The 55,812-nt window shown below is 65.6% G+C and carries 53 protein-coding genes and 1 tRNA gene; 39 read left to right on the top strand and 15 right to left on the bottom strand.

Translation table 11 applies throughout. From position 1 onward, the window contains the following. Positions 1-7 precede the first annotated feature (7 nt). Positions 8-424, top strand: coding sequence for an Lrp/AsnC family transcriptional regulator (locus tag ATE70_RS22355; RefSeq protein ID WP_058539746.1), 417 nt, complete (start codon positions 8-10; stop codon positions 422-424). Between the two features lie 8 nt (positions 425-432). On the opposite strand, the gene ATE70_RS22350 is transcribed toward ATE70_RS22355, so the two are convergent. Further along, on the bottom strand, positions 433-990 hold the full coding sequence (locus ATE70_RS22350) for a RidA family protein (protein ID WP_197411543.1): 558 nt from the start codon (positions 988-990) through the stop codon (positions 433-435). A gap of 45 nt (positions 991-1,035) precedes the next feature. On the opposite strand from ATE70_RS22350, the gene ATE70_RS22345 reads away from it, so the two are divergent. Genes ATE70_RS22345 through ATE70_RS22335 form a run of 3 tightly spaced genes read left to right on the top strand, consistent with a single transcriptional unit; the run spans position 1,036 to position 2,012 of the window. Then, a complete protein-coding gene (locus tag ATE70_RS22345; RefSeq protein WP_037513915.1) occupies positions 1,036-1,362 on the top strand; it encodes an ArsR/SmtB family transcription factor in 327 nt (108 codons plus the stop codon). Further along, complete coding sequence (locus tag ATE70_RS22340; RefSeq protein ID WP_058539744.1) at positions 1,359-1,781, top strand: SRPBCC family protein; 423 nt, start codon at positions 1,359-1,361, stop codon at positions 1,779-1,781. Before ATE70_RS22345 ends, ATE70_RS22340 begins: the two co-directional genes overlap by 4 nt. A 21-nt stretch (positions 1,782-1,802) precedes the next feature. After that, a complete protein-coding gene (locus tag ATE70_RS22335; RefSeq protein ID WP_058539743.1) occupies positions 1,803-2,012 on the top strand; it encodes a hypothetical protein in 210 nt (69 codons plus the stop codon). Here the strand turns inward: ATE70_RS22335 and ATE70_RS22330 are convergent. Beyond that, positions 2,003-2,926 (bottom strand): crotonase/enoyl-CoA hydratase family protein, encoded by a 924-nt coding sequence (locus ATE70_RS22330; protein WP_058539742.1) that lies wholly within the window; start codon positions 2,924-2,926, stop codon positions 2,003-2,005. The two genes, ATE70_RS22335 and ATE70_RS22330, sit on opposite strands and share 10 nt — an antisense overlap. Before the next feature lie 211 nt (positions 2,927-3,137). On the opposite strand from ATE70_RS22330, the gene purC reads away from it, so the two are divergent. The 3 genes from purC (at position 3,138) to ATE70_RS22315 (ending at position 5,451) form a co-directional block, all read left to right on the top strand. Beyond that, positions 3,138-3,917, top strand: a complete 780-nt coding sequence (gene purC, locus ATE70_RS22325) for a phosphoribosylaminoimidazolesuccinocarboxamide synthase (RefSeq protein ID WP_056368675.1) — start codon at positions 3,138-3,140, stop codon at positions 3,915-3,917. Positions 3,918-4,009: 92 nt separating this feature from the next. Continuing rightward, a complete protein-coding gene (locus ATE70_RS22320) occupies positions 4,010-4,648 on the top strand; it encodes a methyltransferase family protein (protein ID WP_058539741.1) in 639 nt (212 codons plus the stop codon). 14 nt (positions 4,649-4,662) lie between these two features. After that, positions 4,663-5,451, top strand: coding sequence for a sterol desaturase family protein (locus ATE70_RS22315; RefSeq protein WP_058539740.1), 789 nt, complete (start codon positions 4,663-4,665; stop codon positions 5,449-5,451). 64 nt (positions 5,452-5,515) lie between these two features. On the opposite strand, the gene ATE70_RS22310 is transcribed toward ATE70_RS22315, so the two are convergent. After that, positions 5,516-7,504 carry a lipoxygenase family protein gene (locus tag ATE70_RS22310; protein ID WP_058539739.1) on the bottom strand — a complete coding sequence of 663 codons (1,989 nt, stop codon included), beginning with the start codon at positions 7,502-7,504 and terminating at the stop codon, positions 5,516-5,518. A 159-nt stretch (positions 7,505-7,663) separates the two neighbouring features. On the opposite strand from ATE70_RS22310, the gene ATE70_RS22305 reads away from it, so the two are divergent. Continuing rightward, a complete protein-coding gene (locus ATE70_RS22305; RefSeq protein ID WP_231732818.1) occupies positions 7,664-8,809 on the top strand; it encodes a GGDEF domain-containing protein in 1,146 nt (381 codons plus the stop codon). A 43-nt stretch (positions 8,810-8,852) separates the two neighbouring features. Beyond that, entirely contained in the window at positions 8,853-11,747 is a 2,895-nt protein-coding gene (locus ATE70_RS22300; protein WP_058539738.1) for a M16 family metallopeptidase, read from the top strand. A gap of 205 nt (positions 11,748-11,952) precedes the next feature. Here ATE70_RS22300 and ATE70_RS22295 read toward each other — a convergent pair whose 3' ends face one another. The 3 genes from ATE70_RS22295 to ATE70_RS22285 form a co-directional block, all read right to left on the bottom strand. Next, positions 11,953-12,372 (bottom strand): hypothetical protein, encoded by a 420-nt coding sequence (locus ATE70_RS22295; RefSeq protein WP_058539737.1) that lies wholly within the window; start codon positions 12,370-12,372, stop codon positions 11,953-11,955. A 317-nt stretch (positions 12,373-12,689) separates the two neighbouring features. After that, positions 12,690-13,172 (bottom strand): bacterioferritin, encoded by a 483-nt coding sequence (gene bfr / locus ATE70_RS22290; protein ID WP_058539736.1) that lies wholly within the window; start codon positions 13,170-13,172, stop codon positions 12,690-12,692. Positions 13,173-13,273: 101 nt separating this feature from the next. Continuing rightward, the gene (locus tag ATE70_RS22285) at positions 13,274-13,447 is read right to left on the bottom strand and encodes a (2Fe-2S)-binding protein (RefSeq protein WP_058539777.1); all 174 of its coding nucleotides are present in this window, start codon (positions 13,445-13,447) and stop codon (positions 13,274-13,276) included. A 193-nt stretch (positions 13,448-13,640) separates the two neighbouring features. Here ATE70_RS22285 and purS point away from each other — a divergent pair, with 193 nt between their 5' ends. Both purS and purQ read left to right on the top strand, forming a co-directional pair. Then, positions 13,641-13,871 carry a phosphoribosylformylglycinamidine synthase subunit PurS gene (gene purS / locus ATE70_RS22280; RefSeq protein ID WP_037513977.1) on the top strand — a complete coding sequence of 77 codons (231 nt, stop codon included), beginning with the start codon at positions 13,641-13,643 and terminating at the stop codon, positions 13,869-13,871. Between the two features lie 14 nt (positions 13,872-13,885). Beyond that, complete coding sequence (gene purQ, locus ATE70_RS22275) at positions 13,886-14,551, top strand: phosphoribosylformylglycinamidine synthase subunit PurQ (RefSeq protein WP_058539735.1); 666 nt, start codon at positions 13,886-13,888, stop codon at positions 14,549-14,551. Here purQ and ATE70_RS22270 read toward each other — a convergent pair. Continuing rightward, positions 14,513-14,971 carry a hypothetical protein gene (locus ATE70_RS22270; protein WP_082640001.1) on the bottom strand — a complete coding sequence of 153 codons (459 nt, stop codon included), beginning with the start codon at positions 14,969-14,971 and terminating at the stop codon, positions 14,513-14,515. The genes purQ and ATE70_RS22270 overlap by 39 nt on opposite strands. 4 nt (positions 14,972-14,975) lie before the next feature. Beyond that, the gene (locus ATE70_RS22265) at positions 14,976-15,764 is read right to left on the bottom strand and encodes a queuosine precursor transporter (protein ID WP_058539734.1); all 789 of its coding nucleotides are present in this window, start codon (positions 15,762-15,764) and stop codon (positions 14,976-14,978) included. A gap of 71 nt (positions 15,765-15,835) precedes the next feature. On the opposite strand from ATE70_RS22265, the gene ATE70_RS22260 reads away from it, so the two are divergent. From ATE70_RS22260 to ATE70_RS22245, 4 genes are all read left to right on the top strand, one after another. Beyond that, positions 15,836-15,912 (top strand) — tRNA-Arg (locus tag ATE70_RS22260). 51 nt (positions 15,913-15,963) lie between these two features. Then, complete coding sequence (locus tag ATE70_RS22255; protein ID WP_058539776.1) at positions 15,964-17,043, top strand: NAD(P)H-dependent flavin oxidoreductase; 1,080 nt, start codon at positions 15,964-15,966, stop codon at positions 17,041-17,043. 81 nt (positions 17,044-17,124) lie between these two features. Next, on the top strand, positions 17,125-19,398 hold the full coding sequence (locus tag ATE70_RS22250; protein ID WP_058539733.1) for an FdhF/YdeP family oxidoreductase: 2,274 nt from the start codon (positions 17,125-17,127) through the stop codon (positions 19,396-19,398). An 8-nt stretch (positions 19,399-19,406) separates the two neighbouring features. Next, positions 19,407-20,039 (top strand): DUF1345 domain-containing protein, encoded by a 633-nt coding sequence (locus ATE70_RS22245; RefSeq protein ID WP_058539732.1) that lies wholly within the window; start codon positions 19,407-19,409, stop codon positions 20,037-20,039. Here the strand turns inward: ATE70_RS22245 and mobA are convergent. Genes mobA through ATE70_RS22230 form a run of 3 tightly spaced genes read right to left on the bottom strand, consistent with a single transcriptional unit; the run spans position 20,034 to position 22,291 of the window. Next, positions 20,034-20,543 carry a molybdenum cofactor guanylyltransferase gene (gene mobA / locus ATE70_RS22240; protein WP_058539731.1) on the bottom strand — a complete coding sequence of 170 codons (510 nt, stop codon included), beginning with the start codon at positions 20,541-20,543 and terminating at the stop codon, positions 20,034-20,036. The two genes, ATE70_RS22245 and mobA, sit on opposite strands and share 6 nt — an antisense overlap. Then, positions 20,540-21,361, bottom strand: a complete 822-nt coding sequence (gene fdhD / locus ATE70_RS22235; protein WP_443028829.1) for a formate dehydrogenase accessory sulfurtransferase FdhD — start codon at positions 21,359-21,361, stop codon at positions 20,540-20,542. The genes mobA and fdhD overlap by 4 nt, the downstream gene beginning before the upstream one ends. A 15-nt stretch (positions 21,362-21,376) precedes the next feature. After that, positions 21,377-22,291, bottom strand: a complete 915-nt coding sequence (locus tag ATE70_RS22230) for a LysR family transcriptional regulator (protein WP_058539729.1) — start codon at positions 22,289-22,291, stop codon at positions 21,377-21,379. 89 nt (positions 22,292-22,380) lie between these two features. Between ATE70_RS22230 and ATE70_RS22225 the strand changes: the two genes are divergently transcribed. The 3 genes from ATE70_RS22225 to ATE70_RS22215 are packed head-to-tail and all read left to right on the top strand — an operon-like array spanning position 22,381 to position 25,296. Next, positions 22,381-23,415: an aldo/keto reductase gene (locus ATE70_RS22225; RefSeq protein WP_058539728.1), complete on the top strand. Its 1,035-nt coding sequence runs from the start codon at positions 22,381-22,383 to the stop codon at positions 23,413-23,415. 14 nt (positions 23,416-23,429) lie between these two features. Then, the gene (locus ATE70_RS22220) at positions 23,430-24,593 is read left to right on the top strand and encodes an MFS transporter (protein ID WP_058539727.1); all 1,164 of its coding nucleotides are present in this window, start codon (positions 23,430-23,432) and stop codon (positions 24,591-24,593) included. A 40-nt stretch (positions 24,594-24,633) separates the two neighbouring features. Beyond that, positions 24,634-25,296 carry an MOSC domain-containing protein gene (locus ATE70_RS22215; RefSeq protein WP_058539726.1) on the top strand — a complete coding sequence of 221 codons (663 nt, stop codon included), beginning with the start codon at positions 24,634-24,636 and terminating at the stop codon, positions 25,294-25,296. A gap of 9 nt (positions 25,297-25,305) precedes the next feature. On the opposite strand, the gene ATE70_RS22210 is transcribed toward ATE70_RS22215, so the two are convergent. Next, complete coding sequence (locus ATE70_RS22210; protein ID WP_058539725.1) at positions 25,306-26,856, bottom strand: glycerol-3-phosphate dehydrogenase; 1,551 nt, start codon at positions 26,854-26,856, stop codon at positions 25,306-25,308. Between the two features lie 103 nt (positions 26,857-26,959). On the opposite strand from ATE70_RS22210, the gene zwf reads away from it, so the two are divergent. From zwf to ATE70_RS22150, 12 genes are all read left to right on the top strand, one after another. Further along, on the top strand, positions 26,960-28,444 hold the full coding sequence (zwf, locus tag ATE70_RS22205; protein WP_082640002.1) for a glucose-6-phosphate dehydrogenase: 1,485 nt from the start codon (positions 26,960-26,962) through the stop codon (positions 28,442-28,444). Between the two features lie 96 nt (positions 28,445-28,540). Beyond that, a complete protein-coding gene (gene edd, locus ATE70_RS22200) occupies positions 28,541-30,382 on the top strand; it encodes a phosphogluconate dehydratase (protein ID WP_058539724.1) in 1,842 nt (613 codons plus the stop codon). 91 nt (positions 30,383-30,473) lie between these two features. Further along, positions 30,474-31,094 carry a bifunctional 4-hydroxy-2-oxoglutarate aldolase/2-dehydro-3-deoxy-phosphogluconate aldolase gene (gene eda / locus ATE70_RS22195; protein ID WP_058539774.1) on the top strand — a complete coding sequence of 207 codons (621 nt, stop codon included), beginning with the start codon at positions 30,474-30,476 and terminating at the stop codon, positions 31,092-31,094. A gap of 88 nt (positions 31,095-31,182) precedes the next feature. Next, complete coding sequence (locus ATE70_RS22190; RefSeq protein WP_058539723.1) at positions 31,183-32,775, top strand: HAD-IB family hydrolase; 1,593 nt, start codon at positions 31,183-31,185, stop codon at positions 32,773-32,775. 152 nt (positions 32,776-32,927) lie between these two features. Next, a complete protein-coding gene (locus ATE70_RS22185) occupies positions 32,928-35,237 on the top strand; it encodes a glycerol-3-phosphate 1-O-acyltransferase (RefSeq protein WP_231740095.1) in 2,310 nt (769 codons plus the stop codon). A gap of 1 nt (position 35,238) precedes the next feature. Then, positions 35,239-36,795, top strand: coding sequence for a WS/DGAT/MGAT family O-acyltransferase (locus tag ATE70_RS22180; protein WP_058539721.1), 1,557 nt, complete (start codon positions 35,239-35,241; stop codon positions 36,793-36,795). Between the two features lie 24 nt (positions 36,796-36,819). After that, on the top strand, positions 36,820-38,268 hold the full coding sequence (locus tag ATE70_RS22175) for a DUF3336 domain-containing protein (protein ID WP_058539773.1): 1,449 nt from the start codon (positions 36,820-36,822) through the stop codon (positions 38,266-38,268). Positions 38,269-38,270: 2 nt separating this feature from the next. Next, complete coding sequence (locus tag ATE70_RS22170; RefSeq protein WP_058539720.1) at positions 38,271-39,143, top strand: alpha/beta hydrolase; 873 nt, start codon at positions 38,271-38,273, stop codon at positions 39,141-39,143. A gap of 163 nt (positions 39,144-39,306) precedes the next feature. Beyond that, positions 39,307-40,551 carry a hypothetical protein gene (locus ATE70_RS22165; protein ID WP_156419672.1) on the top strand — a complete coding sequence of 415 codons (1,245 nt, stop codon included), beginning with the start codon at positions 39,307-39,309 and terminating at the stop codon, positions 40,549-40,551. 17 nt (positions 40,552-40,568) lie between these two features. After that, positions 40,569-41,504, top strand: coding sequence for an alpha/beta fold hydrolase (locus ATE70_RS22160; RefSeq protein WP_058539718.1), 936 nt, complete (start codon positions 40,569-40,571; stop codon positions 41,502-41,504). A gap of 150 nt (positions 41,505-41,654) precedes the next feature. Then, the gene (locus ATE70_RS22155; protein ID WP_058539717.1) at positions 41,655-42,656 is read left to right on the top strand and encodes an NAD(P)H-dependent glycerol-3-phosphate dehydrogenase; all 1,002 of its coding nucleotides are present in this window, start codon (positions 41,655-41,657) and stop codon (positions 42,654-42,656) included. A gap of 112 nt (positions 42,657-42,768) precedes the next feature. After that, complete coding sequence (locus ATE70_RS22150; protein WP_058539716.1) at positions 42,769-43,107, top strand: hypothetical protein; 339 nt, start codon at positions 42,769-42,771, stop codon at positions 43,105-43,107. 78 nt (positions 43,108-43,185) lie between these two features. Here the strand turns inward: ATE70_RS22150 and ATE70_RS22145 are convergent, their stop codons facing one another. Further along, the gene (locus ATE70_RS22145) at positions 43,186-43,743 is read right to left on the bottom strand and encodes a TlpA family protein disulfide reductase (protein ID WP_231732815.1); all 558 of its coding nucleotides are present in this window, start codon (positions 43,741-43,743) and stop codon (positions 43,186-43,188) included. Between the two features lie 64 nt (positions 43,744-43,807). Here ATE70_RS22145 and argH point away from each other — a divergent pair, with 64 nt between their 5' ends. From argH to ATE70_RS22120, 5 genes are all read left to right on the top strand, one after another. Further along, entirely contained in the window at positions 43,808-45,184 is a 1,377-nt protein-coding gene (gene argH / locus ATE70_RS22140; RefSeq protein ID WP_058539714.1) for an argininosuccinate lyase, read from the top strand. Continuing rightward, positions 45,184-45,435 (top strand): hypothetical protein, encoded by a 252-nt coding sequence (locus ATE70_RS22135; RefSeq protein WP_058539713.1) that lies wholly within the window; start codon positions 45,184-45,186, stop codon positions 45,433-45,435. Before argH ends, ATE70_RS22135 begins: the two co-directional genes overlap by 1 nt. Positions 45,436-45,562: 127 nt before the next feature. Next, positions 45,563-46,828 carry a diaminopimelate decarboxylase gene (gene lysA, locus ATE70_RS22130; protein WP_058539712.1) on the top strand — a complete coding sequence of 422 codons (1,266 nt, stop codon included), beginning with the start codon at positions 45,563-45,565 and terminating at the stop codon, positions 46,826-46,828. Positions 46,829-46,830: 2 nt separating this feature from the next. After that, entirely contained in the window at positions 46,831-47,601 is a 771-nt protein-coding gene (locus tag ATE70_RS22125) for a precorrin-2 dehydrogenase/sirohydrochlorin ferrochelatase family protein (RefSeq protein WP_058539711.1), read from the top strand. Further along, positions 47,598-48,773, top strand: coding sequence for an aminotransferase (locus tag ATE70_RS22120; protein WP_058539710.1), 1,176 nt, complete (start codon positions 47,598-47,600; stop codon positions 48,771-48,773). Before ATE70_RS22125 ends, ATE70_RS22120 begins: the two co-directional genes overlap by 4 nt. Here the strand turns inward: ATE70_RS22120 and ATE70_RS22115 are convergent. Next, positions 48,770-49,720, bottom strand: coding sequence for a beta-propeller fold lactonase family protein (locus tag ATE70_RS22115; RefSeq protein WP_058539709.1), 951 nt, complete (start codon positions 49,718-49,720; stop codon positions 48,770-48,772). The two genes, ATE70_RS22120 and ATE70_RS22115, sit on opposite strands and share 4 nt — an antisense overlap. A gap of 175 nt (positions 49,721-49,895) precedes the next feature. On the opposite strand from ATE70_RS22115, the gene ATE70_RS25000 reads away from it, so the two are divergent. The 4 genes from ATE70_RS25000 to lepA all read left to right on the top strand — a co-directional run bounded on the left by ATE70_RS25000 (position 49,896) and on the right by lepA (position 54,199). Continuing rightward, complete coding sequence (locus ATE70_RS25000) at positions 49,896-50,042, top strand: hypothetical protein (RefSeq protein ID WP_156419673.1); 147 nt, start codon at positions 49,896-49,898, stop codon at positions 50,040-50,042. A gap of 69 nt (positions 50,043-50,111) precedes the next feature. Next, a complete protein-coding gene (locus ATE70_RS22110) occupies positions 50,112-51,182 on the top strand; it encodes a HEAT repeat domain-containing protein (protein ID WP_058539708.1) in 1,071 nt (356 codons plus the stop codon). Beyond that, positions 51,170-52,054: a hypothetical protein gene (locus tag ATE70_RS22105; RefSeq protein WP_058539707.1), complete on the top strand. Its 885-nt coding sequence runs from the start codon at positions 51,170-51,172 to the stop codon at positions 52,052-52,054. Before ATE70_RS22110 ends, ATE70_RS22105 begins: the two co-directional genes overlap by 13 nt. 321 nt (positions 52,055-52,375) lie before the next feature. Further along, positions 52,376-54,199, top strand: a complete 1,824-nt coding sequence (gene lepA, locus ATE70_RS22100) for a translation elongation factor 4 (protein ID WP_058539706.1) — start codon at positions 52,376-52,378, stop codon at positions 54,197-54,199. A gap of 84 nt (positions 54,200-54,283) precedes the next feature. Here lepA and ATE70_RS22095 read toward each other — a convergent pair whose 3' ends face one another. Continuing rightward, entirely contained in the window at positions 54,284-55,582 is a 1,299-nt protein-coding gene (locus ATE70_RS22095; protein ID WP_058539705.1) for a hypothetical protein, read from the bottom strand. Positions 55,583-55,812 lie beyond the last annotated feature (230 nt).

The raw sequence follows: 55,812 nt of genomic DNA, 5'->3' as shown, positions 1-55,812 counted from the left end.
AGAGGATATGGACGCGATCGACCGGCAAATCGTGGCGATGCTGCGCGGCAACGCCCGCCTGCCATTGAAGACGCTCGCCGCGACCGTCGGCCTCGCGCGCAGCTCGGTGCGCGAACGATTGTCGAAGCTGGAAGCCGCGGGAACGATCGGCGGCTATCACGCGCGCATTGTCGACGAGGGCGGGATTGCGGCGATCCTGCAGCTGCGGCTGGCGCGCACGCCTTCGCCCGACATTGTCGCGGCGGTGACCGGCATGGTGGAGGTCGCGCGCTGCTATTCGCTGAGCGGCGAGATCGACCTGCTCGTCGAGATCGAGGCGGCCGACGCGGCGCAGCTCAACGCCGCGCGCGACCGGATCGCGCTGATTGCGGGGGTCGAAGACACAACGACCGCGCTCATCCTGAAGCGCGACAAGGATCGCTAACGGGACCGCTAGGCGGCCGCGATCGCCTCGATTTCAAGCAGCCACGCCTCATCGTAAATGCCAGCGATGATGATCGTCAGCGCAGGCGAGTGGCCGCCCAGCACTTCGTGCCGGACTTCGTAATTCGCCGCGCGATACCGGTGGTCCGACAGGAAAACGGTGACCTTGACCAGATCCTGAAAGGTCATCCCGCCAGCTAGAAGCTGTTTTTCGATATTGCGCCAGACGAGCCGGCACTGGTCCTCGAATCCCGCCGGCACCTTATCCGTCTCGTCGACCGGAATCTGGCCGCTGACGAACAGCCATCGCGTTGGCGCTTCGACAAGATGCGCCTGCGCATAGGAAACGCCGGTGGGATTGATCGCGCGATTGGACATGGCGGGCCTCGCAATTGCAATGGACGGGACGGTCAGACCCGCCAGTACCCCGGCGCAGACGATGCGGCGCGAAGGATGGACGGAAGGGAGGCCGGCCCGGTTCACTGCCACATGCAATGCGAAAGCGGAGCCGGGCTCCAGCGTCCGATGGGCGGCAGGGCCGCCGCAAGGGCGGCGCTTGACATTCATAACTACATGGTTATGAGAAAATGCATAGCCAGTGAGTTATGAATTATGACGCAACCCTCGCCCGATCTTCTCTTCAAGGCGCTCGCCGATCCCAGCCGGCGCGCGCTGTTCGAACGGCTCTGCCTCGACGGCGAGCAGACGGTCGGCGCGCTGACCGCGGGCGCGGGGATTTCTCAGCCCGCGGTGTCGAAGCATCTCGGCATCCTCAAACAGGCGGGGCTGGTGCTCGACCGGCACGAGGGGCGGCAAACGCATTACAGCGCGCAGCAGCGCGCGCTCGCGCCGCTGGTCGACTGGACCGGGCGCATGAACCGCTTCTGGGAAGCGCGGTTCGATGATCTCGAAAATTTGCTCAAAAGGATGGATCAATGACCGATACCGACGTGCGCACCGTAACCGTTGAACGCGAAATCCCGCACCCGCCCGAAAAGCTGTGGCGCGCGCTGACGCAACAGCATCTGATCGAGGAATGGCTGATGAAGAATGATTTCGGCCTCGACCTTGGCCACCGCTTCCAGCTGCGCGGCGACTGGGGCCATGTCGATTGTGAAATCCTCGATGTCGAACCGGGGCGGACGCTGTCCTACGTTTGGAATACCACGCACGATGATCCGGCCTACGCGCTGGACAGCGTCGTCACCTTCACGCTCGAACCGACCGCGGCCGGAACGCTGCTGCGCATGGAGCAGGTCGGTTTCCGCCCCGACCAGAAGCAGGCCTTCGGCGGCGCCAAGGGCGGCTGGCGCATCCATCTCGAAAATCTGGAAAAGGTCGTGGCCAAGCTCGACTGACAATCAAACAGGGAGAATCTTATGAACTGGAACCTGTGGATCCGGCAATTTCACCGCTGGGTGTCGATCCTCTTTTCGGCGATCGTGCTCGCGATTTTCGTGACGCTGGGAGTGGGGCAGGAGCCCGCCCAGTGGGTCTATTATCTGCCGCTGCCGCCGCTCTTCCTGCTGATATTCTCGGGCCTCTATATGTTTTTCCGGCCCTATTTCCGGAAGCGCGTTCAGCCGTAAGGCGGCGTATCCTCGAACTCCGCAAACCAGGGATAGTCGTTCGCGACGCTCACGGTGAAGTTCGCGGGACGCTTTTCGAGGAAGCTCGACACGCCCTCGGCGGCGTCGGCGCTGCGCCCGCGCGCGAAGATCGCGCGGCTGTCCCAGCGGTGCGCGCTCATCGGATGCGGCGCGCCGAGCATCCGCCACAGCATGTGGCGGGTAAGCGCGACCGACACGGGTGCGCTGTGGTCGGTCAGCTCGCGCGCCTTGGCGATCGCCGCGTCGACCAGTTCGCCGGGCGCGTGGACCGATTGCACCAGCCCCTTCGCATGCGCCTCGGCGGCGTCGATCAGCCGCCCCGAATAGCACCAGTCGACCGCATTCTGGATGCCGACCAGACGCGGCAGGAACCAGCTCGACGCCGCCTCGGGCACGATGCCGCGGCGCGCGAAGACGAAGCCATAACGCGCGGTCTCGCTCGCGAGGCGCGCGTCCATCGACAGCGTCATCGTCGCGCCGATGCCGACCGCGGCGCCGTTGATCGCGCCTAATACCGGTTTCTTGCAGTCGAAGATGCGCATCGAGACGCGCCCGCCCGAATCGCGGATCAGCGGGTGTGACCAGTCGATCGTGCCGTCCTCGGCGACCGGGCTCGCCGCCATGCCCTCGGGCAGCAGCGCCGCCTTGTCGGTGCGCTTGTCATAATCGAAGGTCGCGGCGCCCTGACCGAGGTCGGCGCCGGCGCAATAGGCGCGGTCGCCCGATCCGGTGAAGATCACCGCGCGCACACCGTCGTCGGCGTCGCACTCGTCGAGCGCGGCGACGATCTCCAGCATCATCTCGGTGGTAAAGGCGTTCATCCGGTCGGGGCGATGCAGCGTCAGCAGCGCGATGCCTTCATGCTTGTCGAGGCGAATCTGGTCGAAGCTCATCCATCTCTCTCCTTGGCTTTTGTGCAGCGTCGCAAGCGAGGCGGAGGAGTGCAAGCTCTAGTTGACGTAAACGTAAATCAGCGCGTGCGATGCCGGGGATGACGCGCCCGACCTTTGCCGCTATAGGGCGCCCAACCGCCCCGGCGCCGCGCTCCGTCTGAGTCGCTTTGCCGGGGTCATTCATTTGGTTCCGACAGAAAGTTTGCACGCCATGTCCCGTCGCCGCCAGATTTACGAAGGCAAAGCGAAGATCCTGTACGAGGGCCCCGAACCGGGCACGCTCATCCAGTATTTCAAGGATGATGCGACCGCGTTCAACGCGCAGAAAAAGGGCACGATCAGCGGCAAGGGCGTGCTCAACAACCGGATTTCGGAGCATGTCTTCACCTTGCTCGGCAATATCGGCGTGCCGCACCATTTCATCCGCCGCCTCAACATGCGCGAGCAGCTGATCCGTCAGGTCGAGATCGTGCCGATCGAAGTGATCGTGCGCAACGTCGCCGCGGGCACGCTGTCGAAGCGCCTCGGCATCGAGGAGGGGACGCAGCTTCCCCGCACCTTGATCGAATATTGCTACAAGGATGACGCGCTCGGCGATCCACTCGTCGCCGAGGAGCATATCGCCTGCTTCAACTGGTGCAGCCAGGACGAGCTTCACGACATCCAGGACATGGCGATCCGCATCAACGACTTCATGTCGGGCATGTTCGCCGCGGTCGGCATCCGCCTCGTCGACTTCAAGCTCGAGTTCGGGCGCCTTTATGAAGGCGACTTCAGCCGCATCATCCTCGCCGACGAAATCAGCCCGGATGGTTGTCGTCTGTGGGACATGACGACGAACGAAAAGCTCGACAAGGACCGCTTCCGCCGCGACCTCGGCGGCGAAGTCGAGGCCTATCAGGAAGTCGCGCGCCGGCTCGGCCTGCTGCCCGAGGGCGGCGAGAATGCCGTGCTCGACCTTGAGAGTCATCGGAAGAAGCGCGACAAATAGGCCCGGGCCGCGGCGATAGATCTCCGAAATTATCCGGTTGGTAACCATCCGGGCGCTATCCGATCCTCCTGATCTAGTGGGGATATGGCATCATGAGCGTTTCGGGCGGCAAGTCGCAACCGGCGGTAAGCGTCATCCATTGGGACCTTTTGGAAAAAGTCGTCGTCGTTCTGCTGCTGGCGACGCTGGCGTCGCGGCTCATACCATCGGCGATTGCGGGGCATTCTCAGAACTGGCTGTTGCTGCTCGCCGAGGGCTGCGTGGTCTTCTTCGTCCTGTTCCGCCGGTCCACCAACGATATCTCGCTCCGCCCGCTCGATTGGGCGCTGGGGTTCGGCGGCACGTTCGCCGCGATGCTGGTCATCGCGCCGAGTGACACCCCGCTCGTACCCATCGCCTTCTGCGGTTTCCTGATCATCGCGGGCATATTCTTCCAGCTTTACGCCAAATTCACGCTGCGGCGCAGCTTCGGCGTCATCGCGGCGAACCGCGGGGTGAAGGTCAGCGGCCCGTATCGCTTCGTACGTCACCCCATGTATGCGGGCTACATGCTCACCCACATCGGTTTTCTGCTTAGCGGCCCGAACTGGTGGAACCTTGCGGTCTATAGCCTTGCACTCGGGCTCAATATCGCGCGGATCATGGCCGAGGAACGCGTGCTGATGGCCGATCCCGCCTATCAGGACATGAGCCGGAAGGTGCGTTACCGGCTGATCCCCTTCGTCTTCTGATCGGGACCACGCGGATGAATTTCCTCTTGGGCTTTATCGATGTCCAGAACCTGCTTCTCGTCGCGCTGTTGTTCCTGCCGCTCGAGCGGCTACTGCCGCGACGCAGGGAGCAGCGCATGTTCCGCCCGGGGTGGGTCACCGATACCATCTATTTCATCGTCAACCGCGTGCCGATCGGCATCGGTGTGGTTGCGATCGTCGTGCTGGCGATGGTGCTCGGCGAACGCTTCGTGCCGGGCGTCTTCCGGACAATGGTCGCGGACCAGCCTTTATGGTTGCAGGTGATCGAACTGATCGTCGTCGCCGATCTCCTCTTTTATACTTTTCACCGTCTCTTCCACAGCGTGCCCCTGCTCTGGCGTTTTCATGCGGTGCATCACAGCATCGAAGATCTCGACTGGCTGGCGGCGCATCGCATCCATCCGGTCGATCAGATATTGACCAAGGGCGCGTCGCTCATTCCCTGTTTTACACTCGGTTTCACGGCTGAAGCGATCCTCATTTTCTCACTTATCTATCAGTGGCATACGCTGCTTTTGCACGCCAATGTCCGCGTCAGCATCGGGCCGTTGCGCTGGCTGATCGCGTCGCCCGAATTCCACCATTGGCACCATGCCGACAATCCTGAAGCCTGGAACCGGAATTTCGGCGCCCAACTGTCCTTCTGGGACCTGCTGTTCGGCACCGCGAATATGACGCACGGGACACTCCCGGCGCGTTATGGCATCGACGAAAAAATGCCGGCATCCTATCCGTCGCAACTGCTTCATCCGTTCCGGCGCAAGGCTGAAAAGACAGGCTGAGGAAAGAAAAAAGGGCTCCGGGCCATCCAATTGCGGAATGGCCCGGTGCCCTTTCTCTTGATCGTCAAATATTGATGCTCGTCGGGATCAGGCTCGGCTGCAGATAGGGGTATGGCTGCATCCGCTCCGCATTGCGCGTCGCGATCTCCGCTTCGACGCCCTGCAATGCAGCCTGGAACCAGGCGAGCGGCCCCTCAGCCCCCGTCACGCGCGGATCCTGGAACCACAAAGGATAGGGAAAGGCGTTGCTGCGGTAGTCGCCGAGCGGGCGGTAATGGACCGATCCCAGCAGTTCGAGCACATTCAATTGTTCGAGCGCGAGCGCCATCGGCGGCATCATCGCGAGCCAGCCCGCCTTGTCATGCCCGCGCTGACCGTTCGGCGCCGCCTGCCAGCCCGCGCCGGTGACCGCGGGGGCAAAGGCCATGATGTCCTTTTGCGGGAAATTGACCGCGGCATGCTGCGCGCTCGCGGTGAACATCACCATCGTGCAGATTTCGGCGAGCTGCGCGCGCGTCGTCACGGGCCCGAAGCCTTTGATTTTCGCCTCGCCCGCAAGGCACGCCGCCCAGGCGGCAAGCTCGGTGTCGGCGACGACATCGGTATCGTGCGCATAATAAAGGTCGACATATTGCCGCGCCCATTCGTGGATCGCGTCCCACACGAGCAGCGCATCGTCGCGGTACGGATAATCGGCAAGCGCCGAATCCACCCCGACCCCGCGCGCGGAAAAGTCGGCATGCGGTATCTTGCCATAGAAATCGAACGCCAGCCGCGCGTCGACCGCGGCGAGCTGGCTCGACGTGATCGTGCCCGCGAAAATATGGTCGATCGGGCCGCCGGCCGCGATGAGCGAGGTTGCTGCCTGTTCGTTGATGAACAAGGTGCCCTCGAAATGCGGGACGAGCAGCGCCCAGATCGGGTGGATTTCCGCCAGATGGCGATGCGTTGCGACCGCGAACGCCTCGATCACCAGATGCGTGCGCGCAAGGTGCGCGAACAGCTCGTGATAATTGCCGTCGGCGACCTGCACGGCGAACTTCGCCATTTCCCATCCCCAGATCTTGTCGGCGACGGGCGAGGGGGTGAAGATCGGAGTGTCGGCCGGATCCTGCCCGCACTGGATCGCGACGGGGATCAGCGACGATCCGCCCGGCGGCACCGCGAAGAGCGCGATCGGTTGCCAGGCGTATTTGGCTTGGGTGCCATAGGTGCCGGGATCGAGCACCTCGAGCGGCTTGTAATCGAGCAGGAACAGCCGCCCATCTGCGAGCGCGCTGCCCAGCGTGTCGCCATTCACCACCGCACTATATTTGGCGGCGCTCAGCGGGAAATTGGCGGGCAGCGCATCGCCGACCGCGGTGATCAGCATGCAGTTCGGGCCCTGCACGCGCAGCCGGGCGAACTCGCTGTCGTCCTGGAACATATAGCTGACGCCCGGAACGGGCAGCGTGGCGAATAGCGCGCGATACGCCTCGATGCTCCGCGGCGTCTTGCTGCCGAGCCCGTCGGCGTCCTCGACCTTCATCAGCTCTTCGAGCCGGTCCTTATAACCGTTGAGCAAAGCGACATGCGCGTCGCGCTCGGCGGCGGCGACGGCGTTTTCGACATCGCCCACGACGCGTTCGAAAATATTGCCGCCGGTATGCACGCCATGCTCGGCCGCGATCTTCGCCGCCGAAGCCTCGATCGCGTCGCATTCGGCCAGCGCGGCCTCATATTCGGCGCGCGGGCTATCGAGTTCGCCGTTATCGACGCCGCCGAGCTTCACCGTCAGCGCATTGCGCACGATGCCCAGCCCGACGCCGATCAGGATCACGAACCAGGCGATCGTCGGCTCGTCATTCTTGGGAACATCGGTTGCGAGCGGAACGCCGGGCAGGGTCGGGACGTCGGTCGTCCATGTATAAACGGCCTGCGTCGCGGTCAGCTGCGCCGCGCGTGCGGCCTGCTGCGCGGGCGTGTCATCCTGCGGCAGCGTGGGATCGGCCGGCGGCATCGGCGCGGCCGGCGCGGGATTGGATGCGGTCGGCTGCGGCGTCGGATAAGACATGGCGTGGCTCCTTTCGGGCGCGAAACAAGTGGCCGGGCTTGTCCCTGAACATGGTTAATATTTCGCAAGCCATTCCCCCGCGGGCGCCACTTAGCTTTGTGATAAGACAGGCTTTCATTCCTTAACCCCTGCTTTACTCGCGCTTGCTATCCCGCCGTTATGACGGGGGTCTATCACTGGCTGCGCACGCGCTTCTTTCCGCCGATTCCGGACGCGATTCGGGACGACGTCGCCTTGCTGCGCGCCAATCGCGTCGAAACGCTGACCCCGATGCTTTTCCTGATGCTGGCGGCGACAACGCCGACCGCCATCTATGCCGGGGTGCAGACGGTCCATCCGATCGTCCGCATCGGCTTCCCGGTCACGCTGGCGCTCATCGGGGTGCTCGGCTTCGTTTTTCTGATGCACAATCGCGGCCGGCGGATGAGCCTGCGCCGCGCACGGCGGATGATCAAAGAATCGATGTGGCTGTCGGGCACGACGGGCGCGATGTGCAGCAGCTGGACGGTGATCAACTGGCTCGCCGCGCCGCCCTCGACGCACAGCTATTATGCGATGATCATGGCGATGGGCTCGCTCGCGACCGCCTATTGCCTGTCGTCGATCCGCCTCGCGACCTTCATCAACCTGCTGATCGGGCTGGTGCCGATCTCGTTCCTGATGCTGACATCGGGCAATCCGCCCGAAATCGCCGCGGGCACCAGCCTGGTCGTCGCGACGATCTTCCTCTTGCGCATGATCCTCCAGCAGCACGACCAGCTGATCGACCTGCTCCAGCTTCAGCACCAGATGCGCGACCTGGCGCACACCGATCCGCTGACCGGCCTCGCCAATCGCCGCGAGTTCGACATGCGGCTCGACGAAGAGATTGCGAAGGGCGACGCGGCCAACCCGTTCGCCATCGCGCTGCTCGACCTCAACGGCTTCAAGCCGATCAACGACCAGCACGGCCATGCGATCGGCGACGGCGTCTTGTGCGAGCTCGCCGAGCGTCTGCGCCGCGCGTGCGGCGATCATGCGGTGGTCGCGCGGCAGGGCGGCGACGAATTCGCGATCCTCGTGCCCGCCGGGTCGATCCTGCTCAAGACCTCGCTTGCCGACCATGTTCTCGCCGCGCTCGCCGCGCCCTACCGCATCGGCGGCCGCTCGATCGGTGTCGGCGCTGGCATCGGCACCGCCAGCTGGCCCGAGCATGGCGACAGCGCGCGCAAATTGCTCGAGGTCGCCGACCGCGCGCTCTACGCGGCAAAAGCCGCCGATCGCGAGAAGACGTCGTCTGTCGAAAGCATCGGCCGGGTCGCGTAACACTGGCTTGACCACCCGACGGGCGGTGGCCACATCATGCTCCATGACCAAATCCCTTGTCCGGCGCGCCTCGACCGCGCTGTCGCCCCTCGTTTTCCTCATCGCCAGCACCGCGCCCGCCTGGGCTAGGGAAGCGCCCGCAAAGGTTGCCGCATCCGCGGCGGTCAATCCGCAGAGCGAAGCGGCGAAGGCGTGGAACTTCGCGGCGAGCGATGTGCCGGTCGATCCGAATATCGTCTTCGGCGTGCTCCCCAACGGGATGAAATATGCGCTGCTGAAAAACAGCACGCCCAAGGATAGCGTCGTCCTGCGCATGCGCTTCGCCGTCGGCAGCTTTGCCGAGGCCGAAGACCAGCGAGGCCTCGCGCATTTCCTCGAACATATGGCGTTCAACGGATCGACCAATGTGCCCGAGGGCGAGATGATCAAGCTGCTCGAGCGCAAGGGTCTCGCCTTCGGCGCCGACACCAATGCCTCGACCGGCTTCGACGAGACGATCTACAAGCTCGACCTGCCGAACGCGTCGGATGATCTGATCGACACCGGGCTGATGCTGATGCGCGAGACGGGCGGCAATCTGACCATCGATCCCGCCGCGGTCGACCGCGAGCGCGGCATCATCCTGTCCGAACGCCGCGCGCGCGACACCTATCAGCTGCGCAGCCTGATCGACCAGCTCGACTTCCAGATGAAGGGGATGAATGTCGCGAACCGCATCCCGGTCGGCACCGAGGAGGTGATCAGGACCGCGCCCGCGTCGCGGCTCCGCGATCTCTACGACCGCTATTACCGTCCCGAACGCGCAACGCTGGTGATGGTCGGCGATTTCGACCCCGCGGCGGTCGAGGCGAAGATCAAGGCGCGCTTTGCCGACTGGAAGGGCGTCGGTCCCGCGGGCGCCGACCCCGAAATCGGCAATGTCGATTACCAGCGCGCCGCCGCGGCCGACGATTTCGTCGATCCGGCGATCCAGGATTCGGTGACGATCGCGAGCTTCAAGCCGTGGGTGGACGAGCCCGACACCAAGGCGAAACGCGCGCGCAAGCTCGCCGAGGATGTCGGCGAGGCGATCGTCAGCCGCCGGCTCGCGAAGATCGCGCTCAACGAAGATTCGCCGATCCTGACCGGCTATTTCAGCGACGCCGAGGGTTGGAAGAAATTCGACCAGATCACCGTCGGCGCGGTCGCCAAGGAAGGCGCGTGGAAAGAAGCGCTCGCGCTCGCCGAACAGGAACAGCGGCGCGCCGTCGAACATGGCTTCACTCAGGCCGAAGTCGACGAACAGCTCGCGAACCGCCGCACCGCGCTCAAGAACGCCGTTGCCGGGGTGACGACGCGGCGCAGCGAAGGGCTTGCCGACGCGCTGATCTTGGCTGCCGATGGCGATTTCGTCCTCGTCCGGCCCGAAACCTCGCAGGGGCTGTTCGAGGCCGCGGCGCCGTCGCTGACCGCCGCGGCGGTCACAGCGGCGTTCCAGAAGCGCATGGCAGGGCTCAGCGCGCCGCTCGCGCGCGTGACGGCGAAAAAACCGGTCGAGGGTGGCCCTGACGCGGTCCTCGCGGCGCTGCGTGCGTCGACGCAGGTCGCCGTCGCCGCGCCGACCGAGGCCGCGAATGCCGCCTTCGCATACGACAGTTTCGGCACGCCCGGCAAAATTGTCAGCGACGAACGCATCGACGACCTCGGCATCCGCCGCATCCGCTTCGCCAACAACGTCATGCTCAACATCAAGACGACCGATTTCCAGAAGGACAAGGTCATGCTGTCGCTGCGCGTCGATGGCGGCAACCTGCTCGCGACGCGCGATGATCCGACCAAGGTGTCGCTCGCCGGTTCACTGATGTTGGGTGGCCTCGAAGCGCACAGCCTCGACGATCTGCGTTCGATCCTCGCGGGCAAGACGATCAGCCCGGTGTTCGGCAACTCCACCGACGCGTTCGGCGGGTCGGCGCTGACCTCGCCCGAGGATTTCGCGCTGCAGGCCAAGCTGATGGCGGCGTTCCTCACGCATCCCGGCTATCGCCCCGATGGCCTTGCGTTGATCCGCCGCGTCCTGCCGCAACAATATGCCGCGAACGACGCGACCCCCGCGGCGGTGCTCGGCCGCGACGTCGGCGGCATCCTCGCCAACAACGACCCGCGCTCGCAGACCCCGCCGCTTGAAAAGGTCATGGCGCTCGACTGGGCGCAGCTGAAGCCCGCGATCGCCGACAGCTTTGCGCATGGCGCGATCGAGATCGGCGTCGTCGGCGATATCGGCGAACAGTCGGCGATCGATGCGATTGCGGCGACGTTCGGGGCGCTGCCCGAGCGGCGAGCGGCGTTCGATCCACGCACCGATGCGCGCATCCGCCAGTTCGCGACCGACCGCAGCGAGCGTACGCTGATCCACAAGGGGCCCGCCGAACAGGCCGAGCTGCGCGTCTATTGGCCGGCGCGCGACGACAGCGACCTCGCCGAGGCGATGCAGCTCACCCTGCTGTCGCGCGCGATGCAGCTGATGCTGACCGAGGAGCTGCGCGAAAAGCTCGGCGAAAGCTACAGCCCCGGCGCGGCGGCGAGCCTGTCCGACGAATTCCCCGGCTACGGCCATCTCTTCGCGGCGAGCAATGTCGACTATAAGGATCTCGCAACGACCCGCGCCGCGATCTTCGCGATCGCGAAGGAACTGCGCGACAAGCCCATTGACGCCGACCTGCTCGACCGCGCGCGGAGGCCGCTGCTCGAAGCGATGGTGAAATCGCGGCGCGAGAACAGCTATTGGCTGAACTATGTCGCCGAAGCCGCGAGCCACGCCGACCGCCTCGACCGCAGCCGCAAGGGCATCGGCGCGGTCGAGGCCGCGACGCCGGCCGAGTTGCAGGCGCTCGCGAAGCGCTATCTGGTCGACGACAAGGCGCTGGTGATCAAGGCGGTGAGCGACAAGGCGGGGAAGTAACGCGGGCGGCTGCGTTCGGCCGGATGTTGCCCCACTCTCCCTCTTTGTCATTCCCGCGAAAGCGGGAACCCAGGGATGGGCCAGCCGACGGACGCTCTGGGTCCCCGCTTTCGCGGGGATGACGAAGTAAGGAAGGGGGCGGCGTTCGCTTCCTACCCCAAAGCCGACCTATACTCTTCTTTGCCCGCCGTGATTACGCGGGCGGCTAAACCCGCCCCGGCGTCCTTGCGCGGATGAAATTTTCCATCGCGACGAACAGCATTTCGCGTGCATCGCCGCCGAGCATCTCGGCGGTCAGCCAGTCGAAATGGACGCGGTCCCCGCGCGATGCGGTGCCGACGATCGCGGCGAGCAACGCCTCGTCGAAACTGACGCGCGGGCAACAGGGTGGGGCGACGGCGAAGGGGTCGGGCCAGACATGGCCGATCGCCTCGACCACCAGCCGATAGCGCCGCGCGGCGAGGATATTGCCCCAGCGGCGTTCGAGTTCGGGCATCGGGTCGCGTTCGCTGCGGCGGCAGAGGATGCAGTAACGCAGCGCAAGGACGGCCTGTGCCGCTTCGACCGACAAATCGCGCACCAGCGGCTGCTCGGACAATTGGCGGATCAGCTCGCTGCTTTGCATGAGGTTCGTTTCTCCCGGCCCATGCAGTCCGTCCGTTCCCATTTTCGAAAAAGATGCCGGCCGCTTTAAGCGCAGCTTTAAGTTGCAGCGGCCGGCAGGAGGGGACTGCCTGACCTTGCTATTGAGAATTAGTCGCAAATACAAGCGAAAAAAGAGGCGCCCGAAAACGCCCCTGAAAACTGCTGTTTTATCCCGTTTCGTCATCCCCGCGCAGGTGGGAATCCCGCTTCTTCCTTCGCGCTTCGACGCATTTGTCGAGAATCGAAGAAAGCGTGGCCAGCCGGATTCCCGTTTTCGCGGGAATGACGAAGGCGGCCTCAATCGTCGCCGGCAGGCTTCGACTGGAGCTGGATATAATTTTCGATCCCCATGCGCTCGATCATCTCGAACTGCTTTTCCAACTCGTCGACATGATGCTCCTCGCTTTCGAGGATGTCGGCAAACAGATCGCGGCTGACATAGTCGCGCACGCTTTCCGAATGCGCGATCGCATCCTTGAGCAGCGGGATCGCCTCTTCTTCGAGCGCGAGGTCGGCCTTGAGGATCTCCTCGACCGTCTCACCCACGCGCAGCCGGCCGAGCATCTGGAAATTGGGGAGGCCGCCGAGGAAAAGGACGCGATCGGCCAGCTTGTCGGCATGCTTCATCTCGTCGATCGACTCTTCGCGCTCGAACGCGGCGAGGCGCGCGACGCCCCAATTGTCGAGCATGCGATAATGCAGCCAATATTGGTTGATCGCGGTCAGCTCGTTCTTGAGCGCCTCGTTCAGAAAATCGATGACTTTTTCGTCGCCCTTCATGGTGTCTATCCTGTCATTTTTGTCTTGGAATGGAGTGGGCGCATTATACGCGCCCCGGCCCCATCAGGCCAAGGTCAAAAATGGCGGAAAACCAAGAAAAATCAGGCGGTCGCGACGACGTCGCTGATGATATTGCGAGCGAATGGCAGGCACTGTCCGCACTTGGGTTTGCGACCCAGTTGCGCGTAAGCGGCCTTGGCGCACCGCAATTGGCCATCGCGCGCGACATCGCGCAGCTGGCTTTCTCTTATTGCGTTGCAGACACAGACGACCATGTGCGAATCCTTCTCAACAAGAGTGATGTAGGGATAGTGCGAGCGATTCGCAACAGGAAAATGCGACTGGTTCGCAATCCGAACAGCGGCATTTTTCGGGTGCCGGGCGGCCCGCCGCCCCTTGCCCCCAAAGTGATTCGCGGGCATAGGCGCGCCCATCTTCCCCGCCCGCCAAAAGCAAAGGTCCGCCCCCATGAAAGTGAATGTCTATGTGACGCTCAAGCCGGGGGTGCTCGATCCGCAGGGCAAGGCGATCCATCATGCGCTCGAGGGCCTCGGTTTCGGCGGTGTGGCGGACGTCCGCGCCGGCCGTTTCATCGAGCTGGATGTCGCCGACGGTACGAGCGACGCCGACCTCGACGCGATGTGCGCCAAGCTGCTCGCCAACACGGTGATCGAAAACTACCGCATCGAACGTCCGTAAAGGGAACCCAAGCCATGAAGACCGCCGTCATCGTCTTTCCGGGCTCCAACTGCGATCGCGATATGGCGGTCGCGCTGGAACAGGTCACCGGCCGTGCGCCCGCGATGGTGTGGCACCGCGAGACCGAGCTGCCCGACGGCGTCGATTTCATCGCGCTGCCTGGCGGCTTTTCCTATGGCGATTATCTGCGCTCGGGCGCGATGGCCGCGCGCTCGCCGATCCTGCGCAGCGTCGCCGATGCCGCAGCGCGCGGCGTGCCAGTGCTTGGCGTGTGCAATGGATTTCAGGTGCTGACCGAGGCGCTGTTGCTGCCGGGCGCGCTGATGCGCAATGCGGGGCTCAACTTCGTCTGCCGCACCGTGCCGCTCAAGGTCGAGAACAGCCAGTCGCTGTTCACCGCGAGCTATAATGCGGGTGAGGAAATCAACATCCCTGTCGCGCACCACGACGGCAATTATTTCGCCGACGCCGAAACGCTCGACCGGATCGAGGGCGAGGGGCGCGTCGCGTTCCGCTACGCCGACCCCGTCAACGGCTCGGCGCGCGACATTGCGGGTGTGCTCAATGATGCGGGCAATGTGCTCGGCATGATGCCGCATCCCGAACGCGCGATCGACCGCGCGCACGGCGGCACCGACGGGCTACGCCTGTTCGAGGCGGCGCTCGGCGTGCTCGCCTGAGCGCAAGGGCGCTTCGCCGGCAAAGCCTGCGTCCGCTTTCCCGTAAGAGGATACCGGTGCGTCGTCGCTGTACGCGGCGATCGCAGCGGTTTTGACGCCGGGCTCCAGCCACCGCCCGAACAGCAGCAAGACCGTCGGCCAGAACATCGTATTCCAGATATCGTGCCAATGCGCCGCATCCGGCTGGATCGCCGAGCGGCTGAGTTCGGCCGTCACGTCCAGCCATTCGCCGCCGCACGCCATGGCGAGGACCACAAGCCACGCGGCCACCCATCCGCCGCGCCAGCGCCAGACAAGCCGCACCGCAAGAAACACGGCCAGCCCGAAATAAATGTGCAAGGCATCCTTATCGAGGCCCGTCGCGTCGATGACCGACACTTTTCGCGCCTCGAACAGCGAGGCGATCTCGATTAAAGTCATGCAGTCAAACCTTGGCGCCGAACGGATTGAAATCGGTGCCTTCGTCGAACACATCGACACCTTCGCGCCGCTTCAACGCCCCCACCACCAGATAGGTTGCCGGGGTCAGCGCCGCTTCCCAGGCGACCTTCATCGCCCAGTTCGTGGTCAGAACGAGCAGCACCTGCTCGGTTTCCCAGATGCCGAGGAAGGCGATGGGATAGAAGATCAGGCTGTCGATACCCTGTCCGACGACAGTCGACCCGATCGTGCGCATCCACAGGAAACGCCCGCCCGTCGCCAGCTTCATCCGCGCAAGGACATAGGAGTTCACGAATTCGCCGGCCCAGAAAGCCGCCATCGAGGCGAGGACGATACGCCACGCGCTGCCGAACACGCTTTCGTAACTTGCCTGGCACACCGCGCCTGTCCCGCCGGCTTCGCCCGCCTTGAGCGTCAGCGCATCGGCGCCGCTGCACCACCAGTCCTGTGCGGGCGGCATCGCGAGCACGATCCAGCTCATCACCGCCATGAACAGCAGCGCGCCGAACCCCGTCCAGATGACGCGACGCGCGCGCGCATAGCCATAGACTTCGGTCAACACGTCGCCGATCACATAGCTGACCGGGAAGAACAGGATGCCGGCGCCAAAGGTGAACCCGCCGACCATCGACAATTTCGACGCACCGATGATGTTGCTGAGCAGCAGGACAGCAACAAATGCCGCCATGACGAGGTCATAATAGCGAAAATGCCGGATGCTCGCGGCGCTGACATGGGCGGGTTTGGCGGGCGGGGTGTCGGAATCGATCATCGGCCGCTGCTTAACCCGCTTTGCAGCCTACGCAAACCACGCTATTCGCGGCGCGACGCAAGAGCCTATGCGCGCCCGTAGCTCAGCTGGATAGAGCACCCGCCTTCTAAGCGGGTGGTCGCAGGTTCGAATCCTGCCGGGCGCGCCATTGCTGTTTGCACGCGCCGCCGATCAGATTCGCTCGACCTCGGAGACGATGATGACCACCCGCCTTCTACATCAGCTGCTTGGCATCGAATTGCCGATCATCCAGGCGCCGATGGCGGGTGTCTCGTCGCCCGCCATGGCCGCCGCGGTCAGCGAAGCCGGCGCACTCGGTTCGATCGCCGTCGGCGCCACCGACGCGGGCGGGGCGCGGGCGATGATCGCTGCAGTTCGTGAGCGGACCCGGCGGCCCTTCAACGTCAATCTCTTCTGCCATCGCCCGGCGGTCGCAAACGGCAGTGTCGAACGCGCGTGGATCGACCGATTTCGCGACCTGTTCGGCCAATATGGCGCCGCGCCGCCCGACCATCTTTCCGAAATCTACCAGAGCTTCGTCACCGACGACGCGATGCTGCGAATGCTCGTTGCCGAACGGCCCGCGGTTGTGAGCTTCCATTTCGGCCTGCCGCCAGCGGAGGCGATCGGTGCGCTGCGTGATGCCGGTATCGTCCTGTTTGCCTCCGCGACAAATCTGGCCGAGGCCCAGGCCATAGCGGCTGCCGGCGTCGACGCGGTGGTTGCGCAGGGGTGGGAAGCGGGCGGTCATCGCGGCGTCTTCGACCTCGACGCGCCCGATGATCGGCTCGGAACGGCGGCGCTGGTTCGCCAGCTCGTTGGCGCGGTCCATCTGCCGGTGATCGCGGCGGGCGGTATCATGGACGGCGCGGGTATCGCGGCGGCGCTGCGGCTCGGCGCCGCGGCGGCGCAGCTTGGCACCGCCTTTCTCGCCAGCGACGAGAGCCTTGCCGATGCGGGATACCGCGCGGCGCTTGCCAGCGACGCGGCGTATAAAACAGCGATAGTGCGCGCGGTATCGGGACGTCCGGCACGGATATTGGCGAACAACTTCGCCGCGCTCGATGCCGACATCGCGCCCGCCGATATTCCGGCCTATCCGATCGCCTATGACCTCGGCAAAGCGCTGAACGCCGCCGCCAAGGCGCACGGCGAATATGGATATGGCGCGCAATGGGCCGGGCAGGGCGCGCCGTTCGCCCGCGCCATGGCGGCGGCCGATCTCGTCGCGGCGCTGGCCGCCGAATTGTCGTCCGCACTCGAGCGGGACGACGGATGACTTTGGCGCGATGGAAACGGCGACGGGCGCATTCAAAGAGCGATGGATATGCCGGGGTCGCTATGCTTTAATCGGGCGGCGATGGCTGACGATAAACCCCGGTACAAATCCTACAACAGCCCCGCCGGCGGCTGGGGCGCGGCGGCCGCGACCGCGAAGGTGCTGCTCGAACAAAGCGTCGTCACCAAGGGATCGCGCGCGCTGCTGTCGATGAACCAGCCGGGCGGTTTCAAATGCCCGAGCTGCGCCTTTCCCGACGCCAGCTGCACCAAGAAGCTCGAGTTCTGCGAAAATGGCGCGAAAGCGCTCGCGCACGAGGCGACGAAATTCCGCGTGACGCGCGAATTTTTTGCGCAGCACAGCGTGACCGACCTGATGGAGCAGTCGGACTATTGGCTCGAAATGCAGGGGCGGCTGACCGAGCCGATGCGCTACGACGCCGCGACCGACCATTATGTGCCGGTGCGCTGGGACGATGCCTTCGCGCTGATCGGCGCGCACCTCCGCGCTCTTGCCAGCCCGCACGAGGCCGAATTCTACACCTCGGGCCGCACCGCGAACGAGACGGCGTTCCTCTATTCGATCTTCGTGCGCGAATTTGGCACCAACAATTTCCCCGACTGTTCGAACATGTGCCACGAACCGACGAGCCGCGGGCTGCCGCACTCGATCGGAGTCGGCAAGGGCACGGTGATCCTCGACGATTTCGAGCACGCCGAGGCGATCTTCCTGATCGGGCATAACGCGGGGACCAACGCGCCGCGGATGATGACGCCGCTGGTCGAGGCGCGCAAGCGCGGGGTCCCGATCGTCGCGGTCAACCCGATGCCCGAGCGCGCGCTGATCAAATTCACCGAACCGCAGGACATCGTCCAGATGGCGACCTTCGGCTCGACCGAGGTCAGCAGCGAATTCGTGCATATCCGGATCGGCGGCGATCTCGCGCTCCTCAAGGGCATGATGAAGGTGATGTTCGAGCGCGAGGCCGCGGGCGAAACTGTGCTCGATCACGACTTCATCGCCGAACATACGTCGGGTTTCGCAGCGCTGAAGGCCGATATCGAGGCGCAGACATGGCCCGACCTCGTTGCTGCGGCGGGGATTGACGAGGCGCAGATCCGCCGCTGCGCCGAAATCTACATCCGATCGAACGCGACGATCATCTGTTACGGCATGGGGGTGACCCAGCATCAGCAGGGATCGCAGCTCGTCCAGCAGATCGCGAACCTGCTGCTCCTCAAGGGCAATTACGGAAAACCGGGCGCGGGTATCTCGCCGATCCGCGGCCATTCGAACGTCCAGGGCGACCGCACCGTCGGGATCGACGAGAAACCGAGCCAGGCCTATCTCGACAAGGTGCGCGATGTCTTCGGTTTCGAACCCCCGCGCGGCGAGGGCCATCATAGCATCGAATCGGTCGAGGCGATGATGGCGGGCACCGCCAAGGTCTTCATCGGCCTCGGCGGCAATTTCGTACGCGCGGTGCCCGACACCGGCCGCGCTTACGACGCGATGCGAAAATTGGACCTGACCGTCGGGATCGCGACCAAGCTGAACCGCGGGCACCTCGTCCACGGCCGCGACGCGCTGATCCTGCCCGTTATCGCGCGCTCCGAGCGCATCGAAACCGCGGCAGGCGAGCAGTTCGTGACGATCGAGGATTCGATGTCGAACGTCACCGCCTCGCGCGGCGTGCTCGAACCTGCGAGCGCCGACCTGATGCCCGAGACCGAGATCGTCTGCCGCATGGCAATGGCGACGTTGCCGGACAGCAAGACCGGCTGGGCGCGCTATATCGACGATTATGGCCTGATCCGCGACAAGATCGCCGCGGTCTATCCCGCGCTCTACGAGGGTTTTTCGGAGCGCATCAAGGCGCCGATGGGTTTTCACCTCGATATCCCGCCGCGCCGCCGCGTGTGGGCGACGCCGAACGGCAAGGCCAATTTCCTGATCCTTCCGGGGCTCGCGGTCAATGCGGCGGTCGACGATCCCGACATGCTGCGCCTTGCGACCGTCCGCTCGCACGACCAGTTCAACACGACGATCTACAGCTACAATGATCGTTATCGCGGCGTGTATAACGACCGCATGGTCCTGTTTATGAACGCCGACGATATCGCGGTGCGCGGGCTGGAGGCGGGAACGAAGGTCGCGCTCGAAACGATCAGCGCCGACGGCGTCGTGCGCCGGGTAAGGGGGCTGACGATCCTCGACTATCCGATGTCGCGCGGCTCGGTCGCGGGCTATTATCCCGAGCTCAACCCGCTGCTGCCGCTGGCCCATTACGACAGGACGAGCGGCTGTCCCGCCGCCAAGTCGATCCCGGTGCGCGTCGTCCGGGCCGCGGACTGACGCCGCCGATGGCCGTCGGCAAACATATCGCGCCCGTCCGTTTCCTGATCTTTCCGTTCGTGCTGGTCGCCGCGATGGGAGCGGCGCTCGCATCGGACATCGATCCGCGCGCCGCGTTCCTGATCGGCTTCGACGTTGCCGCCTTTGTCTTTCTTTGCACCGTGGTGCCGCTCTTCCGCGCCGACGCCGATCAGATGCGTCGCCGCGCCGAATTCAATGACGCGAACCGCATCGGCCTGCTCGCGATCACCGTGCTGCTGTCGCTCGTCATCCTGTTCGCGGTGGGGACGCTGATCGCGAGCCCGGGCAAGCTGGGCCGCTGCGACGTCATACTGATCATCGCGACGCTCGCGCTCGCATGGCTCTTCGCGAACATTGTGTTCACCCTCCACTATGCGCATCTCTATTATCTGCAAAAGGACGGGCGTGACCAGCGCGGGATCGAGGTACCCGGCGTGCACGAACCCGGTTACTGGGACTTCCTCTATTTCGCCTTCACGCTCGGCATGACCTTCCAGACGTCGGACGTCACCATATCGGGCGCGCATATGCGCCGCGTCGTGCTCGGCCACTGCATGGCGGCGTTCATCTTCAACATGGGCATATTGGCGTTCACCGTGAACGCCATCGGCGGATCATGATCCCGCCAGCCGGTCGAGGTCGGCGGCGCTGTTGATGTTCGGCGGCACGAAATCGCTCGTCACCGGTCGCGCGCCGATCCGCCGGGCGAAGGCTTTGACCGCCAGATCGTCCGCATCTTCCAGCATAGACCGAAGGTCGCGCAGCGCCGCGACTGGCCACAACCCGATCACCGGCTGCGTCTCCAGAAAGGCCGGCGCGGGCTCCAGCAACGCACGCAGATCGCCCGGCAGGCGCACGCAATCGACCGGCGCGGTCAGCACCTGATCGAAGCCCTCATCCGCCGCGTGGATCAACGCCCCCGCAACCCCGCCGAGCGGCCCCATGTCGGCGCGCGGCCAGTCGGCGATCTCGCCCCTGCCGACAACGATCACCGCATCGCAGTGCGGACGCAGCGCCGCCAGCGCATGGTCGAGCAAGGTGCGCCCATCGAGCATCGCGAGCGCCTTGTCCGACCCGAAGCGGCTCGACCGCCCGCCTGCGAGCACCGCGCCGAGCGTCGTCATGCGATCATTCCGTGCGGATCGCTGACAACCAGCGCCGAATCCGCCCGCGCCAGCGTCACGAGCGTCAGCCCCGCCTGCACCGCGCGTGTCGCGGCGAGGCTCGTCGGCGCCGAAATGGTGACAAGCATCGGACAACCCGCGCGCACCGTCTTTTCGACCAGCTCATAGCTGCACCGCGCCGACAACAGGATAAAGCCGGAGGCGGGATCGATACCCGCGCGTGCCAGCGCGCCGATCAGCTTGTCGAGCGCATTGTGCCGCCCGACATCCTCGCGTGCGAGCAGGATGGCACCCGCGGGCGAGCAGAAGGCAGCGGCATGGACGGCACCCGTTGCGCGGCCGAGCGGCTGATGATCGTGCAGCGCCGCGAGCGCCGCCGCGATGGCGGTGCGATCGGCCCTGATGCGCGCGGTCACGGGCGGCAGCGGCCGCAACACCTCTTCGATATTCTCGATCCCGCACAGCCCGCAGCTGCTCTCGCTCACGCGCTTGCGCGCGCGTTCGAGCGCGAGCGCGTTGCGTTCGGGAGGTAGCCAGATGCGCAGCGCCCAACCGCCTTCGATCGGTTGCACATCGATCCGTCCGATCTGACCCGGGGTTTCGATCAGACCCTCGCCAAGCGCAAAGCCAATCGCATAATCTTCAAGATCGGCCGGGGTCGCCATCATCACGGCATAGGCAATGCCGCCGACCTCGACCGAAACCGGCGCCTCGATGGCGATGCTGCGGGTCAGCGCCGCATCGCCGGGCTCGGCGAGACCGAGGCGGCGGACGGGAAGGTCGATCATTTCCTGATTCATCGGCACACCGTACCGCATCCGCGCTCGCCTGTCTCAACCGGCACGGCCGAGCCGTTCGGCGAGGAAGTCGACGAATACGCGCACCCGCGCCGGGGTGTTCGCGCCGCCAGCAAACACCGCGTGGATCGCCTCGATATCGCCCGGATTATAGTCCTCCAATATCGGGACGAGCGCGCCGCTCGCGATCTGGTCGGCGATGCTGAACGCGCCGACGCGCGCGATGCCGACGCCGGCCGCCGCAAGCTGTCCCAGCGTCTCGCCATTGTTCGCCTCGATATTGCCCTGCACCGATAACGTGAATTCGCGGTCGCCGTCGCGGAAGGGCCAGGTCGGCTCGGCGCGGCGGAAATTGAAGTTCAGGCAATTATGGCCGTGCAGATCCTCGGGCACGCGCGGCGTGCCGTGCGCAGCGAGATAGGCGGGCGAAGCGATGATGACGCGGCGGCTTTCGCCCAGCTTGCGCGCGGTGAGTGGGCTGTCGGCCAGCGGGCCGAAACGGATCGCGACGTCGGCCTGACCGGCGGAAATGTCGATGAGCCGGTCGGCAAGGCTGATGTCGACGAGGATGTGCGGGTGCAGGCGCACGAAGTCGCCGAGCAAGGGCACGATGGTCAGCCGCCCGTGCGCCTGCGCCGCGCTGACGCGCAGCCGCCCGCGCGGGGCGCCCTGATCGGCGATGACCTGCTCGGCATCGTCGAGGTCGGCGAGGATGCGCCGCGCGGCGCGCAGATAGGCCTCGCCCTCGGCGGTCAGCGCGAGCGCGCGGGTCGAGCGCAGCAGCAGGCGCACGCCGAGCCGCGTCTCGATCCGGTCGATCGTGCGGCTGACCGCCGACGGCGTGAGGCCAAGGCAGCGGCCGGCGGCGGAAAAGCTGCCCTCCGCGACGGTAGCGGCGAAGACCTCCATCGATCGCGCGCGATCGCCACTACCGTCCATCTTTGCGTTCATTTCAAAAATCCTTGGCTCCCGTGGACGCTACTGCGCCTGTCATCTCGAGTCCATCTATGCGTACGACACGTAATCGAAAGGGCAGGATCATGGAATATCGGCAATTGGGATCGTCGGGGCTTCGCGTTCCGGCGTTGAGTTTCGGGACCGGGACGTTCGGCGGCCAGGGGCCGCTGTTCAGCGCGTGGGGCACGAGCGACGCCGCCGAGGCGCGGCGCCTGATCGACATCAGCCTCGATGCCGGGGTCACCCTGTTCGACACCGCCGACGTCTATTCGACCGGCGCGTCCGAAGAGATTTTGGGCGAAGCGATCAAGGGTCGCCGCGGCGCAGTGCTCATCTCGACCAAGACCGGGCTGCCGATGGGCGACGGGCCGCAGGATTGGGGCGCCTCGCGCAGCCGTCTGATCCGCGCGGTCGAAGATGCGCTGCGGCGGCTCGGCACCGACCATATCGACCTGCTGCAACTCCACGCGTTCGACGCCTCGACCCCGGTCGACGAACTGATTGGCACGCTCGCTACGCTGATCGCCGCGGGCAAGCTGCGCTACGCCGGCGTTTCCAACTATCCCGGCTGGCAGTTGATGAAGGCGCAGGCCGCCGCCGACCGCCTCGGCACGCCGCGCTTCGTCGCGCACCAGGTCTATTATTCGCTGATCGGGCGCGCCTATGAGGCCGATTTGATGCCGCTCGCCGCCGATCAGGGCATCGGCGCGCTGGTGTGGAGCCCGCTCGGCTGGGGCCGCCTGACCGGCAAGATCGGGCGCGACCGCCCGATTCCCGCGGGCAGCCGCCTGCACGAAACCGAGCAATTCGCGCCGCCCGTCGCCGAAGAGATGCTCTACCGCGTGATCGACGCGCTCGAAGCCGTCGCCGCCGAAACCGGCAAGACGGTGCCGCAGATCGCGCTCAACTGGCTGCTCCGGCGCCCCACCGTGTCGTCGGTGATCATCGGCGCGCGCAATGAGGAACAACTGCGCCAGAATCTTGGAGCCGTCGGCTGGGCGCTGACCGCAGACCAAATCGCCGTGCTCGACGCGGCGAGCGACGTCCTGCCGCCCTATCCCCACACCCCCTATCGGCAGCAGGCGGGTTTCGCCCGGCTGAACCCGCCGCTCGTCTGACAGGATACTCTCCCATGAAAATCAACTTCCCGCTACTGGCGCTCGCGACCGGCGCCTTCGGCATCGGCATCACCGAATTCGCCCCGATGGGTTTGCTCCCCGACATGGCCGAAGGGCTGGGGGTTTCGATCCCCGCCGCCGGGCTGCTCGTGTCGGCCTATGCGCTCGGCGTGCTGATCGGCGCGCCGCTGATGACGCTCACCACCGCAAAGATGAACCGCCGCACCTTGCTGATCGGCCTGATGGCGATCTTCACGCTCGGCAATTTCCTGTCGGCGATTGCGGGCGATTACACGACGCTCATGGTCGCGCGCGTGATCACCTCGCTCAACCACGGCGCCTTCTTCGGCGTCGGATCGGTTGTCGCGGCGAGCCTCGTCGCGCCCGAAAAGCGCGCGAGCGCGGTCGCGGCGATGTTCATGGGGCTGACGCTCGCCAATGTCATCGGCGTGCCGCTCGCGCCGTGGGTCGGCGAGGCGTTCGGCTGGCGCACCGCGTTCGGCGCGATCGCGATATGGGGCCTCTTCACCATGGCCGCGCTCCGTTTCGCGCTTCCCGACATCCCGCGCGCCGAAGGCGGCAACATGCTCGCCGAGCTGGGTGTGCTGAAGCGCCGCGAGGTGCTGGTCGCATTGGCGCTCACCGCGATCGGATCGGCCGCGATGTTCACCGTCTTCACCTATATCGCGCCGATCCTGAAGGAAGCGACGGGGGCAGGGACGTTGTTCGTGACCGCGATGCTGGTGATTTACGGCCTCGGCCTCACCGCCGGCAACTGGCTCGGCGGCATCTTTGCCGACCGTTCGATCGACCGCACCCTGATCGTCTCGCTGACCGGGCTTGCGGCGATGCTGATCCTGTTTGCTGTCACAATGTATTCGCCAATCGCGGCCGGGGTTACGATCTTCCTGTGGGGCGTCGCGACCTTCGCCATCGTCCCGCCGCTCCAGATGCGCGTGATGGAGGCGGCCTCCGACGCGCCAAACCTCGCCTCGGCGGTCAATATCGGCGCGTTCAACCTCGGCAATGCCATCGGCGCGGCGGTCGGCGGCGGGGTGATCGGGCTCGGTCTCGGTTTTCCGGCGGTGTCGATTGCGGGCGCGGTGATGGCGGTTGCCGGTCTCGCGATCGTGCTGGCATCGCGCCAGCGCGCTGCCCCGGTGCTCGCGCAAGCCTGACGATTGCCATTTCGGTGGCGGAGCTTATGCCATCGCGGGTATGAAAGCCGAAATTCTCGCCGTCCTGCTTGGCAAGGTCCGCCCCTTCCGCGGCGACGATGAACCGAGCGCCATCGGCAAGCTGCCGGTGGCGGACGTGGTCGCCGTCGGTCCGATGGGCCTTGCCGGCGACGAGCAGGCCGACCGGACGGTGCATGGCGGCATCGACAAGGCGATCCATCACTACCCCGCCGATCATTATGATTGGTGGCGGGGGTATCTGGACGATGCGCCGTTGCTCGATGCACCGGGCGCGTTCGGCGAGAATATCTCGACCGCCGGTCTCGACGAGCGGAACGTCTTCCTCGGCGACCGCTTCCGCCTCGGCACCGCGCTCGTCGAAGTGACGCAGGCGCGCCAGCCGTGCTGGAAACTCGATCATCGCTTTCAGGCCAAGGGCGTGATGGCGCAGGTGGTCAAGACGCGGCGGACGGGCTGGTATTACCGCGTGCTCGAACCCGGTCAGGTGCGTGCGGGCGACGCGCTCGACCTCGTCGAGCGGCCTTATCCCGAATGGCCGCTGGCATCGCTGTTCGCCTTGCTGATCGGCGGTGAGGCGAAGGATCGCCCGGCGGACCTGCGCGCGCTCCGCGACGTGCCTGTGCTCGCCGAAACGTGGAAGGTAAGGCGCGCCAAGCTCGCCGAGCAGTTCGGCGCAGATTAGGGTCAGGATCTAGCGGGTCCGCTCGTCGTCGAAAAATTCGACGTCCGACTGCCGCGCTTCGCCAGCGAGGCGTTCGACATGAACCGCAAGACGCTCGGTTTCCGCGGGTGTGAAATGCAGCCCCAGCTTGCTGCGCCGCCAAAGGACATCGTCGGTGGTGCGCGCCCATTCGCGCATCGCCATCCAGCGCAGTTCCGCCACGCTGAGCCCATGCGCGATCTCGCCGCCGAGTGCGTCCCAACCTTCGGCCTGGGCGAGCCACGACTGCGCATCAGTGCCATAGGCGCGGGTGATGCGGTCGACCGTCGCCGCCGTCAGGAAGGGATAGGAAAGCCTATATTCTGCCTTGAGCGCCGCCACGCCATTCGTCGGAAAATCGCCGCCGGGAAGCGGCGCCTTGGCGGTCCAGTGCTTGGACGACAGCGCCGGAACATGATCGGCAAGCTCGTCGACCGCGGCTTCGGCGACGTGGCGATAGCTTGTGATCTTGCCGCCATAGATGGTGAGCAGCGGCGCACCTTCGGCGAGGTCGAGGTCGATGCGGTATCCGCGCGTTGCCGCCTCGGGGCGGCCCGATCCATCCTCGATCAGCGGTCGGACGCCCGAATAGGTCCAGACGACATCGGCGGGGGTGACGGGCGTGCGGAAATAGAGGCTCGCGCCTTCGCACAGATAGGCGATTTCCTCGTCGCTCGCCTTCGCCTCGCTCGCCGGCCCGTCATGGTCCTGATCGGTCGTCCCGATCAGCGTGAAGTCGCGCTCATAAGGAATGGCGAAGAAGATGCGGCCGTCGGGAAGCTGGAAGAAATAGGCATAGTCATGCTCGAAGACCTTGCGCACGACGATATGCGAACCGCGCACCAACCGCATCTGATGGTCGGGTTCGGCGTCGGCGCGTTTGAGAAGGTCGAGCACCGCGGGGCCCGCCGCATTCACGACGCTCCGGCCGGTGAAGCGATATTGGTGGCCCTGATCGTCGCGCGCGTCGACGACCCACAAGTCATCCTCGCAGCGCAGCATTTCGGCGCGCGTCCGCGTGCGAACGCGCGCTCCGCGGTCGGCGGCATCGCGCGCGTTGAGCGCGACCAGCCGCGCATCGTCGGCCCAGCCGTCCGAATATTCGAAGCCGTGGACATATTGCGGTTGCAGCGGCCCGCCCGCGGTATGACGGCGCAGGTCGATCGAGCGCGTCGCGGGCAGTTTCTTGCGCCCGCCGATATGGTCGTAGAGAAACAGCCCGAGCCGCAGCAGCCAGCGTGGCCGCAGCCCCGGCCGATGCGGCAGGACAAAGCGCAGTGGGCGGATGATGTGCGGCGCGATGCCCCACAGTATTTCGCGTTCCTTCAGCGCTTCGCGGACGAGCCGGAATTCATAATGTTCGAGGTAACGCAGTCCGCCGTGAATCAGCTTGGTCGATTTCGACGACGTGCCCTCGGCGAGGTCACCCGCTTCGAGCAGCAGCACGCGCGCGCCGCGCCCCGCGGCATCGCGCGCCACACCCGCGCCATTGACCCCGCCGCCGACGACGATGACATCATAAGGGGCAGGGCTGTCGGCCATGGCGAATTCCTATGGCAGCGTTGTCGGATTTGCCAAGTGCCGACATCGTATGCGGCCTACGTATGCGCGTTGCATTCGCTTCGTGTATCGCCCAATTCTTTTCATGTTATCCAAGGGGACGATTGTGAGCGTGAAAGTCGAAACATTGGTGCTGTTCGGCGCGACGGGCGACCTGGCGCAGCGCATGCTCTTTCCCTCGCTCTACAATCTCCACCTCGACGGGCTGCTTGCCGGCGCGCTGACGATCATCGGATCGGGGCGCTCGAAAATGGATCGTGCAGCGTTTCAGGCGCAGGTCCGCGATGCGCTCACCGAGCATCTGCCCGCCGACCGTATCGAGGATGCGGGTGTCGCCGCCTTCCTCGACCGCATCGATTATTGCGCGATCGATGCCGGCGCCGGCACGGGTTATGACGAACTTGCGGCGCTACTCGGCGACCGCATGGGCCGCCCCATCGGCGTCTATCTCTCGACCCCGCCATCGATGTTCGGTCCGATCGCACAGGGGCTCAAGGCCGCCGGCATCGCCTGCGCCGAATGCCGCATCGCGATGGAAAAGCCGATCGGCCACGATCTCGCCTCGTCGCGCGACGTGAATGCGCAGGTCGGCGACGCCTTTGCCGAGGACCGCGTGTTCCGCATCGACCATTATCTCGGCAAGGAAACGGTGCAGAACCTGCTGGCGCTGCGCTTTGCCAACATGTTGTTCGAGCCGCTCTGGAACGCGCAGGCGATCGACCATGTCCAGATCACCGTCGCCGAAACCGTCGGGCTCGAAGGCCGCGTTTCCTATTATGACGGGGTCGGCGCGCTCAAGGACATGGTGCAGAACCATATGCTGCAATTGCTCGCGATCATCGCGATGGAGCCGCCGTCGAGCGTGTCGTCGACCGCGGTGCGCGACGAGAAGGTCAAACTGCTGCGCAGCTTGCGCAAGATGACCGCCGCCGACGTCAAAGCGCACAGCGTCAAGGGTCAGTACACCAGCGGCGCGGTCAATGGCGGCGCGGTCGCGGGCTATGCCGACGAACTCGGCAACCCGTCGAACACCGAAACCTTCGTCGCGCTCAAAGCCTATATCGACAATTGGCGCTGGAAGGGCGTGCCCTTCTATCTGCGCACCGGCAAACGCATGCCGCAGCGCAAGTCGGAGGTGCTGATCCAGTTCAAGCCGGTGCCGCACAATATCTTCGCGCGCGTCGGCGCGGGCAAGCTCGATGCGAACAGCATGATCATCAACCTGCAGCCCGAGGAAAATATCCGGGTCAAGGTGATGGCGAAACAGCCCGGCCTCGACCGCGACGGCGTGAAGCTCAAAGAGGTGACGATGGACGTCTCGCTCTCGCACAGCTTCGCCGGCGAGCGGCGGCGCATCGCCTACGAACGTCTGCTGCTCGATTTCATCGAGGGCGACCAGACTTTGTTCGTCCGCCGCGACGAGGTCGAGGCGCAGTGGCAGTGGATCGATTCGATCCGCGATGCCTGGGCGGAGGTCGATATGGCGCCGCAGAATTACACCGCGGGCAGCTGGGGCCCGTCGAGCGCCATCGCGCTGATCGAACGCGACGGAGCGAGTTGGCATGATTGAGGAAAACACGTCGCCCCTGCGAAGGCAGGGGCCGCTGGCAACCTTGCGCTGCGCCGATAGCGGCCCCCGCCTTCGCGGGGGCGACGAGGAAATTTTATGACTGATCTCCACCCTACCATCGCCGCGGTCACAGACCGCATCATCGAACGCAGCGCGCCGCGCCGCGCCGCTTATCTCGACCTGATGGACCGCCAGCGCGAAGCCGGCACCAATCGCGGCAACCTGTCGTGCGGCAATCTTGCGCATGGCTTTGCCGCGTCGGGCGAGGACAAGCCCGCGATCCGGTCGGGCGCCGAAATGAACATCGGCATCGTCACCAGCTATAACGACATGCTCTCGGCGCATCAGCCGTACGGCCGCTATCCCGAGCAGATCAAACTTTTTGCGCGCGAAGTCGGCGCGACCGCGCAGGTCGCGGGCGGCGTTCCCGCAATGTGCGACGGGGTGACGCAAGGGCAGGCGGGTATGGACCTGTCGCTGTTCAGCCGCGACAATATCGCGCAGGGCACGGTGATCGCGCTGAGCCACGCGATGTTCGAGAGCGCGCTGCTCCTCGGCATCTGCGACAAGATCGTTCCCGGCCTGCTGATCGGCGCGCTGCGCTTCGGCCATCTGCCGCAAATCCTGATCCCCGCGGGCCCGATGCCCTCGGGGCTCGCGAACAAGGAAAAGCAGCGCGTCCGCCAGCTTTATGCCGAGGGCAAGGCGACCCGCGACGAACTGCTCGAAGCCGAAGCGGCGAGCTATCATGGCGCCGGCACCTGCACCTTCTACGGCACCGCGAACAGCAACCAGATGATGATGGAGCTGATGGGGCTCCATGTTCCCGGCAGCGCCTTCACCAACCCCGGCACCAAGCTGCGCCAGGAACTGACGCGTGCCGCGACGCATCGCGTCGCGCAGATCGGCTGGGACGGTGACGATTATCGCCCGCTGGCGCACTGCGTCGACGAGAAAGCGATCGTCAACGCCGCGATCGGGCTGCTCGCCACGGGCGGCTCGACCAACCATGCGATCCACCTGCCCGCGATCGCGCGCGCGGCCGGGATCATCATCGACTGGCAGGATTTCGACGAGCTCAGTCACGCGGTGCCGCTGCTCGCGCGCGTCTATCCGAACGGCGCGGGCGATGTGAACAATTTCCACGCCGCGGGCGGCATCGGCTATGTCGTGCGCGAACTGCTCGGCGCGGGCTTGCTTCATGGCGACGTGCTGACGGTTGGCGGGACGATGGCCGACTATGCATCGGAGCCGGTGCTGGTAAACGACGAACTTCACTGGCAGGCGGCGCCCGCCGAGAGCCGCGACGACACCATGCTGCGCCCCGCTGCGGCGCCTTTTTCTCCCGACGGCGGGATGCGTCTGCTCGCGGGCAATCTCGGCCGCGCGATTATCAAGACCAGCGCGGTTGCCGAGGATCGCTGGACGATCGAGGCGCCGTGCCGGATCTTCGACACGCAGGACGCGGTGCTGACCGCGTTCAAGGCGGGCGAACTCGAACGCGACGTCATCGTCGTCGTGCGCTTCCAGGGCCCGCGCGCCAATGGCATGCCCGAACTGCACAAGCTCACCCCGGCATTGGGCGTGCTCCAGGATCGCGGCTTCCGCGTCGCGCTGCTCACCGACGGCCGCATGTCGGGCGCGAGCGGCAAGGTCCCCGCGGTGATCCACCTCTCGCCCGAAGCCTTGCCCGGCATCGACGGCGTCAGCGGCCCGCTCGCCTTCCTCGTCGATGGCGACATTGTCCGCGTTTGCGCGCGCAAGGGCGAGGTGCTCGCGCTCGTCGATCCTGATATCTGGGCCGCGCGCAGTCCCGCCGTCGCGCCGCCGCCGGCGCTGGGTGTCGGCCGCGAACTGTTCGCCCTATTCCGCCATCACGCCGACGAAGCCGAAAAGGGCGGATCGGCTGTTTTGGCGGCGATGGAAACGGTAATCTAGCTCGTCGCCCCCGCGAAGGCGGGGGCCGCTGGCAACCATGCGCAACACTGATAGCGGCACCCGCCTTCGCGGGGGCGACGAAGGAATTGAAATGACCGACAAAAGCATCGACCAGATCATGCGCCTCGCGCCCGTCATCCCCGTGATCGTCATCGACCGCGTCGAGGATGCGGTGCCGATGGCCGAGGCGCTCGTCGCGGGGGGGCTCAAGGTGCTCGAAGTGACGATGCGCACGCCGGCCGCGCTCGATGCCATTGCGGCGATGAAGAAGGTGCCGGGCGCTGTGGTCGGCGCCGGGACGGTACTCAACACTCGGATGCTGAAGGACGCCCTCGATGCGGGCTCCGAATTCATCGTCTCGCCGGGCCTCACCGACAGCCTTGGCGAAGCGGCGGTGGCGAGCGGTGTCCCCTTCCTGCCCGGGGTCGCCAATGCGTCGAACATCATGGCGGGGCTCGACCTCGGGCTCGACAGTTTCAAATTCTTTCCCGCGGCGACGAGCGGCGGGATCCCGGCGCTGAAGGCGCTCGCGGGGCCGTTCGGCGGGATCAATTTCTGCCCAACCGGCGGGATCAGCGCCGCGACCGCGCCCGAGTGGCTCGCGCTGGGGCCGGTGCTGTGCGTCGGCGGCAGCTGGGTCGTGCCGTCGGGCCCGCTCGACCCCGCGCGGATCGAAGCACTGGCGCGCGAGGCTGCAGCCCTCGCATCCTAACCCGGACCACGAATTGGGCGCATTGATAAACGCCATCTTTACTGCCATCGTGCAGAGAAAGGCGGCAATATAGCCGCTTGGTGGGGAGATGCGCGTGCCGAGGCCGCAGCCGCATTTGGAAGAAGTCCTGGCGTCCGAACCCGGACCGCATATCGCCGCGCTGTTCGATTTCGACGGCACGATCATCTCGGGCTACTCGGCGACCGCGATGTTGCGCGAGAAATTCCAGCGCCGCGAAATGTCGATGGAGGAAATCGCCGAGACCGCGCAGGTCGTCGCGCAGCATAGTCTCGGCACCATCGGTTTTTCGGGGCTGATGTCGGGCGCCGCCAAATTCATGAAGGGCGTCGAGGAAGAGAGCTTTATCGAATTCGGCGAGGAACTCTACAAAAAGCATATCGCGCGCAAAATCTATCCCGAGACGCGCGCGATCATCGAGGCGCATCAGGCAAAAGGTCACCGCGTCGCGATCATCTCGTCGGCAACGATCTACCAGATCGAACCGACCGCGCGCGACCTTGGCATCACCGACATCAAATGCTCGGCCTATGAGATCGAGGACGGCGTCTTCACCGGCGAGATCATCCGGCCCTTGTGTTTCGGCGAAGGGAAGGTGCTCGCGGCCGAGGAACTCGCCGCCGAATATGGCCTCGATCTCGACAACAGCTTTTTCTATTCGGACAGCGACGACGATATCGAACTGCTCGAACGCGTTGGCAAACCCCGGCCGCTCAACCCGAACCTGAAGCTCAAGGCAATCGCCGACGAGCATGGCTGGCCGGTCCAGCGCTTCGCGAGCCGCGGGACGCCGAGCTGGGTCGATTATACCCGTACCATCTACGCCACCGGCTCGCTCGTCGGCGCCTTTGCCGCGGGACTGCCGATCTGGGCGCTGACACGCTCGCAGCGAGAGGCGGCGAATTTCTCGATCGGGCTGTTCGGCGATTTCGCGACCGCGATCACCGGGGTCGAGCTGGAGGTCGAGGACGAGAAGCATCTCTGGTCCTCGCGCCCGTGCGTCTTCATCTTCAACCATCAGAGCAAGGCGGACGTGATGATCCTCGCCAAGCTCATCCGCCGCGACATGGGCGGGGTGGGCAAGAAAGAGATCAAGGACATCCCCATCCTCGGCAAGCTGATGGAATGGGGCGGCACCGTCTTCGTCGACCGCGCCGACGGCAAGAGCGCGATCAAGGCAATGGAGCCGCTGGTCGATGCGATCAAGGTCGAAGGCAAGTCGATATGCATCTCGCCCGAGGGCACGCGCAGCCTGACGCCGAAACTCGAGCCGTTCAAAAAGGGTGCGTTCCATCTGGCGATGCAGGCCGGCGTGCCGATCGTCCCGATCGTGATTCACAATGCTACCGACGTTGCGCCGAAGAACGAGTTCGTCATGCGCCCCGCGACGGTGCGCGTCACCGTGCTGCCGCCGGTCGACACGTCGAAGTGGAGCCCGCGGACGATTAATACGCATGTCCGCGACGTGCGGAACATGTTCCTGCGCACGCTGGGACAGCCCGAGGAAAGCGTGGCGGAATCGGTGGCAACCGAGGCTGCGCCGGAGGCGAAACCGGAAAAGGCGACCAAGAAGGCGCCTGAGAAGCCTGCCATCAAAAAGAAGCCACCTGCCAAGAAAATCGCTCCCAAGAAAAAGGCGGTCGGGAAAGCCGCTAAGACATGACGGCCCATTTCCTCCCCGTTCGCATCGAGCGAAGTCGAGATGCCCATCGGGACGGCGCTTGCTCTCGGGGTGTCTCGACTTCGCTCGACACGAACGGGTCTTTGGCGGAGCGTCATTGAACGGTGGCCGACGGAACGCCCCGCACCCCAATCGTGGCGGAGCAGGCGGCCGACCGGCTCTATATCATCGACGCGCGCAATGGGGTCGAGCAGCGTCTGTTGCTCGACTGGATTCATGCGACGAGTGGCGATGACGAGCCGGCGTGGGCGAGCCTCGACATCGAGGACGGCGATCATGCGCTGCCCGTCGACGTGCTGCGGGCGCGGCTCGGCGGCGCGCCGTCGCGGCAGATCGTGCCGCTGCGCGTCGCGTGGCGCATTCCGGGTTTCGACAAGGAGCGCGCGCTCAAATTCCGCCACCTGATCTTTGGCGATCCGCGTCATCCGGGTCCTTTGCGGTCGCGGTTGATCCTGCTTCGTGATCGTCGCCGCGCCCAGATATTGGTCGGTGAAGCGGCAACGCTCGATGTGCTGCGCGACCGTTTCTGCGCGCAGACCGGCGGCGGCGATGGCGAAGGCGCCGAGAGCCCTGAATTTGCGGGCTTCGTCGCGCGGCAAGCCGCGCTTGCGCTCGACGTTGCCGAGCGCGGTATTCGCGGCACGCGCTACAAGGTCCCGCGTTTCGTCGCCGATGGCCTGCGCACCAGCCCCAAATTCCGCGCCGCGCTCGCCGAGCTTTCAGAGAAGACCGGGCGCCCGGTCGCCGATCTCTTCCGCGAAGCGCGGCCACTGATGAAGGAAGTGATCGCGCGGCCCTCGGCGCTGTTCCTCGACCTGCGCGCCCGGCTCGATCGCATGATGTTCGGCGGTTATGCGCCCGAAATGGAAATCGACGCGACGGAGCTTGCCAAGCTGCGTTCGATCCTGCGCGAGCATCCGACAGCGATCCTCTTCACGCACAAAACCTATATCGACGGCGCGACACCCAGCCGGCTTGCCTATGAGAACGACCTGCCGATGCTGCACAGCTTCGGCGGGGCGAACCTCGATTTCGCGGTCATGGGCGAATTCTTCCGCCGCTCGGGAATGATCTTCATCCGGCGCAGCTTCCAGGACCAGCCGGTCTACAAGCTCGTGCTGCGCCACTATATCGCGTGGCTGCTCGCCAAGCGCTTCCCGCTGAGCTGGGCGTTCGAGGGCACGCGCTCGCGCCTCGGCAAGCTGATGCCGCCCAAATACGGTCTGATGAAATATGTCCTCGACGCCGCGCACGCGACCGGGACGCGCGGTGTCCATTTCGTGCCCTTCGTCACCAGCTTCGACCTGATCCGCGACGTCGAGGAATATGCCGCCGAACAGACCGGCCGGAACAAGAAGCCCGAGAGCCTGTCGTGGTTCCTCGGCTATATGAAGAGCCTCAAGGAGCCTTCGGGCCGCATCCGGCTCGACATCGGCAATCCTGTGGTGATCGACGCCGCGCCGGCCCCCGACGACAAACGCGCGCTCGAAACAATCGCCTTTGCCGTCGCGGTCGAGGCCAATCGCGTCACGCCGCTGACCGTCACCTCGGTGATGTGCCTGATCCTGCTCGGCATGGCGCCGCGCGGCGCGACCGCCGCCGAACTGCTCGGCGCGATCGGCGCGGTGACCGACTGGGCGCGGGTGCGCGACATTCGGCTTAGCAGCGAACTCGAGAGCGGCGACGATGCTGCGCTCTCGGCGACGGTCGACACGCTCGTCGCGAGCGGGTTGCTGACGCGCTACGAGGCGGGCAGCGAGAATGTCTATTCGATCGACCCCGCCAAACATCCGATGGCGAGCTATTACCGCAACATCATCGCGCATCATTTCCTCGATCGCGCGATGATTGAGCTGGCGCTGTTCGAGCTGCGCGACGGCGACAGCGGCGATGCGACCGCCGCCTTCTGGGCGAAGATCGACCGGCTGCGCGACCTGTTCAAATTCGAATTCTTCTACCCGCCGCGGGGCGAGCATCTTGCCGCGATCGAGGCCGAGCTGACGCGCATCGACCCGGTGTGGGACCGCCGCCTCGCCAGCGGTGATCGCGGCATCGCGCAGCTCCTCCGGCGGTGTCAGCCGGTCGTCGGTCACGCGATATTGCTTCCCTTTGCGGAGGCCTATTCGGTCGTCGCCGAACTGCTCGCGCGCGCGAAGCCCGGCGACGTCGTCGACGAACAGGCGTTGCTCGACGCGGCACTCGTCGAAGGCAAACAGGCCTGGCTGTTGCGCCGCATCAGCAGCGAGGCGGCGATCGGGAAATTGCTCTTCGCGAACGGCCTGTCGCTGATGCGCCATATGGGGCTGACAACCGACGCGACCCCGCCGAACCTCGCCGCGCGCCGCGCGCTGCTGATGGAACTGCGCGGTCTCGCCAACGTCATGGAAACGATGCGCCTCTCGACCGTGGCGCTTGCCGACCGGTTGCCCGGTTCAGGAGGATAGGATGCTCAAACAGCTCAGCGCGCAGGACGCCCAATTCCTCTACACGCAGACCGCGAACAATCTGACGCACATCATGGGGGTCTATATCTACGATCCCGCGACCGCGCCCGGCGGCTTCGTGCGCTTCAAGGACATCATCCGCCACGTCGAAAGCCGCGTTCACACGTCGCCCCTGTTCAAGCGCCGCCTGCATCGCCTGCCATTCGACATGGACCATCCCTATTGGGTCGAGGACGAGCATTTCGATATCGAGGCGCATATGAGCCACGCGCGGCTGCCCGAACCCGGCGACTGGCGGCAATTCTGCATCGCGGTCGCGCGCTGGTTCTCAAAGCCGATGGATATGAATCGGCCGCTCTGGGACATCTATATCATCGAGGGGCTCGACCGCATCCCGGGCATCCCGAAGGGCAGCTTCGCGATGCTCCACCGTGTCCACCACGCAGCGGTCGACGGCGCGTCGGGCGCGCATGCCTTCATCGCGATGAGCGACATCGATGCGAAGGGCACCCCCGCGATAGCCGAACCGCCGCCGGTCGAGGAGCTGGGCAAGGCGCCGTCGAGCGCCGAAACGATCTCGCGCGCCTGGTCGGCGTCGATGCAGTCGCCGGTCAAGTTCATGAACGCGCTGATGAAGATGTCGCCCGCGATCATCTCGTCGGCGAGGCGGTCGATCGCCGAGGGCGGCATGACCGCCGGCGTCCCCGAAACGCGCTTCAACGTGCCGGTCGGGCCGCACAAGATGTTTGACGCGACCACCGTGGCGCTCGCCGATGTCGCCGAGATCCGCAAGAAGGTGCCCGGCGCGACGGTCAACGATGTTGTTCTCACCACCGTGGGCGGGGCGCTGCGCAAATATCTCGCGAAGCACAAGGAATTGCCGAAGGACAGCCTCGTCGCGGTCGCGCCGATCAATTTGCGCGGCAAGGGCGGGAAGGCGTCGAAACCGGGAAACCAGGTGTCGGCGATGAGCGTGCCGATCCGCACCGACATCGCCGATCCGCTCGCGCGGCTCGCGGCGATCCGCGACTATACGGTCGAAGCGAAGGAGGCGAAGGCCGGCGTCAGCGCGCGCATCATGACCGACCTGTCGCAGCATATCCCCGGCGCGACGATGGCCGCGGTCGCGCGGCTCGTCACCAGCGAGCGCTTCGCGGTGCGCGGCACGAACCTGTTCATCTCGAACGTGCCGGGGGCGCAGGTGCCGCTCTATCTCGCCGGCGCGCAGCTTGTGCAGCAGCACGGCATGGCGCCGCTCGCGAACAACATGGGGCTGTTCGTCGCGACCCCCAGCTACAACGGCCGCATCGCTTTCTCGCTCATCTCCGAACGCGCGGTGATGCCTGACATCGCCTTTTTCCGTGAATGCATCGAGGAAAGTTTCGCCGACCTGATGGCGGCGGTGCCGAAGCCCGAAAAGCCCAAAGCCGCTACGGCAGAGCCGAAACCCGTGGCCAAGCCCAAGCCGAAACCGAAAGCCGTCCAGAAACCTGCCGCGAAGCCCAAGGTGAAACCGGTTGCTAAAGCGAACGCAACCGGCAAGACTCCCAGAAAATAGACCATGCTCTCGCAGGATTACCGAATGCTTTTCACCCCGACGCTCAGCGCCGACCGCGATCTTGTGACCGCACCCGACTATATCGCATGGGCCAAGGCGGCTCGCGAACATGACCGGAAATCTGGATTGCAGGCGTGGCGCGACGCCGACGAAAGCAAGCATTTCGATTACAAGGCGATCCGCGCGCGGCTCGAAAAACTGCGCAAGCTGTCGGCCGCGGGTGACGTCAAGGGGCTGCTCTTCGTCCTCAACGAAGGCATCCACGGCAATATCGACGGCATGGGGCACGAGCGGCTGTATCAAAAGGCGCGCTTCGGGACGAAAAAGCTGGTCGAGGATTATGTCGCCGAGGTCGTCGCATCGCTCGACAAGATCGCCGCCGCGCGCAGCATCAGCCGCGAGGAAAAGCGCGACTTCTTCCGCCGCGCCCAGCATTGCTACGGCCGCTCGGCGCTGCTGCTCTCGGGTTCGGGCAGCTTCCTCTTCTTCCATATCGGTGTCGTGAAGGCTCTCTGGGAAGAAGGCGTCCTGCCCGCGATCATGTCGGGCGCGAGCGGCGGGTCGATCGTCGCCGCGATCGTCTGCACGCGCAAGAACGCCGACATCGGCGCCTTCCTCGAAAGCAACCGCCTCGCCAATCCCGCTCGCGATCCCGAACAAAGGCGCCTCGCGCCCGACGAGGTGCGCGAGCGCCTCGCCGACCTGATCCCCGACCTGACCTTTCAGGAAGCCTATGAGATCAGCGGCCGCCACCTCAACGTTTCGGTCGCGCCCGCCGAAAAGCATCAGAACGGCCGGCTTTTGAACGCGATCACCGCGCCCAATGTGCTGATCCGCGAAGCCGTGCTCGCGTCGTGCGCGGTGCCTGGCGTCTTCCCGCCGGTGATGCTGATGGCGCGCGACGACAAGGGCGAGCGCATCCCGTATCAGCCCGACCGGCGCTGGGTCGACGGCTCGGTGACGCACGACATTCCGACCAAGCGGCTCGAACGCCTTTACGGGGTCAACCATCATATCGTCAGCCAGGCGAACCCGATCGCGCTGCCCTTCGCGACCGACACGCGCAAGCAGATGGCGCCGATCGAGGCGATCCAGCACGCGTCGATGGCGACCTTCAAGGCGTGGCTCAACGCGAACATGGTGATTTTCCAGAAGCCGCTCGAGCTGATTCCGCCGCTCAACAGCCTCGCGAACATGGCGCGGTCGGTGATCAATCAGGAATATACCGGCGATATCAACATCATCCGCCCGCCCAAATTCTGGTCGCCGACGAAGATCCTGTCCGATCTCGCGCAGGAGGATATCGACGAACTGATCGACACGGGCGAACGCACCGCATGGCCGAAGGTCGAGATGGTGCGCACCCAGACCGCGATCAGCCGTGCGCTCGAAGCCATATTGGCCAAGATCGACAAGGCGGGCGACGACGGCCCCGGGCATCGCAGCGCGGCGCTGAAGAAAGCGGTTCGCTGAGTATGGCGGCGGGGGCGGTGATCCTGCCGGCAGGATCTGCGGGCGCGGGGGCAAAGCTCCACGTCACCCACTGGCTGCCCAAAGGGCGCCCGCGTGCGATCGTCTTGCTCGCGCACGGCTATGCCGAACACGCCGGGCGCTACGAATATGTCGCCAAGCGGCTGATCGACGCAGGCTATGCCATCTATGCGGTCGACCATTGGGGGCACGGCAATTCGGATGGGGAGGGCGGTTTTGTCCCGCGCTTTTCCGCCTTTCTCGACGGCATGGCCGAACTGCTGACGCTCGTCGAAATCAACCATGCCGATACGCCGCGCCTGCTGCTCGGGCACAGCATGGGCGGGCTGATCGCGACCTTGTTCCTTGTCGAGCGCCAAAATGCTTTTGTCGCGGCCGCGGTGTCCGGTCCCGCGATCCTGCCCGCCGAACCGCCGTCGCGCTTCACCGTCTGGATCAGCCGCTTTCTCTCGCGCTTCTTCCCGCGCCTCGGCGTGCTCTCGCTCGATGCCAATGGCGTCAGCCGCGACCCGCAAGTGGTCGCCGCCTATCAGGCCGATCCGCTCGTCTATGAGGGCAAGATCGGCGCAAGGCTCGGCAAGGAGTTCATGGATGCGATGGCGGTCGCGCAGGCCGACGCGCCAAAGATCAAGCTGCCGATCCTGATCCAGCACGGCGAGGCCGACCGGCTCACCGCCCCGGCGGGGTCGCGCTATTTGTTCGACAATGTCGGCTCGGCCGACAAGCGCCTCGAAATCTATCCCGGCCTGTTCCACGAAATCTACAACGAGCCCGAACGCGACGCGGTGCTGGGCGATCTGATCGACTGGTTCGACACACATGTCCCGGATGTTTCTCAGCCGCCCCTTTCACGCTGAAGGGTGGGGCAGGCCCGAGCAGGACGGACGGCAAGGGTGACCGGGCCGCATAGCCGCCGCCGATTAAACCGATTGACCACGCTCACCGATCCCATCACAAAAGGCGTGAGCTTCGGCTCGGGGGAATATTGGGGGGGATATGGAAAAGGCGATATGGCTTTTGATGGCTGGCGCGCTGTTCGCGCAGCCGGTCGCGGCGCGTGCGGCGGAGACCAACGCGGACACGCCCGAGGAGATAGCCGAAGATGCGGCGCGCGATCTCAAGGACAGTCGCTTTTACAACAAGCCCGGCGCCAGCCGGGCGGAATATGATGCCGATTGGCAAAGCTGCCGGTTGATCGCGCGCGGGTCTCAGACACCAGCCGGATCGGTTCCGATCTATAATCCGGCGATGTATAATCCAGCGATCTCACCGCTTGCGGCGGGTATCGGAGGCGGGATCGGCGCGGCCATCGGCGCCGCGATCGTCGAGGGCCAGATGCGCCGGACCAACCGGCGGAACTGCTTGCTGATCAAAGGGTGGCGCCTGGTCGAGCTGCCTGCGGCGCAATCGGCGAAGGTCGCCGCCATGTCCGACGCCGAACGGCAAAGCTATTTCGAGACCGTCGTCGGTGCCCAGACGGTCGACGGCACCATCACCGAAATGACAAGCTTCACCCCGGTGGCCGATGACAGGCTGAACATGAACGGCGCGCTTGCCGGCCCGGCGTCGTTGTTTCTGGGCAAGAAAGTCGACCCCGCAGCCCCATTTGCGCTCGGGGAAAATGAAGGCGGTCTGGTCGTTGCATTCCGGCGCAACGATGCCGGAAGTGCGGGACGCTCGGGTCGCGTTCAGATCCGTCGCTTCGATCGAGAAAATGGGGACCTTTTCTATCAGCCCCGCGACTGGAAGAAAAAGGGCGATCGCACGACCTATGCCAGCGAATTTGTCAGCAAGGACAAGAAGGCGGCTTATGAATTGCAAGTCGTGAAGCTGACGCCCGGCTGGTATGTATTGCAAACCGATGCGGTGGGCATGGTTCCGCCGAACACGACAAACTGCTTTGGCGCGCCGGCTTTCGAGGTGAAGGCGGGCGAATATGCGTATCTCGCCGACGCGACGCCCTTCTTGGACGCTGCGCTTGCAACGGGCCGCCGGCATACCGGCATGGGCTATGCGCGCAATTTCAACGAGGCCAAGGCCGCCATGGCGGGTTTCCAGCCCGATGTGGCTGCGCGGATGGCCGAAGCCAGAATCGAAAATCTTGCGACCTATAGCTGCGCCGGACAGGTGATGACGCGCATGGATTTCCCGGGCGTGACCGACACCGTTCCCGCGCCCGTCGCCAGGAGCGTGCCCGCCGTCGCGGCGTCGGAGGATAACAAGGCGGTGCTTGCGGCGTCGCAGGGGTCGACACTGACGGAATAAATGGCAGGATCACGGCCATGAGAATCCTCCTCGTGCTGATCTTCGCGCCGCTGATCGCGCTCGCGCTGATGTATTTCATCTTTCCCGGCCGCCTCGTCGCGCTCGGGCGCGCCTTGCTCCGCCGCCGCGGCGGAATGGTGCAGAAGAGCGTTGCCGTCGACGGCCGCATCTGGCCATATCTCGAGGGCGGCGACCCGTCGAAGCCGCTCCTCCTCCTCGTCCACGGCTTTGCCGGTGACAAGGATAATTGGTCGATGATCGCGCCGTACCTCACGCGCGATTACCATGTCATCGCGCCCGACCTGCCGGGGTTTGGCGAGAATGAGCGCAATCCCGACCTCGCCTATGACCTCCAGGCGCAAACCGCGCGGCTCAAGGCATTTGCCGACACGCTCGGGCTCCAGCGCCCGCACGTCGCCGGCAACAGCATGGGCGGCTGGATCGCGCTGCGCTACGCGATCGACTATCCGGACGCGCTCGCCAGCCTGACCCTGCTCGACAATGCCGGGGTCAATGGCGCGAATGAGAGCGCGCTTCAAAAACTGGCGGCGAGCGAGGACTACAACCCGCTCGTCCTTGCTGGCCTTGAGGATGCCGACCGGCTGGTGGCGATGGTGGTCCACAAGCCGCCCTATATCCCGTCGCGTTTGAAGCCGGTCCTTTATGCCGACGCGCTCAAATATCGCGACCAGCTCGACACGATCTTCTGGGTGATCGCGACCGAGGGCCGCGACCATCCGCTCAACGACCGGCTCGGCGAGGTGAAGGCGCCGACGCTGATCATCTGGGGGCGCCACGACCAACTGCTCGACGTCAGCTGCGTTCCCGTACTCGAAGCGGGCATCGCCGGCAGCGTCTCGCATATCTTCGACCATGTCGGCCATGTCCCGATGATCGAGGATCCGAAGGCGACCGCCGCGGTGATGAAGGGCTTTCTTGCCAAGCTTCCATAATCAGTCGTCACCCCGGACTTGATCCGGGGTCCATGACCGCCGGAGCAGCCGTGGATGCCGGATCAAGTCCGGCATGACGAACAAGGATGAAGCGCTCGCTTGCCAACCTGTCGTTCCGGCGCCAGTCTCTCCCGAAACAGGGAGAGGCCAATGCGGTTGAAGGTGGGGCTGCTCGGCGGGGGCAGTTGGGGGACGACGGTCGCCTCGGTGGTGTCGCGCAATGCGCCGATCACGCTGTGGGCGCGCGACGCCGAGACCGTGGAGGATATCAACACGCATCACGAGAACCGCAAATATCTGCCCGGTATCGCGCTGCCGCCGGTCCTCCGCGCCACGAACGACATGGCCGAAGTTGTGGCTGGCGCCGACGTGCTCGTGATGGGGGTGCCCTCGCACAGCTTCCGCGCGGTGCTCGAGGAAGCGAAGACTCATCTTCGTCCATGGGTGCCGGTCATCAGCCTCACCAAGGGGCTCGAGCTTTCCTCCGGCAAGCGGATGACCGAACTGATCGAGGAAGTGCTGCCCGGCCATCCCGTCGGCGTGCTCACCGGGCCCAATCTCGCGCGCGAGATCATGACGGGGCAGGCTGCGGCGAGCGTCTTGTCGATGGAGGACGAGATCGTCGTGCGCGCGCTGCAACCCGTGTTCCATTCGGGGCTGTTCCGCGTCTACACCAACACCGACCTGCTCGGCTGCGAGCTCGGCGGGGTACTCAAGAATATCATCGCGATCGCGGTCGGGATGGGTGACGGGCTCGGTGCGGGGGACAACACCCGCTCCGCGCTGATGACACGCGGGCTTTCGGAGATTACCCGGCTTGGCGTCGCGATGGGCGGGCGGGCCGAAACCTTTGCCGGCCTCACCGGCATGGGCGATCTGATCGCGACCTGCACCAGCCCCTTGTCGCGCAACCGCCATGTCGGGGTCGAACTCGGCAAGGGACGCCCGATCGAGGAGATTATCGCGGGCATGAACATGGTCGCCGAGGGGGTGAAGAGCGCGCCGACGGTGATCGCGCTGGCCGAAAAACATGGCCTCGACATGCCGATCGCGCGCGATGTGTTCGATGTGACGCAGGGAAAACGCAGCGCACAGGACGTGTTTCGGGGTCTGCTTCGCTCCGCCGTCGGCGACGAAGCGCACCCCGGATGAGCGTTTCCACCGCGACCCGTGCCATTTCGGCGTTCAGCCGGGAAGAAAAGCGCGATCTGTTTCGTTGACTCCCCTGACCGCCCCGAACGGGCGGGCAATCAGGAGATGGACGATGAAAAAATGGACCACCCTCGCTGTTCTCGTGGCTCTCCCCGCCACGGCCGCGGTCGCTGCCGTTCCCTATGGCTCAATGCCGCCGGGATTCGAGGCGCCGCAAATCCGCACCTCGCCGATCGCGGGCATCGTCAACCAGCAATGGTATAATTACAAAGCCGATATTCTTGAGGCGGAGAAGGAGCTGACCAGCGACCTTCGTCATTCGACCGACCGCGAGGACCGCTGGGACGCGTGGGATGAATGGCAGACCGAGGTGGTCGATGCCGACAAGGACTATGTCAAGGAAATGCGCGAGAAGGGCTATCGCACCGGCCGCGTGACCGTCGGCGGATAAATCCTGTCGAGTTCCCCGGAGCCTTGCTCTGGGTCGCAGGGAAGGGCGGGTGTCATGGGGCACCCGCCCTTTCTTGTGTCACGACTTGGCTTCGGCCAGCAGCGCCTTCGCCTCCTTGCCCTGCCAGTCGATGGCGCCCACGACGCGCCAGACCTCGCGCCCGTCGGCGTCATAATAGATGCTCGTCGGCAAAGCGCTGTTCGCCGCGTCGAGCAGGCCGTTCTGCGGGTCGATATAGGGTTGGAGCGCTTTCAGTCCCGCCTTCTGGAACCATGGGTCGACAATTTCCGCCCCCTGCAAATCCTGCGCGACGGCAATCACCGTCATCCGTTCGGCGCTTTGCGCCGCGAGCGCATCGAGCGTCGGCATTTCGGCGACGCAGGGCGCGCACCAGGTCGCCCACAGGTTGACGAGCAGCGGCTTCCCGCGAAACGACGCGAGCGTCACCGGCGCGTCGTCGGGGCCACGAAAGCCGACCGTGGGCGCGAGCGCGCCCTTGTGACTGCGATCGACAATATACTCGAACTGCCCGGGCCCCTTCGCTTGGCCCGCCGAAACATTTGCTTGGCCTTGCCCGGCTTGCCCGTCCGGCTGCTTTTCCCTATCGCAGCCGGCGATTGATCCGGCCAGAAGCACGGCGAGGATCGCAAGGGACGGATTTGGGACGCGGCGGATGGCGAATACTCCGGATAGCAACAGCATGTGGGGCGGCCGCTTCGGTGGCGGACCCGCCGCGATCATGCAAGAGATTAACGCCTCGATCCCCGTCGACAAGCGATTGTGGGAAGAAGATATCGCCGCGAGCCGCGCGCACGCCGCGATGCTCGGTGCGGCGGGCATCATCGGCGCCGACGACGCCGTTGTGATCGACCGCGGCCTTGCGCAGATCGCCGACGAGTTCGCCGCGAACGGCGTCCCCGTCGACCTCGCGCTCGAAGACATCCACATGACCGTCGAATCGCGGCTCAAGGACCTCGTCGGCGAAGCCGCCGGGCGGCTCCACACCGCGCGTTCGCGCAACGATCAGGTCGCGACCGATTTCCGCCTGTGGACGCGCACCGCCTGCGAGCGCATCGACGCGGGATTGCAGGCGATCCAGACCGCGCTGCTCGCGCGCGCCGACGAACATGCGGGCAGCATCATGCCGGGCTTCACGCACCTGCAGGTCGCGCAGCCGGTAACGCTCGGCCATCATCTGCTCGCTTATGTCGAGATGTTCGGCCGCGACCGCAGCCGCTTTGCCGATGCCCGCCGCCGCCTCAACGAATCGCCGCTCGGCGCAGCCGCGCTCGCGGGAACCGGCTTCCCGGTCGACCGCCACGCCACCGCCGCCGCGCTCGGCTTCGACCGCCCGATGGCGAACAGCATCGATGCCGTCTCCGACCGCGACTTCGCGCTCGAATTCTGTGCATCCGCATCGATTTCCGCGATCCACCTGTCGCGTCTCGCCGAGGAAATCGTGATCTGGGCGAGCCAGCCCTTCGGCTTCATCAGCCTGCCCGACGCCTGGTCGACCGGCAGCTCGATCATGCCGCAAAAGCGCAACCCCGACGCCGCCGAACTGGTACGCGGGCGCGCGGGCCTGTTGCTCGGTGCGTTCCAGCGGCTCGCCGTGATCGTGAAGGGCTTGCCGCTCACCTATTCGAAGGATTTGCAGGACGACAAGGAAACTGTCTTCGGCGCCTTCGACGCGCTCGCGCTGTCGCTCGCCGCGATGACCGGCATGGTCGAAACGCTGACCTTCCGCACCGACCGCATGCGCGCGCTCGCCGCATCGGGCTATTCGACCGCGACCGACCTTGCCGACTGGCTGGTGCGCGAGGCCGGGCTGCCGTTCCGCGAGGCGCATCATGTCGTCGGCTCGTGCGTCAAGCGCGCCGAGGAACTCGGCGTCGAACTGTCGGCGCTGCCCGAAACCGACGCCGCGGCGATCCATGCCGCGGTGACACCCGAGGTGCTCGCGGCGCTGACCGTCGAAGCGTCGGTCGCCAGCCGCTTGAGCTATGGCGGGACGGCGCCCGAACGGGTAAGGCAGGCCATCGCCGCGGCCCGTGCGGCGCTCGAAGGAACGATTTGATGGCGACTAAGCGCCTCATCCTTGTTGGCATGGCTGCAATCGCGCTGCTCGGCGCGTGCGGCAGCAAGGAAGATCTGAAGCCCGTGGCAGGCCAGCCTGCACCGGTGATTCCCGTCGGCGCGACCCGCGCCCCGACTACGGAGGAGCTTACGACGCCTGACGCGCAGGCCCGGCCCGCGCGCAGCGACGAACTTCTCAAACGGTCTGAACAACGCGAACCCGACGATTTCGATCTGCCGCCTCCGGGCTGATTGAAACCGAATATACCTACCCGTTCGTGTCGAGCGAAGTCGAGACACCCATCAGCGTGGCGTTGCCCTTCGAGGCATCTCGACGTCGCTCGATGCGAACGGAAAAAGATAATCAGGATTTGTTTCAATGAATCATTTTGAACTTCGTGACGGCGTGATGCACGCCGAGGATATTCCGCTGCCGCGCATTGCCGAGGAAATCGGCACCCCCGTCTATGTCTATTCGCGCGCGACGCTCGAACGTCATGCGCAGGCGTTTCGTGACGGGCTGAAGGATGTTCCGAGGAAGCATCTCGCTTTTGCGATCAAGAGCAACCCCAACCTCGGCGTGCTGCGCGTTCTCGCGCGGCAGGGCTATGGCGCCGACGTCGTATCGGGCGGCGAGCTCGAACGCGCGCTCGCGGCGGGCATGGCGGCCGAGGACATCGTCTTTTCGGGCGTCGGCAAGACGCGCGCCGAACTGGCGCTGGGGCTCGACCGCGGCATCGGCCAGTTCAACATCGAGCACGAGCCCGAGGGTGTGGCACTCGCCGAAATCGCGCTCGCAAAGGAAATGACCGCGCCCGCGGTGCTGCGCGTCAATCCCGACGTCGACGCGGGCACGCATGCCAAAATCTCGACCGGCAAGGCCGATAACAAGTTCGGCGTCGGGATCGACGTCGCGCCCGAAATCTTCGCCCGGCTGTCGGCGCTGCCGGGGCTCAACTTGCGCGGCATCGCGGTCCATATCGGCAGCCAGCTCACCAGCCTCGCCCCGTTCGAGGCGGCGTTCAAGCGCGTGGGCGAACTCGTCGCCGAGCTGCGCGCCGCGGGTCACAGCATCACCCATGTCGACCTCGGCGGCGGGCTTGGCGTGCCATATCGGGCGGGCGACAATATCATTCCGCCGTCGCCCGCCGACTATGGCGCGATGGTCGCGCGCGTAACGCGCGATTGGGACGTCACGCTGATGTTCGAACCCGGCCGCGTGATCGCGGGCAATTCGGGGGTTTTGCTGACCGAGACATTGTGGGTGAAACCCGGCGCAACGCACCCCTTCGTCATCGTCGATGCGGCAATGAACGACCTTGCCAGGCCCGCGCTCTATGACGCCTGGCACGATTTCGTCGCGGTAAAGCCGTCGGGCGAGACGATGACCGCGTCGATCGTTGGGCCGGTCTGCGAAACCGGCGACACCTTCGCGCGCGACCGGCTGATCGACAAGGTCGAGGCGGGTGATCTCGCGGTCTTCTGCAGCGCGGGCGCTTATGGCGCGACGATGGCGTCGACCTACAACAGCCGCAGTCTCGTTCCCGAGGTGCTCGTCGACGGCGACCGCTATGCCGTTGTCGCCGACCGGATCACGGCGGGCACGATCATGGCCGCCGAGCGCGTACCCGACTGGATCGACTGACGATGGAACAGCTTCCCATCTTCCTGAACTTGTCCGGCCGCACGGTCGTGCTGGTCGGGAAGGGGGAAGCCGCCGATGCCAAGGCGCGGCTGATCGTGCGCGCGGGCGGGCGGATCGTGCCGGCGTGGGAAGAAGGCGCGACGATCGCTTTCGTCGCGCTGGACGATGAAGACGCGGCACGCGCCGCGGCGCAGGCGCTTCGCGCGCGCGGGCTTCTCGTCAATGTCGTCGACCGCCCCGCGCTTTGCGATTTCACCACCCCGGCGATCGTCGACCGCGCGCCGGTGACGATCGCGATCGGGACGGGCGGGGCATCGGCGGGCCTCGCAAAAGCCGTCCGCCAGCGCATCGAAGCCTTGCTTCCCGCCCGCCTCGGCGCGCTCGCCGCGGCGCTCCACGCCGCGCGCGGCGCGATGAAGGCGCGCTGGCCCGCCGCCGCCGACCGTCGCCGCGCAATCGATGCCGCGCTCGCGAGCGGCGGCGCGCTCGATCCGCTCGGCACCGATGCGGCGGATAAGGTCGAGCGCTGGCTGGCGAGCGAAACCCCGAGCCAGCCATCGCGCCTCGAAACCATCGTCCTGGCAAGCGCCGATCCCGACGACCTCACGCTCCGCGCCGCGCGCCTGCTCGGCGAGGCCGATCATATCTTCCACCCGGCGGACGTGCCCGCCGCCATTCGCGACCGCGCCCGCGCCGACGCGGTGCGTCACATCGCCGATGCCCCCCCTGTCGACCCGCCGCCCGGCCTGTCGCTCTGGCTTTTGCCTCCATGAGCCCGGTCCACCCGCTCTATGCCGTCATGGAGCCGACGATTTTCGAGCATATGTCGGGGCTCGCGCGGGCGCATGACGCGATCAACCTGGGGCAGGGCTTTCCTGACGAGCCGCCGCATCCCGACATGATCGCCGCAGCGGCGCGCGCACTCGCCGAAAAGTCGAACCAATATCCGCCGGCGTTCGGGCTCCCCGAACTGCGCGGCGCGATCTGCACCTTCTACGCGCGGCGGCAGGGGCTGGCGCTGATCCGCGAACAGGTGATCGTGACCTCGGGCGCGACCGAAGCGCTTGCCGCAGCCATCCTCGCGTTCGTCGCGCCGGGCGACGAGGTGATCCTGTTCCAGCCCGCCTATGACAGTTACGCGCCGATGGTGCGCCGCGCCGGGGGTATCCCGGTCTCGATCGCGCTCACCCCGCCCGACTGGCGCTACGATGCCGGGCAGCTCGCCGCAGCAATCACGCCGCGCACCCGCGTCCTCATCCTCAACGATCCGCTCAATCCAGCCGGCACGGTCGCGAGCGAGGCCGAACTGGCTATGATCGCCGACGCCTGCGTGCGCCACGACCTCGTCGCGATCTGCGACGAGGTCTGGGAGGATGTCCGCTTCGACGACACGCCGCACCGCTCGCTGCTGTCCTTCCCGGGCATGGCCGAGCGCGCAGTGAAGATCGGCTCGGCGGGCAAGATCTTCGGTCTGACAGGATGGAAGACCGGCTGGCTATGCGCAGCGCCCGAAATGGCAACAGCGCTCGGCCGCGCGCACCAGTTCCTCACATTCACGACGCCGCCCGCGCTGCAATGGGCGGTGGCGGAAGGGCTGGGTCGCCCCGATGCATGGTTCGCTGCGCAGCGCGAGCGCTGGGCCGCATCGCGCCGTCGCCTCGGCGACGCGCTGAGCGCCGCCGGCTTCACCGTCCTACCGAACGCCGCGACCTGGTTCCTGTGCATCGACTTCGCGGCGTCGGGGATCGCGCTCTCCGACTGTGAGTTCAGCGAACGCGCAGTGCGCGAAGCGGGGGTCGCCTCGATCCCCGTCTCGGCGCTTTTCGAAGGCGACGGGCCGCGCCACATCCTCCGCCTCTGTTTCGCCAAAGACGGCGCGATACTCGACGAGGCCGTCCGCCGCCTCGTCGCCTTTCGCGACACATTGCGCGCCGAAAAAGCCTAGGGCGCGATCGCCAGCCCGTCGCCATTCTTCCCCGCGGCGATCCGGCGCAGCACTTCGCCGCTCGCGACGTCGATCTCGGCAACCTTGTCGTGCCCCGTTTCGGCCGCATAAAGCCGCTTCGAATCCGCGCTGAACAGCAACGTGACCTGCCCCTTGGCCTGCTCGCCCGACACCTTGATTGTCTTCAGCGGCGCGCGCGTTTCGGCGTCGAACAGGCTGATCGTGCCGCTCGCGATATTGCTTGTCGCGACCAGCTTGCCGTCGGGGCTCGCCAGCACGCGGATCGCGACCGGGTCGACCGGCTGCTCGGCGATTTTCTTGCCGGTCTTCGTATCCCAGATCGACACGCGCGGCGCATCGAGGTCGCCGACCCACAGCTCGCGCCCGCGCTTCGTCAGTGCCAGCCCTTCGGGCTTGCCGCCGATGGTCAGGTCGCGCAGCTTCTTCGCGGTCTTGAGGTCGAGCACGCTCACCGTCCCCGCCGCGATATTCGCGGTGTAAGCGGTGCGGTTGTCGGGCGCGACGACGATCATGTGCGTGCCCTTCTGCCCCGTCGAAATCGACGTCAGCTTGCCATCGGGGGCCACCACCGCGACCGACTCGCTGCCCTCGGTCGTCGCGACCAGCCGCCCGTCGGACAGCCACAGCAGCCCGTGCGGCCGCTGATTGGGGCTGAGGTCGATCGTCCGGAGCTTGGTCCGGCTCGCCACGTCGAACACATCGATCGTCGTGCTACCATAGGCGACGACCGCCGCCTGCCTGCCGTCGGGCGAAATCGCGATCTCGTGCGGCATCTTGCCCGTCGGCAGCCGCGCCAGCTCCTCCCCCGACGCCAGCGCGATGACGCTCAGCGTGTCCTCGCCCTTGTTGCCGACAAGCAAGGTTTCGGCGGCCGCGGGTGCGGCGAGCGACAGGGTACAAAGGATGGCGGCGATAAGGCGGCGCATGGCAAGTCTCCCGGTTTCGAAGGCGCCAGCCTATCCCCGGCGCACACCGCCGCAACCCCGCTTCGACCAGCGACATGGCCGCGATTACGATAAGTTAACTGGGAAGCGCGCCCGCGCCTTCCTAGCCCTGTTCACGGCGGCAGGTCGCGCCGCCGTTCAGGACAGGAGGGGGAATATGGGTCTGCCAACCATCGATATCGAGGCGCTGCCTTTGCTTGACACCGCAGTCGGATTGTTCGGCTCGCTGATGGGCGAAAGTGCATCATCGGGGCCGTCGGTCTTCGAACTCGCTGTCGCGATCGCGATGATCGTCTACGACTGAGCTGCGGCGGGAACGGAGGGCGCCACCAACCCGGCGCCCTTCGTTCCCCCGCTTTTCGAGGGTGCCGTCATGCCATCCCGCCACGATCATTTTCCCCGCGCCGATGTCGCGCGCCGTCGGACGATGCGCCGCGCGGTCGCAGACCTCGACGCCGCATGGAGCGCGGCCGACAGCGCCCCCGACGGGCTGCTGACCGCCATCGCGGCGCTCGCCGACGCCCCCGCCGATGTTGCGATAACGCGCCTTCTCCCCTGGCTCTCCAACACACACTGGCTCCGCGACCGGCTCGATGCGGCGCTGGCGTTGCTCGCCGCCGATCCCTTTACGCGCCCACCGCTGCGAATGGTGGGGGGCGGCGATGGCGGCCCGGGCGGCTTGGTTCTCGCCGATCATGGGGCGATCCGCCTGACACTCCAGCTACGGCCGTTCACCGCGAATGGCGTCCCGGCCGGCACCGCGGTCTTCGTCCCCGGCCGCGCGGCGATCCATGTCCTCGACTGCGGCGACGCAGAGCTTCGCGCGCATGCCGTGGCGGTCAGCGCGGTCGAGGAAGCCGGCGGCTTCACCGCCAAGGCCGCCGCATCATGCCACAGCCAGCCGCCGCGCCCGTTGCGGACTGGCGAGACGTTGATCCTCGACACCGCGCGCCAAAGCTTCACGCTTCAGGGCGCTAGCAGCGACATCCTCTTCCTTGAACTCATCGTCCAGCAGCCGTCCCGTCTCCCGATCCGCGGCTATGACATCGCAAGCGGCCGCCTGACCCACGTCAGCGCCTCGCGCCGCGACAGCAGCTTCCGCCAGATGGCGCTCGCGCTGCTGCGCCAGCTTGGCCGCACCGACGCGGCGCCGCTTTTCGTCGCCGAGACGGCAAGCGAGGATTTCGCCGCGCGCTGGAACACGATGCGCGAACTCGTCGCGCTCGACCCCGCGGCGGCGCTTCCGCACCTCGGCGTGATGGCGGCGAGCGATCCGCATCCCGAGGTTCGCAGCGCCGCCGCGGCGACGCATAGGCTCTTCTCCCTGCCTTCCGGTGAGACGGGGCGGGAGGGGGGTGGAGGGCCGGGGCCTTGCACAAGCCCGGCGCCCTCCACCCCCAAACCGGCGCCCCGCGCGAAGGGGTCGACCCCATGCCCCGCCTGATCGACCCGCCCGCGGGTCCCGCGCTCGATATCGAAGAGGTGACCGCGCGCCTCGACGAAAGCGGCGTCGACCTCGCCGACGAAGCGAGTATTGCGCGCTGCGCCGACCTCCTCGCCGGCCTCGCCCGCAACCCCGACTTTCTCGCCGACCGCGTGATCGCCGCGCTCAAGGCAAGCTACGCCGACCAACTCACCCTCAACCGCTATACGGCGCAGGTCTTCCTCATCCACCGCAGCCCGCGCGGCTTTTACCTCCGCGCCAACATGTGGCCGTCCGGCCGCGACGCCGCTTTCACCGCGAGCGGCCCCGCGGCCTTCTCCTACGGCGTCCCGCACGACCATAATTTCAGCTTCCTCACCGCGGGCTATTTCGGCCCCGGCTATGTCAGCGACTATTATGATTACGACCCCGAAACCGTCGACGGCCGCCTCGGCGAGTCGCTGAACCTGACATTCGTCGAGCGCAGCAGCTTAAGCCACGGCAAGATGATGCTCTACCGCACCCATCGCGACATCCACAGCCAGCTCCCGCCGCCCAGCCTCTCGGTCAGCCTCAACATCATGGACGAGGGCGACCAGGTCCCATGGCGCGACCAGTATATCGTCGATCTCGAGCATGGCTCGATCGCCAAACGCCCGACGCTGACCAGCAGCGAAATGCTGCTCCGCTGCGCGGTGCATCTGACGGAGGATGGGAAGGACGTCGCCGAGCAGTTCGCCAAGGCGCATCCGGTGCCAAGGGTGCGCGCGAACGCGATTGCGGCGCTGGCGGCGGCGGAGGAGGGCGAGGACAGGGTGGCGGTGCTGGAGCGGGGGATGCGCGATGGCGCTGCGCGGGTGCGCGATGATTGCGAAAGGTGGCTGACCTTCTAACCTCGCCGCCAGATCCTCCACGTCTTCGCGGCCAGAAACCGCTTTCCTACATTATCGCGCCATGCCAGCGTCCCTCTGCTCGCTCTTTGATTCGTTGGAAATCTGCGGCTCCGCCGCAACGCATCCGTGGCGAAAGGTCGGACCTTTGCAACCTTGCGCCCTGGACGGCACGCACGCCCCGCGCTCGGCCGCCTGCGGAAGCCGAAAAGGGGTGCGTCACGGGGCTGAACTTCGCTGAACTTTGGATCAAAATTGCACCGCCCGTTCCGGGGCGCCCACTCCCTGCTGACAGCGCGCATTTCCGCTGCTAGTGGGCCTTCCATGACAACCCCGCTTTCGCATATCCGCAACTTCTCCATCATCGCGCACATCGATCATGGCAAGTCGACGCTCGCCGACCGGCTCATCCAGTTCACGGGCGGGCTGACCGCGCGCGAGATGTCGGCGCAAGTCCTTGATAATATGGACATCGAGAAGGAGCGCGGGATCACGATCAAGGCGCAGACGGTGCGCCTGAAGTATAAGGCGCACGACGGCGAGACGTATGAGCTCAACCTGATGGACACGCCCGGCCACGTCGACTTCGCCTATGAGGTGTCGCGGTCGCTCGCGGCGTGTGAGGGCGCGCTGCTCGTCGTCGATGCGGCGCAGGGGGTCGAGGCGCAGACGCTCGCGAACGTCTATCAGTCGATCGAGCACGACCATGAGATCGTCCCGGTGATCAACAAGATCGACCTGCCCGCGGCCGACGTCGACAAGGTGAAGGCCGAGATCGAGGACATCATCGGGCTGCCCGCCGACGACGCGGTGCTCGCCAGCGCGAAGGCCGGGATCGGCATCGAGGAAGCGCTCGAGGCGATCGTCACGCGCATCCCGCCGCCGAAGGGCGACGCGACCGCGCCACTCGTCGCGATGCTCGTCGACAGCTGGTACGACCCCTATCTCGGCGTCGTCATCCTGATCCGCGTGATCGACGGCGTGCTGAAAAAAGGTCAGCAGATCAAATTCATGCAGGCGGGCACCACCCATCTGATCGACCGCGTCGGCTGTTTCACGCCCAAGATCGAGCAGCTCAGCGAGCTCGGCCCCGGCGAAATCGGCTTCATCACCGCGCAGATCAAGGACGTCGCACAGGCGCGCGTCGGCGACACGGTGACCGACGCGAAAAAGCCCGCGGCGCAGGCGCTGCCGGGGTTCAAGGAAGTCCAGCCCGTCGTCTTCTGCGGCATGTTCCCGACCGACGCGAACGACTTCGAAAAATTGCGCGAGAGCATCCAGAAGCTCCGCCTCAACGATGCGAGCTTCTCGTTCGAGATGGAAAGCTCGGCCGCGCTCGGCTTCGGCTTCCGCTGCGGCTTCCTCGGCCTGCTCCACCTCGAGATCATCCAGGAGCGGCTGACCCGCGAGTACGACCTCGACCTGATCACCACCGCGCCGTCGGTGGTGTACAAGCTCAAGCTCGGCCACACCAAGAATGAGGCGGCGAAGGAGATCGAGCTCCACAACCCCGCCGACATGCCCGACCCGAACCGCATCGACGAAATTCAGGAACCGTGGATCGAGGCGGTGATTTATGTGCCCGACGACTATCTCGGCCCGATCCTGAAGCTGTGCCAGGACCGCCGCGGGGTGCAGAAGAATCTGACCTATGTCGGCGGCCGCGCGCAGATCACCTATGAACTGCCGCTCAACGAGGTCGTGTTCGATTTCTACGACCGGCTGAAGAGCATCAGCCGCGGTTACGCCAGCTTCGACTATCACCAGATCGGCCACCGCCCCGGCGATCTCGTCAAGATGAGCATCCTCGTCAACAACGAACCGGTCGACGCGCTGAGCATGATCGTCCACCGCGGCACCGCCGAAACGCGCGGCCGCGGCATGTGCGAGCGCCTCAAGGACCTGATCCCGCGCCATATGTTCAAGATCCCGATCCAGGCCGCGATCGGCGGCAAGGTGATCGCCCGCGAAACCATCGCCGCACTGCGCAAGGACGTGACCGCCAAATGCTATGGCGGCGACGCGAGCCGCAAGAAGAAGCTGCTGGAAAAGCAGAAAGAGGGCAAAAAGCGGATGCGCGAATATGGGAATGTGAACATTCCGCAGGAGGCGTTTATTGCGGCGCTGCGGATGGGGGATGATGCTTAGCTGCCAGTTTGCGGCCGATCTAAGTCGTCGCAGCTTGCGCGACAGCAACCTGAAAGCTCCCGTTTGAGCCAAGCCGCCTGACTGTCATACTTCGTCGGCAAAGATTGCATCGCGTCCGGCCAAGATATGGGCTAGCCGGCGCACGCACTGATTGACCCACGGGTCTGGCAAGCTGTTCTTGCGCTTGAGTAATCGCTCGGTGCGCGTGCGAAGCTCGTGGGAGTCGCAAAACTCGTCGACTGTCTCGCGCTCGATGATGTAGCCCGGAGGCACGAATAAACTGGCCAAAGTCCCGATTGCCTTTGCGGAGGAAAGTTGCCGCGTCAGTGATCGACGCAGCGCCTCGTCCCAAGCGCCGGATTGCGAAAGGATGAAGTAGAGCTCCATGCGCATGTCGCCGCGGGTGATCTTGCCATTGGCGAGGTCGCTTTCGCCGACTTCGCCCTCGATCATATGATCCTCGTAGCGTTCGAACCAGATCTCGTCCTCTTCGCCGCCCTCGGTCCAGCGGACATGGTCGGCGGGGGGCGGGGCGGGGTTCGACAGGTCGCCGCCCTCGGCCGCCTCCCAGTCGACATTGCCCGACCCGGCCGACAGCGGGACGATCATGTCGGGGTGGTGCATGTGCCATTCGTGCTTTTGCGGGTTGGTGTAGGCGTCCTCGCGCCGCGCCGCGGCCCAATCGGTGCCGGGGCCGGTGAGCAGGTCCCACGCGGCGCGCTTGACCGGGTCGTGCGAAATCTTGCGCTGATAGGCGGTGCGGATGATGCGGAGGCGGTCGTCGAGGTCGGTCTCCTGCCGGTTCGCGCGCGCGTTATGTTCGAGCAGCTTTGCCTGGCGCTCGGCCTCCCACTCGGCCTGCCATTTCTCGCGCAGGCGGCGGATCGAATGCGGGAGCGCGGTGGCGGGGCCGTCGACGGGGTTGATGCCGCCGAAGCGTTCGGGGAAGCGGCTGGCGGCGATATGCTGCATCGCGCGGATGTGCGGCCGGCGGCGTTCGAGGATGACGCGGCCTTCCTTCGACAGCGTCTCGGGCACGCCATAGATCGCATATTCCATGAGCAGGTCGGCGACGCGGCGCGCGCCCGCCTCGACCGCTTTGTCCCATGCGGCGGCGAAGCTGTCTGCGTCGTCGCGCTTGCGCAGCTGGTAAAAGGCCGAGGTCGAGTGGCCCGCGATCTTCGCCGCCATGCTCACCGCGCCGGTCGCGGCGAGATGCGCGATGAACATCCGCTGCTTCTGGGCGGTGATGCCGGTCCAGCGTCTGGTGCGCTGTTCGACGGGGGTGAAGGCGAGTTCTTCGGGGAGGTCGTCGGGGTTAATTGCGGGGTCGGCCTCTGCGTCGATGACGGCGGGGAGGGGCGGGAGGATTTCCTGTTTCATGCGGGTTGGCTCCTGTGGTTCGTTATTGATTTAAGAACGAACCATATGGGAACAATGTAGGAAAGGGGAAATTGGAACCCCCTCGCGTCGTCATCCCGGACTTGATCCGGGGTCCATTTGCGCGCGGTTTGCTGGATCCCGGATCAAGTCGAACGAGCCACTTGTCTCGTGCGAGGATGACGAGGGAGGGGGTGATATCGCCCGCGCCCAACGCCGCCCCGTGTCAGGGG

This window comes from Sphingopyxis sp. H053 (genome assembly GCF_001468225.1).
GTDB lineage: Bacteria > Pseudomonadota > Alphaproteobacteria > Sphingomonadales > Sphingomonadaceae > Sphingopyxis.
This window is presented reverse-complemented; position numbering and strand designations above follow the sequence as displayed.

Bases quoted from the DNA above. Each gene is read 5' to 3' on its own strand.
- ATE70_RS22355 (WP_058539746.1), top strand. From the start codon at position 8: ATGGACGCGATCGACCGGCAAATCGTGGCGATGCTGCGCGGCAACGCC.
- ATE70_RS22350 (WP_197411543.1), bottom strand. From the start codon at position 990: ATGAATGTCAAGCGCCGCCCTTGCGGCGGCCCTGCCGCCCATCGGACG.
- ATE70_RS22345 (WP_037513915.1), top strand. From the start codon at position 1,036: ATGACGCAACCCTCGCCCGATCTTCTCTTCAAGGCGCTCGCCGATCCC.
- ATE70_RS22340 (WP_058539744.1), top strand. From the start codon at position 1,359: ATGACCGATACCGACGTGCGCACCGTAACCGTTGAACGCGAAATCCCG.
- ATE70_RS22335 (WP_058539743.1), top strand. From the start codon at position 1,803: ATGAACTGGAACCTGTGGATCCGGCAATTTCACCGCTGGGTGTCGATC.
- ATE70_RS22330 (WP_058539742.1), bottom strand. From the start codon at position 2,926: ATGAGCTTCGACCAGATTCGCCTCGACAAGCATGAAGGCATCGCGCTG.
- purC (WP_056368675.1), top strand. From the start codon at position 3,138: ATGTCCCGTCGCCGCCAGATTTACGAAGGCAAAGCGAAGATCCTGTAC.
- ATE70_RS22320 (WP_058539741.1), top strand. From the start codon at position 4,010: ATGAGCGTTTCGGGCGGCAAGTCGCAACCGGCGGTAAGCGTCATCCAT.
- ATE70_RS22315 (WP_058539740.1), top strand. From the start codon at position 4,663: ATGAATTTCCTCTTGGGCTTTATCGATGTCCAGAACCTGCTTCTCGTC.
- ATE70_RS22310 (WP_058539739.1), bottom strand. From the start codon at position 7,504: ATGTCTTATCCGACGCCGCAGCCGACCGCATCCAATCCCGCGCCGGCC.
- ATE70_RS22305 (WP_231732818.1), top strand. From the start codon at position 7,664: ATGACGGGGGTCTATCACTGGCTGCGCACGCGCTTCTTTCCGCCGATT.
- ATE70_RS22300 (WP_058539738.1), top strand. From the start codon at position 8,853: ATGACCAAATCCCTTGTCCGGCGCGCCTCGACCGCGCTGTCGCCCCTC.
- ATE70_RS22295 (WP_058539737.1), bottom strand. From the start codon at position 12,372: ATGCAAAGCAGCGAGCTGATCCGCCAATTGTCCGAGCAGCCGCTGGTG.
- bfr (WP_058539736.1), bottom strand. From the start codon at position 13,172: ATGAAGGGCGACGAAAAAGTCATCGATTTTCTGAACGAGGCGCTCAAG.
- ATE70_RS22285 (WP_058539777.1), bottom strand. From the start codon at position 13,447: ATGGTCGTCTGTGTCTGCAACGCAATAAGAGAAAGCCAGCTGCGCGAT.
- purS (WP_037513977.1), top strand. From the start codon at position 13,641: ATGAAAGTGAATGTCTATGTGACGCTCAAGCCGGGGGTGCTCGATCCG.
- purQ (WP_058539735.1), top strand. From the start codon at position 13,886: ATGAAGACCGCCGTCATCGTCTTTCCGGGCTCCAACTGCGATCGCGAT.
- ATE70_RS22270 (WP_082640001.1), bottom strand. From the start codon at position 14,971: ATGACTTTAATCGAGATCGCCTCGCTGTTCGAGGCGCGAAAAGTGTCG.
- ATE70_RS22265 (WP_058539734.1), bottom strand. From the start codon at position 15,764: ATGATCGATTCCGACACCCCGCCCGCCAAACCCGCCCATGTCAGCGCC.
- ATE70_RS22255 (WP_058539776.1), top strand. From the start codon at position 15,964: ATGACCACCCGCCTTCTACATCAGCTGCTTGGCATCGAATTGCCGATC.
- ATE70_RS22250 (WP_058539733.1), top strand. From the start codon at position 17,125: ATGGCTGACGATAAACCCCGGTACAAATCCTACAACAGCCCCGCCGGC.
- ATE70_RS22245 (WP_058539732.1), top strand. From the start codon at position 19,407: ATGGCCGTCGGCAAACATATCGCGCCCGTCCGTTTCCTGATCTTTCCG.
- mobA (WP_058539731.1), bottom strand. From the start codon at position 20,543: ATGACGACGCTCGGCGCGGTGCTCGCAGGCGGGCGGTCGAGCCGCTTC.
- fdhD (WP_443028829.1), bottom strand. From the start codon at position 21,361: ATGCGGTACGGTGTGCCGATGAATCAGGAAATGATCGACCTTCCCGTC.
- ATE70_RS22230 (WP_058539729.1), bottom strand. From the start codon at position 22,291: ATGAACGCAAAGATGGACGGTAGTGGCGATCGCGCGCGATCGATGGAG.
- ATE70_RS22225 (WP_058539728.1), top strand. From the start codon at position 22,381: ATGGAATATCGGCAATTGGGATCGTCGGGGCTTCGCGTTCCGGCGTTG.
- ATE70_RS22220 (WP_058539727.1), top strand. From the start codon at position 23,430: ATGAAAATCAACTTCCCGCTACTGGCGCTCGCGACCGGCGCCTTCGGC.
- ATE70_RS22215 (WP_058539726.1), top strand. From the start codon at position 24,634: ATGAAAGCCGAAATTCTCGCCGTCCTGCTTGGCAAGGTCCGCCCCTTC.
- ATE70_RS22210 (WP_058539725.1), bottom strand. From the start codon at position 26,856: ATGGCCGACAGCCCTGCCCCTTATGATGTCATCGTCGTCGGCGGCGGG.
- zwf (WP_082640002.1), top strand. From the start codon at position 26,960: ATGTTATCCAAGGGGACGATTGTGAGCGTGAAAGTCGAAACATTGGTG.
- edd (WP_058539724.1), top strand. From the start codon at position 28,541: ATGACTGATCTCCACCCTACCATCGCCGCGGTCACAGACCGCATCATC.
- eda (WP_058539774.1), top strand. From the start codon at position 30,474: ATGACCGACAAAAGCATCGACCAGATCATGCGCCTCGCGCCCGTCATC.
- ATE70_RS22190 (WP_058539723.1), top strand. From the start codon at position 31,183: ATGCGCGTGCCGAGGCCGCAGCCGCATTTGGAAGAAGTCCTGGCGTCC.
- ATE70_RS22180 (WP_058539721.1), top strand. From the start codon at position 35,239: ATGCTCAAACAGCTCAGCGCGCAGGACGCCCAATTCCTCTACACGCAG.
- ATE70_RS22175 (WP_058539773.1), top strand. From the start codon at position 36,820: ATGCTTTTCACCCCGACGCTCAGCGCCGACCGCGATCTTGTGACCGCA.
- ATE70_RS22170 (WP_058539720.1), top strand. From the start codon at position 38,271: ATGGCGGCGGGGGCGGTGATCCTGCCGGCAGGATCTGCGGGCGCGGGG.
- ATE70_RS22165 (WP_156419672.1), top strand. From the start codon at position 39,307: ATGGCTGGCGCGCTGTTCGCGCAGCCGGTCGCGGCGCGTGCGGCGGAG.
- ATE70_RS22160 (WP_058539718.1), top strand. From the start codon at position 40,569: ATGAGAATCCTCCTCGTGCTGATCTTCGCGCCGCTGATCGCGCTCGCG.
- ATE70_RS22155 (WP_058539717.1), top strand. From the start codon at position 41,655: ATGCGGTTGAAGGTGGGGCTGCTCGGCGGGGGCAGTTGGGGGACGACG.
- ATE70_RS22150 (WP_058539716.1), top strand. From the start codon at position 42,769: ATGAAAAAATGGACCACCCTCGCTGTTCTCGTGGCTCTCCCCGCCACG.
- argH (WP_058539714.1), top strand. From the start codon at position 43,808: ATGTGGGGCGGCCGCTTCGGTGGCGGACCCGCCGCGATCATGCAAGAG.
- ATE70_RS22135 (WP_058539713.1), top strand. From the start codon at position 45,184: ATGGCGACTAAGCGCCTCATCCTTGTTGGCATGGCTGCAATCGCGCTG.
- lysA (WP_058539712.1), top strand. From the start codon at position 45,563: ATGAATCATTTTGAACTTCGTGACGGCGTGATGCACGCCGAGGATATT.
- ATE70_RS22125 (WP_058539711.1), top strand. From the start codon at position 46,831: ATGGAACAGCTTCCCATCTTCCTGAACTTGTCCGGCCGCACGGTCGTG.
- ATE70_RS22120 (WP_058539710.1), top strand. From the start codon at position 47,598: ATGAGCCCGGTCCACCCGCTCTATGCCGTCATGGAGCCGACGATTTTC.
- ATE70_RS22115 (WP_058539709.1), bottom strand. From the start codon at position 49,720: ATGCGCCGCCTTATCGCCGCCATCCTTTGTACCCTGTCGCTCGCCGCA.
- ATE70_RS25000 (WP_156419673.1), top strand. From the start codon at position 49,896: ATGGGTCTGCCAACCATCGATATCGAGGCGCTGCCTTTGCTTGACACC.
- ATE70_RS22110 (WP_058539708.1), top strand. From the start codon at position 50,112: ATGCCATCCCGCCACGATCATTTTCCCCGCGCCGATGTCGCGCGCCGT.
- ATE70_RS22105 (WP_058539707.1), top strand. From the start codon at position 51,170: ATGCCCCGCCTGATCGACCCGCCCGCGGGTCCCGCGCTCGATATCGAA.
- lepA (WP_058539706.1), top strand. From the start codon at position 52,376: ATGACAACCCCGCTTTCGCATATCCGCAACTTCTCCATCATCGCGCAC.
- ATE70_RS22095 (WP_058539705.1), bottom strand. From the start codon at position 55,582: ATGAAACAGGAAATCCTCCCGCCCCTCCCCGCCGTCATCGACGCAGAG.